The organism is Sphingomonas sp. GW821-FHT09B04, assembly GCF_059418285.1.
The window spans coordinates 285712-343119 of record NZ_JBWKPO010000003.1; the positions used below are offsets into that span (position 1 = coordinate 285712).

General features: G+C 65.2%; 51 protein-coding genes (2 of these 51 cut by a window edge). 25 read left to right on the top strand and 26 right to left on the bottom strand.

Going from position 1 to position 57408, the window contains the following annotated elements; genetic code table 11:
* Together clpA and AC07NK_RS10905 are read right to left on the bottom strand one after the other, a co-directional pair.
* Nucleotides 1-1460, bottom strand: partial view of an ATP-dependent Clp protease ATP-binding subunit ClpA gene (gene clpA, locus AC07NK_RS10900; protein WP_495170614.1) — the 5' portion only. 865 nt of this gene lie to the left of the window's left edge; only the first 1460 of its 2325 coding nucleotides appear in the window; its start codon is at nucleotides 1458-1460; the stop codon falls past the left edge of the window.
* 150 nt (nucleotides 1461-1610) lie between these two features.
* Nucleotides 1611-1805: a DUF1192 domain-containing protein gene (locus AC07NK_RS10905; RefSeq protein WP_495170615.1), complete on the bottom strand. Its 195-nt coding sequence runs from the start codon at nucleotides 1803-1805 to the stop codon at nucleotides 1611-1613.
* A gap of 132 nt (nucleotides 1806-1937) precedes the next feature.
* Between AC07NK_RS10905 and AC07NK_RS10910 the strand changes: the two genes are divergently transcribed.
* From AC07NK_RS10910 to AC07NK_RS10960, 11 genes are all read left to right on the top strand, one after another.
* Nucleotides 1938-2939 carry an NAD(P)H-quinone oxidoreductase gene (locus AC07NK_RS10910; protein ID WP_495170616.1) on the top strand — a complete coding sequence of 334 codons (1002 nt, stop codon included), beginning with the start codon at nucleotides 1938-1940 and terminating at the stop codon, nucleotides 2937-2939.
* 140 nt (nucleotides 2940-3079) lie between these two features.
* Nucleotides 3080-3676 (top strand): OB-fold-containig protein, encoded by a 597-nt coding sequence (locus tag AC07NK_RS10915; RefSeq protein ID WP_495170617.1) that lies wholly within the window; start codon nucleotides 3080-3082, stop codon nucleotides 3674-3676.
* Nucleotides 3677-3679: 3 nt separating this feature from the next.
* Nucleotides 3680-5383 carry a flotillin family protein gene (locus tag AC07NK_RS10920; RefSeq protein WP_495170618.1) on the top strand — a complete coding sequence of 568 codons (1704 nt, stop codon included), beginning with the start codon at nucleotides 3680-3682 and terminating at the stop codon, nucleotides 5381-5383.
* Nucleotides 5364-5978 (top strand): glutathione S-transferase family protein, encoded by a 615-nt coding sequence (locus AC07NK_RS10925; protein ID WP_495170619.1) that lies wholly within the window; start codon nucleotides 5364-5366, stop codon nucleotides 5976-5978. Before AC07NK_RS10920 ends, AC07NK_RS10925 begins: the two co-directional genes overlap by 20 nt.
* A gap of 83 nt (nucleotides 5979-6061) precedes the next feature.
* Nucleotides 6062-6949, top strand: a complete 888-nt coding sequence (locus tag AC07NK_RS10930) for a UDP-2,3-diacylglucosamine diphosphatase (RefSeq protein ID WP_495170620.1) — start codon at nucleotides 6062-6064, stop codon at nucleotides 6947-6949.
* Nucleotides 6950-6960: 11 nt separating this feature from the next.
* The gene (locus AC07NK_RS10935) at nucleotides 6961-7983 is read left to right on the top strand and encodes a glycosyltransferase family 4 protein (protein ID WP_495171005.1); all 1023 of its coding nucleotides are present in this window, start codon (nucleotides 6961-6963) and stop codon (nucleotides 7981-7983) included.
* A gap of 288 nt (nucleotides 7984-8271) precedes the next feature.
* The gene (locus tag AC07NK_RS10940; protein ID WP_495170621.1) at nucleotides 8272-9231 is read left to right on the top strand and encodes an ArsR/SmtB family transcription factor; all 960 of its coding nucleotides are present in this window, start codon (nucleotides 8272-8274) and stop codon (nucleotides 9229-9231) included.
* The gene (metF, locus tag AC07NK_RS10945) at nucleotides 9228-10145 is read left to right on the top strand and encodes a methylenetetrahydrofolate reductase (RefSeq protein WP_495170622.1); all 918 of its coding nucleotides are present in this window, start codon (nucleotides 9228-9230) and stop codon (nucleotides 10143-10145) included. Before AC07NK_RS10940 ends, metF begins: the two co-directional genes overlap by 4 nt.
* A complete protein-coding gene (locus tag AC07NK_RS10950) occupies nucleotides 10142-11188 on the top strand; it encodes a homocysteine S-methyltransferase family protein (RefSeq protein ID WP_495170623.1) in 1047 nt (348 codons plus the stop codon). The genes metF and AC07NK_RS10950 overlap by 4 nt, the downstream gene beginning before the upstream one ends.
* 107 nt (nucleotides 11189-11295) lie before the next feature.
* Entirely contained in the window at nucleotides 11296-13899 is a 2604-nt protein-coding gene (gene metH / locus AC07NK_RS10955; protein WP_495170624.1) for a methionine synthase, read from the top strand.
* 106 nt (nucleotides 13900-14005) lie between these two features.
* A complete protein-coding gene (locus tag AC07NK_RS10960) occupies nucleotides 14006-15313 on the top strand; it encodes a cation:proton antiporter (RefSeq protein WP_495170625.1) in 1308 nt (435 codons plus the stop codon).
* Nucleotides 15314-15317: 4 nt separating this feature from the next.
* On the opposite strand, the gene AC07NK_RS10965 is transcribed toward AC07NK_RS10960, so the two are convergent.
* Nucleotides 15318-16943: an NAD(P)/FAD-dependent oxidoreductase gene (locus AC07NK_RS10965; RefSeq protein ID WP_495170626.1), complete on the bottom strand. Its 1626-nt coding sequence runs from the start codon at nucleotides 16941-16943 to the stop codon at nucleotides 15318-15320.
* 455 nt (nucleotides 16944-17398) lie between these two features.
* Between AC07NK_RS10965 and AC07NK_RS10970 the strand changes: the two genes are divergently transcribed.
* The 3 genes from AC07NK_RS10970 (at nucleotide 17399) to AC07NK_RS10980 (ending at nucleotide 20574) form a co-directional block, all read left to right on the top strand.
* On the top strand, nucleotides 17399-19000 hold the full coding sequence (locus AC07NK_RS10970; protein WP_495170627.1) for an MFS transporter: 1602 nt from the start codon (nucleotides 17399-17401) through the stop codon (nucleotides 18998-19000).
* Between the two features lie 38 nt (nucleotides 19001-19038).
* On the top strand, nucleotides 19039-20073 hold the full coding sequence (alr, locus tag AC07NK_RS10975; protein ID WP_495170628.1) for an alanine racemase: 1035 nt from the start codon (nucleotides 19039-19041) through the stop codon (nucleotides 20071-20073).
* A gap of 90 nt (nucleotides 20074-20163) precedes the next feature.
* Entirely contained in the window at nucleotides 20164-20574 is a 411-nt protein-coding gene (locus tag AC07NK_RS10980) for a hypothetical protein (protein WP_495170629.1), read from the top strand.
* Between the two features lie 41 nt (nucleotides 20575-20615).
* Here the strand turns inward: AC07NK_RS10980 and AC07NK_RS10985 are convergent, their stop codons facing one another.
* From AC07NK_RS10985 to AC07NK_RS11000, 4 genes are all read right to left on the bottom strand, one after another.
* Nucleotides 20616-21584, bottom strand: coding sequence for a 2OG-Fe(II) oxygenase (locus AC07NK_RS10985; protein ID WP_495170630.1), 969 nt, complete (start codon nucleotides 21582-21584; stop codon nucleotides 20616-20618).
* 83 nt (nucleotides 21585-21667) lie between these two features.
* Nucleotides 21668-24883: a TonB-dependent receptor domain-containing protein gene (locus AC07NK_RS10990; protein ID WP_495170631.1), complete on the bottom strand. Its 3216-nt coding sequence runs from the start codon at nucleotides 24881-24883 to the stop codon at nucleotides 21668-21670.
* A gap of 208 nt (nucleotides 24884-25091) precedes the next feature.
* Nucleotides 25092-26264, bottom strand: a complete 1173-nt coding sequence (locus AC07NK_RS10995) for an acetyl-CoA C-acetyltransferase (RefSeq protein ID WP_495170632.1) — start codon at nucleotides 26262-26264, stop codon at nucleotides 25092-25094.
* 30 nt (nucleotides 26265-26294) lie between these two features.
* Nucleotides 26295-27347: an alpha/beta hydrolase gene (locus AC07NK_RS11000; RefSeq protein ID WP_495170633.1), complete on the bottom strand. Its 1053-nt coding sequence runs from the start codon at nucleotides 27345-27347 to the stop codon at nucleotides 26295-26297.
* A 23-nt stretch (nucleotides 27348-27370) separates the two neighbouring features.
* Between AC07NK_RS11000 and phaR the strand changes: the two genes are divergently transcribed.
* Both phaR and AC07NK_RS11010 read left to right on the top strand, forming a co-directional pair.
* The gene (gene phaR, locus AC07NK_RS11005) at nucleotides 27371-27931 is read left to right on the top strand and encodes a polyhydroxyalkanoate synthesis repressor PhaR (RefSeq protein WP_495170634.1); all 561 of its coding nucleotides are present in this window, start codon (nucleotides 27371-27373) and stop codon (nucleotides 27929-27931) included.
* A gap of 38 nt (nucleotides 27932-27969) precedes the next feature.
* Nucleotides 27970-29265, top strand: coding sequence for a metal-dependent hydrolase family protein (locus tag AC07NK_RS11010; protein WP_495170635.1), 1296 nt, complete (start codon nucleotides 27970-27972; stop codon nucleotides 29263-29265).
* Nucleotides 29266-29286: 21 nt separating this feature from the next.
* Here the strand turns inward: AC07NK_RS11010 and AC07NK_RS11015 are convergent, their stop codons facing one another.
* The 5 genes from AC07NK_RS11015 to AC07NK_RS11035 form a co-directional block, all read right to left on the bottom strand.
* Nucleotides 29287-30744, bottom strand: a complete 1458-nt coding sequence (locus tag AC07NK_RS11015) for a T6SS phospholipase effector Tle1-like catalytic domain-containing protein (protein ID WP_495170636.1) — start codon at nucleotides 30742-30744, stop codon at nucleotides 29287-29289.
* A 61-nt stretch (nucleotides 30745-30805) separates the two neighbouring features.
* On the bottom strand, nucleotides 30806-31633 hold the full coding sequence (locus tag AC07NK_RS11020; protein ID WP_495170637.1) for a class I SAM-dependent methyltransferase: 828 nt from the start codon (nucleotides 31631-31633) through the stop codon (nucleotides 30806-30808).
* 245 nt (nucleotides 31634-31878) lie between these two features.
* On the bottom strand, nucleotides 31879-33018 hold the full coding sequence (locus AC07NK_RS11025; RefSeq protein WP_495170638.1) for an aspartyl protease family protein: 1140 nt from the start codon (nucleotides 33016-33018) through the stop codon (nucleotides 31879-31881).
* A gap of 136 nt (nucleotides 33019-33154) precedes the next feature.
* Nucleotides 33155-34696: a TadA family conjugal transfer-associated ATPase gene (locus tag AC07NK_RS11030; RefSeq protein WP_495170639.1), complete on the bottom strand. Its 1542-nt coding sequence runs from the start codon at nucleotides 34694-34696 to the stop codon at nucleotides 33155-33157.
* Between the two features lie 57 nt (nucleotides 34697-34753).
* Nucleotides 34754-35488: a helix-turn-helix domain-containing protein gene (locus AC07NK_RS11035; protein ID WP_495170640.1), complete on the bottom strand. Its 735-nt coding sequence runs from the start codon at nucleotides 35486-35488 to the stop codon at nucleotides 34754-34756.
* 85 nt (nucleotides 35489-35573) lie between these two features.
* Between AC07NK_RS11035 and AC07NK_RS11040 the strand changes: the two genes are divergently transcribed.
* Nucleotides 35574-36011: a DUF6265 family protein gene (locus AC07NK_RS11040; RefSeq protein ID WP_495170641.1), complete on the top strand. Its 438-nt coding sequence runs from the start codon at nucleotides 35574-35576 to the stop codon at nucleotides 36009-36011.
* A 69-nt stretch (nucleotides 36012-36080) separates the two neighbouring features.
* Here the strand turns inward: AC07NK_RS11040 and AC07NK_RS11045 are convergent, their stop codons facing one another.
* From AC07NK_RS11045 to AC07NK_RS11080, 8 genes are read right to left on the bottom strand one after another with little or no spacing between them, the layout of a single operon-like run.
* Entirely contained in the window at nucleotides 36081-36338 is a 258-nt protein-coding gene (locus AC07NK_RS11045) for an ATP synthase F1 subunit epsilon (RefSeq protein ID WP_495170642.1), read from the bottom strand.
* Nucleotides 36339-36347: 9 nt separating this feature from the next.
* The gene (locus AC07NK_RS11050; RefSeq protein WP_495170643.1) at nucleotides 36348-36869 is read right to left on the bottom strand and encodes a hypothetical protein; all 522 of its coding nucleotides are present in this window, start codon (nucleotides 36867-36869) and stop codon (nucleotides 36348-36350) included.
* 4 nt (nucleotides 36870-36873) lie between these two features.
* Nucleotides 36874-38397, bottom strand: coding sequence for a F0F1 ATP synthase subunit beta (atpD, locus tag AC07NK_RS11055; RefSeq protein ID WP_495170644.1), 1524 nt, complete (start codon nucleotides 38395-38397; stop codon nucleotides 36874-36876).
* Nucleotides 38398-38428: 31 nt separating this feature from the next.
* On the bottom strand, nucleotides 38429-39022 hold the full coding sequence (locus AC07NK_RS11060) for a hypothetical protein (RefSeq protein WP_495170645.1): 594 nt from the start codon (nucleotides 39020-39022) through the stop codon (nucleotides 38429-38431).
* 5 nt (nucleotides 39023-39027) lie between these two features.
* Nucleotides 39028-39909, bottom strand: coding sequence for a F0F1 ATP synthase subunit gamma (locus tag AC07NK_RS11065; protein WP_495170646.1), 882 nt, complete (start codon nucleotides 39907-39909; stop codon nucleotides 39028-39030).
* Nucleotides 39910-40527, bottom strand: coding sequence for a LysE family translocator (locus AC07NK_RS11070; protein ID WP_495170647.1), 618 nt, complete (start codon nucleotides 40525-40527; stop codon nucleotides 39910-39912).
* 10 nt (nucleotides 40528-40537) lie between these two features.
* Nucleotides 40538-42067, bottom strand: coding sequence for a F0F1 ATP synthase subunit alpha (gene atpA, locus AC07NK_RS11075; RefSeq protein WP_495170648.1), 1530 nt, complete (start codon nucleotides 42065-42067; stop codon nucleotides 40538-40540).
* Nucleotides 42068-42078: 11 nt separating this feature from the next.
* A complete protein-coding gene (locus tag AC07NK_RS11080) occupies nucleotides 42079-42633 on the bottom strand; it encodes a F0F1 ATP synthase subunit delta (RefSeq protein ID WP_495170649.1) in 555 nt (184 codons plus the stop codon).
* Nucleotides 42634-42952: 319 nt separating this feature from the next.
* Between AC07NK_RS11080 and AC07NK_RS11085 the strand changes: the two genes are divergently transcribed.
* Both AC07NK_RS11085 and AC07NK_RS11090 read left to right on the top strand, forming a co-directional pair.
* Nucleotides 42953-43816, top strand: a complete 864-nt coding sequence (locus AC07NK_RS11085) for a hypothetical protein (RefSeq protein ID WP_495170650.1) — start codon at nucleotides 42953-42955, stop codon at nucleotides 43814-43816.
* A 38-nt stretch (nucleotides 43817-43854) separates the two neighbouring features.
* Nucleotides 43855-44496: a hypothetical protein gene (locus AC07NK_RS11090; protein ID WP_495170651.1), complete on the top strand. Its 642-nt coding sequence runs from the start codon at nucleotides 43855-43857 to the stop codon at nucleotides 44494-44496.
* 39 nt (nucleotides 44497-44535) lie between these two features.
* Here AC07NK_RS11090 and AC07NK_RS11095 read toward each other — a convergent pair whose 3' ends face one another.
* Nucleotides 44536-46059 carry a DEAD/DEAH box helicase gene (locus AC07NK_RS11095; protein ID WP_495171006.1) on the bottom strand — a complete coding sequence of 508 codons (1524 nt, stop codon included), beginning with the start codon at nucleotides 46057-46059 and terminating at the stop codon, nucleotides 44536-44538.
* A gap of 208 nt (nucleotides 46060-46267) precedes the next feature.
* The gene (locus AC07NK_RS11100; protein WP_495170652.1) at nucleotides 46268-46765 is read right to left on the bottom strand and encodes a GAF domain-containing protein; all 498 of its coding nucleotides are present in this window, start codon (nucleotides 46763-46765) and stop codon (nucleotides 46268-46270) included.
* Nucleotides 46766-47405: 640 nt separating this feature from the next.
* Between AC07NK_RS11100 and AC07NK_RS11105 the strand changes: the two genes are divergently transcribed.
* The 3 genes from AC07NK_RS11105 (at nucleotide 47406) to AC07NK_RS11115 (ending at nucleotide 48998) form a co-directional block, all read left to right on the top strand.
* A complete protein-coding gene (locus tag AC07NK_RS11105) occupies nucleotides 47406-48020 on the top strand; it encodes a DNA/RNA non-specific endonuclease (RefSeq protein WP_495170653.1) in 615 nt (204 codons plus the stop codon).
* Nucleotides 48010-48420: a hypothetical protein gene (locus AC07NK_RS11110; protein WP_495170654.1), complete on the top strand. Its 411-nt coding sequence runs from the start codon at nucleotides 48010-48012 to the stop codon at nucleotides 48418-48420. The genes AC07NK_RS11105 and AC07NK_RS11110 overlap by 11 nt, the downstream gene beginning before the upstream one ends.
* A gap of 167 nt (nucleotides 48421-48587) precedes the next feature.
* Nucleotides 48588-48998 (top strand): hypothetical protein, encoded by a 411-nt coding sequence (locus AC07NK_RS11115; RefSeq protein ID WP_495170655.1) that lies wholly within the window; start codon nucleotides 48588-48590, stop codon nucleotides 48996-48998.
* A 22-nt stretch (nucleotides 48999-49020) separates the two neighbouring features.
* Here AC07NK_RS11115 and mfd read toward each other — a convergent pair whose 3' ends face one another.
* Together mfd and AC07NK_RS11125 are read right to left on the bottom strand one after the other, a co-directional pair.
* On the bottom strand, nucleotides 49021-52479 hold the full coding sequence (mfd, locus tag AC07NK_RS11120) for a transcription-repair coupling factor (protein WP_495170656.1): 3459 nt from the start codon (nucleotides 52477-52479) through the stop codon (nucleotides 49021-49023).
* Nucleotides 52480-52606: 127 nt separating this feature from the next.
* On the bottom strand, nucleotides 52607-52873 hold the full coding sequence (locus tag AC07NK_RS11125) for an FAD assembly factor SdhE (RefSeq protein WP_495170657.1): 267 nt from the start codon (nucleotides 52871-52873) through the stop codon (nucleotides 52607-52609).
* A gap of 68 nt (nucleotides 52874-52941) precedes the next feature.
* Here AC07NK_RS11125 and recG point away from each other — a divergent pair, with 68 nt between their 5' ends.
* The 3 genes from recG (at nucleotide 52942) to AC07NK_RS11140 (ending at nucleotide 55914) form a co-directional block, all read left to right on the top strand.
* Nucleotides 52942-54999 carry an ATP-dependent DNA helicase RecG gene (gene recG / locus AC07NK_RS11130; RefSeq protein ID WP_495170658.1) on the top strand — a complete coding sequence of 686 codons (2058 nt, stop codon included), beginning with the start codon at nucleotides 52942-52944 and terminating at the stop codon, nucleotides 54997-54999.
* Between the two features lie 159 nt (nucleotides 55000-55158).
* Complete coding sequence (locus tag AC07NK_RS11135) at nucleotides 55159-55416, top strand: DUF2798 domain-containing protein (RefSeq protein ID WP_495170659.1); 258 nt, start codon at nucleotides 55159-55161, stop codon at nucleotides 55414-55416.
* A 60-nt stretch (nucleotides 55417-55476) separates the two neighbouring features.
* On the top strand, nucleotides 55477-55914 hold the full coding sequence (locus AC07NK_RS11140) for a DMT family transporter (RefSeq protein ID WP_495170660.1): 438 nt from the start codon (nucleotides 55477-55479) through the stop codon (nucleotides 55912-55914).
* Between the two features lies 1 nt (nucleotide 55915).
* On the opposite strand, the gene AC07NK_RS11145 is transcribed toward AC07NK_RS11140, so the two are convergent.
* Nucleotides 55916-56248: a PilZ domain-containing protein gene (locus tag AC07NK_RS11145; protein ID WP_495170661.1), complete on the bottom strand. Its 333-nt coding sequence runs from the start codon at nucleotides 56246-56248 to the stop codon at nucleotides 55916-55918.
* A 96-nt stretch (nucleotides 56249-56344) separates the two neighbouring features.
* Nucleotides 56345-57408 carry the 3' portion of a tyrosine--tRNA ligase gene (gene tyrS, locus AC07NK_RS11150; RefSeq protein WP_495170662.1) on the bottom strand. 157 nt of this gene lie beyond the right edge of the window, so the window shows 1064 of its 1221 coding nt (coding positions 158-1221); its start codon lies off the right edge, out of view; its stop codon occupies nucleotides 56345-56347.

Here is a 57408-nt window from a genome sequence, read left to right on the forward strand (position 1 = left end):
GCGCGGCTGAGCTTGATCGCGCTGGACAGCACCTCGATCGCCTTGTCCTGCCCGAACACGACGCGTTTGAGGTCGGTCTGGAGATTGGCGAGCGTCTTGGTGTCGTCGGTCGAGACCGATTTCGGCGGGATGCGCGCCATCGTCGCGATCACCGCCTCGATCTCTTTTGGAGTGATCGTCTTCTTGCGCTTGGACGGCGGCACCAGCATCTGCATCGCGCCGACTTCGTCGATCACGTCGATCGCCTTGTCGGGCAGTTTGCGGTCATTGATGTAGCGGCTCGACAGCTCGACCGCCGACTTGATCGCGTCGGGTGTGTATTTGACCTTGTGATGGTCCTCGAACGCGGTGCGCAGCCCGGCGAGGATCTTGATCGTATCCTCGATCGTCGGCTCGTTGACGTCGATCTTCTGGAACCGGCGCAGCAGTGCACGGTCCTTCTCGAAATGGTTGCGGAATTCCTTGTAGGTGGTCGAGCCGATGCAGCGGATCGAGCCGCCGGAAAGGGCCGGCTTGAGGAGGTTGGAGGCGTCCATCGCGCCGCCGCTGGTGGCGCCCGCGCCGATTACCGTGTGGATCTCGTCGATGAACAGCACCGCGTGCGGCAGCTTCTCCAGCTCCGACACGACCTGTTTCAGCCGCTCCTCGAAATCGCCGCGATAGCGGGTGCCGGCGAGCAGCGCGCCCATGTCGAGCGAGTAGATCACGGCTTCCTTGAGCACGTCGGGCACGTCGCCTTCGACGATCTTCCGCGCCAGGCCCTCGGCGATGGCGGTCTTGCCGACGCCCGGGTCACCCACATAGAGCGGGTTGTTCTTCGAGCGGCGGCACAGGATCTGGATGGTGCGGTCGACTTCGGGCCCGCGGCCGATCAGCGGATCGACCTTGCCGGCCTTGGCCTTCTCGTTGAGGTCGACGGTGAACTGCTTGAGCGCGCTCTCGCCCTTCTTGCCGCCTTCGTTCTTGGCCGGCTTCTCTTCCTCGATCGCGCCCTTGGGCGGCGAGGTGTCGGCGGGCGTCGAACCCTTGCCGACACCGTGGCTGATGAAGCTCACGGCATCGAGGCGGCTCATGTCCTGCTGCTGCAGGAAATAGACCGCGTAGCTCTCCCGCTCGCTGAACAGCGCGACCAGCACATTGGCGCCGGTCACCTCGTCGCGGCCCGAGGACTGGACGTGGAGGATCGCGCGCTGGACGACGCGCTGGAACCCGCTGGTGGGCGAGGGGTCGGTCGCCTGATCGACGCGAAGCGCCTGAAGCTCGGTGTCGAGATAGTGCGCGACCGTGGTCTTGATCTCGTCGAGATCGACGCCGCATGCGCTCATCACCTTCGAGGCATGCTCGTCGTCGACCAGCGCCAGCAGCAGATGCTCGAGCGTCGCATATTCGTGGCGGCGCGAGCTTGCGGCTTCGAGCGCACGGTGAAGGGTCGATTCCAGGGCGGAGGCGAAACTAGGCATTCGGATACAACTCCAGTCGGGCCATCAGACTATGCGGCCCGTCTTTTCCAATGTTGGAAGTGCGACCCATCCCATCAAGCTCTGCTGCATCAACCACTGCGAGCCTCGCACCGGAGTTCATGGCGTGACGCCCGATCTCCGGTCCTGCGCTCATCGCTTGAATAGAGCGTCAGCGCTTGCGCGATGGTTAACGGCGCGTTCCATCTTTTGCCGGCAACGCGCGATTTCCACTTCGAGCAGCTGGATGCGCTCGGCCAGTTCCTCGACCGAGAACGGGTCGAGGTCTTGCCGGGCGAGCTGCGCGGCGGGGTCGTCCTTGCGACGGGGAAGATCGGCCTCGTCCATTGCACTGCAGCGTCGGATGCCATTTGGCCAAAGTCAAGCGGCCCTGGCAGCATAAACTGGTGATAGATTAGGCGGTTGAAGCCTTGACGTCGTGGCTTCCGCACCCGATTCAAGGTGCCAAGGGGGAACAGCATGACGCGCGTGCCACAGCTTATGACGGCCATCGATCCGGAGGTGCCGGGCGGCCCTGAGGTGCTGACCCCGGTCCAGCGCCCGGTGCCGCAGCCGGGCGCGGGCGAGGTGCTGATCCGCGTCGCTGCGGCGGGGGTCAATCGCCCCGACGTCGTCCAGCGGCTGGGCGCCTATCCGCCGCCGCCGGGGGTGACGAGCATTCCGGGGCTTGAGGTTGCGGGCGAAGTCGTCGCGCTCGGCGCGGGGGTTCCGCCCGAACTGATGCACCAGCGTGTCTGCGCGCTGATCGCGGGCGGCGGCTATGCCGACTATGCCGTCGCGCCCGCCGTCCAGTGCCTGACGGTGCCGGATGCGCTGACGCTGGTCGAGGCGGCCGCGATGCCGGAGACGCTCTTCACCGTGTGGACCAATCTCTTCGAGCGCGGCTACGCGACCGAGGGCGAGACGGTGCTGGTGCACGGTGGCACCAGCGGGATCGGTACGATGGCGATTTCGTTGTGCAAGCTGTTCGGCGTCAAGGTGATCGTGACCGCGGGCAGTGACGACAAGGTCGCCGCCTGTCTGGCGCACGGCGCCGATCATGCGATCAACTACAAGACCGAGGACTTCGTCGCGCGCGTCAGGGACCTGACCGAGGGGCGCGGCGTGAATGTGGTGCTCGACATGGTCGGGGGCGATTATGTCGCACGCAACATCAAGTGCATGGCCGATGATGCGCGCCACGTCTCGATCGCGGCACAGGGCGGGATGCAGGCGACCGTTCCGGTGTTCGAGATCATGCGCCGCCGCCTGACGCTGACCGGATCGACGCTGCGCGCGCGCGACGTGGCGTTCAAGGGGCTGGTCGCGGACGAACTGTCGCGCAACGTGTGGCCGCACGTCGAAGCGGGGAGGCTGAAGCCGGTGATCGACCGGACCTTCCCGCTCGCTGAGGCTGCTGATGCGCACCGCCATATGGAAAGCGGCGCGCATATGGGGAAGATCGTGCTGGTGAACGCCTGATCGGCGAGCCGCCGGGATCGGGAACCGCCCGATCGCGCGTCGGGATTGCCTCTTCGACGATGGTCCGGATCCGGGGGGGCCGGATTCGCTGGAACCCCCGATGACGAGCACCTAGACTATCCGGCGAATCGGGGGGTGAGGTGATCGCGTTTCTTCTGGCTGCGGAAAATATCGTTTTCGTTTCCGCGCTGATTCTCATGCTCCTGCTTGGGGCCGTGCAGGCGGTCGGGCTGGGCACCGATGCCGATTTCGACGCGCCTGACTGGCTCGACTGGATGGGGCTGGGCCGCGTGCCGCTGCTGGTGATGCTGGTGTTGCTGCTCGCTGCATTCGGGCTGATCGGGCTGATCGGCCAACAGATCGCGCATGATTTCGCCGGAACGCTGCTGCCGTGGTGGATCGCTATTCCGGTCGCCGGCGGGATCGCGCTGCCGGCTGCGGGGTTTGCTGCGCGCGTGTTGGCGCCGGTGCTGCCGCAGGATCACACGACCGCGATCAATGTTGACGGGCTGGTCGGCGAGAGCGCCGATATCGTCACCGGCCGTGCCGCGCAGGGTTCACCCGCGCGCGGCCGCGTCGAGGACTGGCATGGCCAGACGCATTACGTGATGATCGAGCCGGACAATCCCGGCCAGATTTTCGAGGAAGGTGAGCGCGTGCTGCTGGTGCGGCGCGAGGACGACATCTTCCGGGCAATCGCACGCGGCGATCATCATCTGCCGCGATTGGGGGACTAGGGTATGCAAGACGTGGTGACGACGGGCGGATCGATCCTCCCTTATGTGATCTATGCGGGCGGCGGGCTGCTGACGCTGCTGGTGATCGGGCTGGTGATCGCGCGGCTGTACAAGCGCGCGTCGAAGGAGATCGGCTTCGTCCGCACCGGCTTCGGCGGCGAGAAGGTCGTAATCAACGGCGGCGCGCTGGTGCTGCCGGTGTTCCATGAGACGATGCCGGTCAACATGAATACCGTGCGGCTCGCGGTCGAGCGCAAGAATGCGGACGCGCTGATCACGCTCGACCGGCTGCGCATCGACGTGAAGGCTGAGTTCTACGTGCGCGTGAAGCCCGATGCGCAGTCGATCGCGATCGCCGCACAGACGCTGGGCCTGCGCACGATGAATCCCGAAGCGCTCAAGGAGCTGGTCGAGGGCAAGTTCGTCGACGCCTTGCGCTCGGTCGCTGCGGGGATGACGATGGCGCAACTGCACGAGCAGCGCGCCGAGTTCGTGCAGAAGGTGCAGCAGGTGTCGTCGGTCGACCTTGCGATGAACGGGCTCGAGCTGGAGAGCGTGTCGCTGACCGGGCTCGACCAGACCTCGATCGAGCATTTCAACGCCAACAACGCCTTCGACGCCGAGGGCCTGACCAAGCTCACCGAGCAGATCGAGCTGCGCAAAAAAGCGCGCAACGACATCGAGCAGGACACCCGCGTCCAGATCGAGACCAAGAATCTGGAGGCGCAGCGCGCGTCGTTCCTGATCAGCCGCGACACCGAATTCGCCCGGCTGGAGCAGGAGCGCGAGGTTGAGATGCGCCGCGCGGTGCAGGGCGCCGAAGTCGCGCGTGAGCAATCGCTGCGTCAGCAGGAGGCCGATCAGGCCAAGATCGAGGCGAAGAAGCTGGTCGACAGCCAGCAGATCGAAGCCGATCGCGCGGTGCAGGAAGCGAAGATCGCGCAGACCCAGGCGCTCGAGCTTGCGCGCCAGGAACAGCAGATCGCGGTGCAGAACAAGAGCCGTGAGGAAAGTCAGGCCAAGGCAGAGGCCGACGAAGCGCGCGCCAAGGCGGTCGCCGCCGAGGAGCAGGTCGTCACCTCGCGTGAGACCGAGATCGCGGAGCGTACCAAGCGCATCGAGCTGATCGACGCAGCGCGCGAAGCCGAGCGGGCCGCGATCGGGATCAAGGTACAGGCCGAAGCCGAGAAACAGGCTGCCGCCGACCGCGCCGAGGCTATGCGCCAGACCGCCGAAGGCGAGGCCGAAGCGGCCAAGCTGCGTGCCGAGGCGGACCGGGTCCGGTTCGAGGTTGAAGCTGCGGGCCAGCGCGCGGTGAACGAGGCGGCGAACCTGCTGTCCTCGGGCCAGATCTCGCTCCAGACCAAGCTCGCCTTGCTCAAGGTGCTGCCCGAGGTGATCCGCGAGGCGGCCAAGCCGATGGAAGCGATCGACAGCATCAAGATCGTCCAGGTCGACGGGCTGACGACGAGCGGGGGCGGCGCACCGGGCGCCGCGGGGGCCGGCTCGGGCGACGGCAACCTTGCCGATGCCGCGGTCGCGGCGGCGCTGCGCTATCGTGCGCAGGCGCCGATGCTCGACGGGCTGATGAAGGAACTGGGGTTCGACGGCGGATCGCTCGACGGCCTTGCCCGGGCCGCTGTTGCCGAGGCGCCGATCATCGCGACACCCAGGACGGAGAAAGCCGATGACGCTGACCCTGCATGAATATGCCGCGTCGGGGAATTGCTACAAGATCCGGCTCGCCGCGGCGCTGGCGGGCAGGGCGCTCGAACGTCGCGAGTACGACATCCTCAAGGGTGAGACGCGGACCGAAGCGTTCCTGACGAACGTCAATGCGAACGGGCGTATCCCGGTGCTGCAGGACGGGGATCGCTTCCTGCCCGAAAGCAACGCTGCGGCCTTCTATGTCGCCGACGGTACGGACCTGATCCCCGCCGATCCGTTCGATCGCGCGGACATGCTGCGCTGGATGTTCTGGGAACAGTATAACCACGAACCCAATATCGCGACCGTGCGTTTCTGGATGGGCTGGGTCGGTGAGGAGAATCTCTCCGACCTCCAGCGCGCTCTGCTGCCGGGCAAGCGCGACGGCGGCGACGCCGCGCTCAAGCTGATGGATGAGCATCTGGCGAGCCGCGACTGGTTGGTGGGCGACCGGCCGAGCGTCGCCGACATCTGCCTTTACGCCTATACCCATGTCGCTGAGCAGGGCGGGTTCGAACTGTCGCCCTGGCCGGCGGTGCGGGCATGGATCGCACGGATCGAGCAGCTGAAAGGCTATATTCCCATCACCGCGTGACAGCGCGATGACGCTGGAACGCACGCCACTGTAACATTCGACAGCCATTAGCGCCCCGGACAAGGACTTGTTGCGGGGCGCATATGGCCACGATCACTCGGCTTCCGTTCGACGGACACGTCGCCGATCTCGCGGATTTCACGGCCGCCAACCCGGCGATCCCCGAACGGGTGATCGGCGGGCGCCAGCAGTATCGCACGATCTGGATTTCGGACATCCATCTCGGCACGCGCGGCTGCAATGCAGAGATGCTGATCGACTTCCTCGATCATGTCGACAGCGACACAATCTATCTGGTCGGCGACATCATCGACATCTGGCAGCTCAAGAAGAAATTCTACTGGCCGGCGGCGCACAACGACATCGTCTGGCGCATCCTCAAGCGTGCCAAGCGCGGCAGCCGGGTGATCTATGTCCCGGGCAATCACGACGAGATTTTCCGCCAGTTCACCGGGCTGAATTTCGGCGGGGTCGAAATCAAGCGCCAGGCGATCCACCAGACCGCCGATGGCCGGCGCCTGCTCGTGCTGCACGGCGATGAGTTTGACGCGATTACCATGTCGCACCGCTGGCTCGCCCATCTTGGGGATGCCGCCTACACCGCGGTGATGGCGCTCAACCGCTGGTGCAACAAATACCGGCGCTGGCGTGGGCTGCCCTATTGGTCGCTGAGCAAGCACGCCAAGCAGAAGGTCAAGAACGCGGTCGAATTCATCTGCGGTTTTGAGGAAATCGTTGCCAAGGAGGCAGGTGCGCGAGGCGTCGATGGCGTGATCGCCGGGCATATCCATACCGCCGAGATGCGCAATATCGACGGAATCGACTATTATAACGACGGCGATTGGGTGGAGGGTTGCACCGCGCTGGTCGAGCACTACGATGGCCGGATGGAAATTCTCCATTGGGCCGACGAGATCGCAACACGCGAGCCTCTCGACCCGCAACGGGTCGAGGCGCTGGCGGCAGCTTGATCGAGGAAGAGATGCGGATCGCGATCGTGACCGACGCCTGGGAGCCCCAGGTGAACGGTGTCGTCCGTACGCTTCAGTCGGTGCGCAAGGTGCTCGAGGGGCAGGGGCACAAGGTGCTCGTGATCTCGCCCGACCTCTTCTACTCGGTGCCGTGCCCGACCTATCCCGAGATCCGGCTCGCGATGGTGCGCAGCCGGACGATCGGCGATCTGCTCGACGATTTCTCCCCGCACGCGGTGCATCTCGCCACCGAGGGGCCAGTGTGTGTCGCGGCGCGGCGCTGGTGCCTGCGTCACGATTTCCCCTTCACCACCGCCTATCACACGCAGTTCCCCGACTATGTCGAGGCGCGTTCGGGCGTGCCGGCGGAATGGGTGTGGCGCTATATCCGCTGGTTCCACGCGCCGGCGCAGTCGATCCTCGCGTCCACGCCGTCGATCCGGCGGGCGCTGGTCGATCATGGCCTGACGCAGGTTCGGCATTGGGGGCGGGGCGTAGACCTTGCCAGTTTCCGGCCGGGGCTTGAACCGCATCCGGTGATGGCCGCGCTGGAGGGGCCGGTGCAGCTCTATGTCGGGCGCGTTGCGATCGAGAAGAACCTTGAGGCATTCCTTGCCTCGAAGCATCCAGGCACCAAGGTCGTTATCGGCGAAGGCCCGGCGCGCGCGGCGCTGGCGGCCAAATATCCGCAGGCGCGCTTCCTTGGCCCGATGTTCGGGGCAGAGCTGGCGAGTGCCTATGCCGCCGCGGACGTCTTCGTCTTTCCGAGCAAGACCGACACGTTCGGGCTGGTGATGATCGAAGCGCTGGCGTGCGGCACGCCGGTCGCCGCCTATCCGGTGACCGGACCGGTCGATATTCTGACGCCCGAGACCGGGGCGATGGACGAGGATCTCGACGTCGCGATCGCCGGGGCGCTGATGAAGGACCGTGTGGTCTGCGCCGACTATGGCCGCAGCTTCACCTGGGAGGCGAGCGCGCACCAGTTCCTGATGGCGCTGGTCCCGATCATCGAGGAAGCCCGCGCGGCCTGAGTGGCGTTAGCCGCCGTCTCGTCCCTGTACCTGATTGTCCCGCACGTTCGGCACGGGCGCCGGGTCGTCCGGCTTGCGCTTGGTGAGTGACTTGCGCGGCTTCGCTTTGGCGGGTGGCGGCACTTCATTCTTTCGCGCGGGCATGAAATGCTTCCCCTCTAAAATCTGCAAAATGCGATATATGCGTTCACATAGTAGGGCTTAACGGGTTACGGGCGGTCGTCGATCCCGCATCGGCACCTTCTCGTCATTGACCTGATATAAAGATATCTTTATATCTATAACCCCATGAAGATCGCTCTCGAAATCTTCCGCGCGCTCGCGGACTCAACGCGGCTGCGCATCCTGTCGCTGCTACGTTCAATGGAGCTGAGCGTGGGCGAGCTGGCGCAGGTGCTCGGACAGAGTCAGCCACGCGTCTCGCGGCATGTGAAAATCCTGTGCGACGCAGGCCTCGCCGAGCGGCGCAAGGAGGGAAGCTGGGTGTTCGTCGCTCTGGGCGATGATCGCCACGTTACGCCGGTTCTGGCCGCGCTCGACGCCTGGTCGGCGGACGATGCCGATCACTGGGCGGTGGCGGACAGCGCGCGGTTGGCGGCAGTGCGTGCCGATCGTGCCGCGGCGGCCGAGGAATGGTTCGAAATGCACGCCGGTGAATGGGATGCGATCCGCTCGCTCCATGTCGCCGAAGAACAGGTCGAAGCGGCGATGGCCACGGCGCTCGGCGATGCGCCGATCGATCGGCTGATCGATATCGGTACCGGCACCGGGCGGATGCTCGAGCTGTTCGCGCCGCGGGCGACTAGCGCTTTGGGCATCGACCGCAGTTCGGAGATGCTGCGGCTGGCGCGCACCAAACTGTCGGGACAGGGGCTCGCCAACGCCGAACTTCGGCAGGCGGACCTCTACGCGCTGCCGATGGCGGATGATGAGGCGGATGCGGCGATCCTGCACCATGTTCTGCACTTCGCGCAGCAACCCGGCGCGGCGATCCGTGAGGCGGCGCGCGTATTAGGTGACGGCGGGCGGCTGCTGATCGCAGACTTCGCGCCGCATGATCGCGAGGAACTGCGCCAGCGCGAGGGACATGTGCGCCTCGGCTTCTCCGACGAGCAGATGCTCGGCTGGTTCGAGGCCGCGGATCTGGCGCCGGTGAAGACTGAGACGCTCGAGGGCGGCGAATTGACGGTGAAATTGTGGCTGGCACGCAAGATGGGCCAGCCTCTTGGGAAAGTGAAGGCAGCATGAGTTTGGTTCTGGACCCCGGCGCGCCGCTGTTTGCGGACGTGGCTGGCGATATCGACGTCAGTTTCGAATTCTTCCCCCCGAAGACGGAGAAGATGGAAGAGACGTTGTGGGAGTCGATCCAGACGCTCTCGCCACTGGGGCCGCGCTTCGTCAGCGTCACCTATGGCGCCGGCGGTTCAACGCGCGAGCGCACGCACAACACCGTCGCCCGCATCGCACGCGAAACGCCGATCGCCGCTGCTGCGCATTTGACCTGTGTCGAGGCGACGCGCGAGGAGATCGACGCGGTTGCTGAGGAATATTGGGCAGCAGGCGTCCGCCACATCGTCGCACTGCGTGGCGATCCGCCGACGGCGGGCTCGAAGTTCGTGTCGCCGGTCGGTGGGTATGAGAATGCCGCTGCGCTCGTCGCGGGCCTGCGCAAGCTGCATCCGTTCGAGATTTCGGTCGCGGCGTATCCGGAGTGCCACCCGGACTCGCCCGACGCTGCGCACGATCTCGATAACCTCAAGCGCAAGATCGATGCCGGCGCCAACCGCGCGATCACGCAGTTCTTCTTTGAGCCCGAGACGTTCCTGCGCTTTCGCGATCAGGTCGCGGCGGCGGGGATCGACGCTGAGATCGTACCGGGCATCATGCCGGTGATGAGCTTTGCCGCTGTGCAGAAAATGTCGGCGATGTGCGGTACTGCGGTGCCGGGATGGATGGCGCGGCTGTTCGACGGGCTGGACGATCATCCGGCGGCGCGGCAGCTGGTGTCCGCAACGCTGGCGGCTGAACTTTGCCGCAAACTCTATGCAGGTGGGGTGCGACAGTTCCACTTCTATACGCTCAACCGTGCGGAACTCAGCTACGCGATCTGCCATCTGCTGGGCGTGCGCCCGCAGGACCTGAGTGGGGAGAAGGCGGCATGACCGCGCGCGAAAGGCTGATGGCGGAAGCCGCCAAGCGCATTCTGATGACTGACGGCGCGTTCGGGACCGAGATCCAGAACTGGAAGCTGGCCGAAGCGGATTATGCCGGCACGCTGGGGCTCGGCCACGACCAGAAGGGCAACAACGACATTCTGGCGATCACCAAGCCCGAGGTGCCGGAGACGATCACCCGCGAGTATCTGGAGGCGGGATCGGATATCGTTTCGACCAACACCTTCTCGGCAAACCTGATCAGTCAGGCCGATTATGGCGCCGAGCATCTGGTCAGGGAGATCAACATCGCCTCTGCCCAGATCGCGCGGCGCTGCGCCGATGAGTATGAAGCGCGCGACGGACGTCCGCGCTTCGTGGCGGGGGCGATCGGGCCGACCAACAAGACGCTGTCGTTGTCGCCGGATGTCAACGATCCCGGCTATCGCGAGATCGACTTCGACTATCTCAAGGACGTGTATCGCGACCAGATCGACGCCCTGGTCGAAGGCGGGGCGGACTTCATTCTGATCGAGACGGTGTTCGACACGCTCAACGCCAAGGCCGGAATCAAGGCTGCGATCGAAGCGGGCGAGGCGCTGGGCCGCGATCTGCCGATCATGATGTCGATGACCCTGACCGACCTGTCGGGCCGCAACCTGTCGGGCCATACGGTGGAGGCTTTCTGGCACGCGGTGCGGCATGCGCGGCCGATCACGATCGGACTGAACTGCTCGTTCGGTGCCGAGCAGTTGCGGCCGCATGTGAAGACACTGTCGGCACTCTGCGACACGCTGATCATGGTCTATCCCAATGCGGGCCTGCCCAACGAACTCGGCGCCTATGATGAGGCGCCGGCGACGACCGCGGGGCTGGTTGGTGAATGGGCCGAGCAGGCACAGGTCAATGTGCTGGGCGGCTGCTGCGGCTCGACCCCGGCGCATATCAAGGCGATCGCCGATGCGGTTGCTGGATTGCCGCCGCGTGCGATCCCGGTGCCCGAAGTGCGGACGCGGCTCGCCGGACTCGAGCCGTTCACGATGGCTGCCTGACCAACCGCCGTTCGCCCTGAGCTTGTCGAAGGGCCGAATTTTACTTCGAAGAAGATAGGGCTGGGCTTCGACAGGCTCAGCCCGAACGGAATTGAGCTGATATCCAGATGACCACCACCAACTCCTCCACCGCCTTCGTCAACATCGGCGAGCGCACCAACGTCACCGGATCGGCGCGCTTCAAGAAGCTGATCATGGCGGGCGACTATACTGCCGCGATCGAGGTCGCGCTGCAGCAGGTGGAGAGCGGCGCGCAGGTGCTCGACGTCAACATGGACGAAGGCCTGCTCGACGCGCACGAAGCAATGACGACCTTCCTGAAGCTGATTCAGGCAGAGCCGGACATTGCGCGCATCCCGGTCATGGTCGACAGCTCGAAATGGGACGTGATCGAGGCGGGGCTGAAGTGCGTTTCGGGCAAGCCGATCGTCAATTCGATCAGCATGAAGGAAGGCGTCGACCAGTTCCTCGAGCATGCCCGCAAGTGCATGGCCTATGGCGCCGCCGTGGTGGTGATGGCGTTCGATGAGGTCGGGCAAGCGGACACGCAGGCGCGGAAGGTCGAGATCTGCGAGCGCGCCTACAAGCTGCTCGTTGGTATCGGCTTCCCGCCCGAAGATATCATCTTCGATCCCAATGTGTTCGCGGTTGCGACGGGGATCGAGGAGCATAACAATTACGGCGTCGACTTCATCGAGGCGTGCCGCGAGATCAAGGCGCGCTGCCCGCACGTTCATATCTCGGGCGGCCTGTCGAACCTGTCCTTCTCGTTCCGTGGCAACGAGCCGGTGCGCAAGGCGATGCACTCGGTGTTCCTCTATCACGCGATTCCTGCGGGCATGGACATGGCGATCGTCAACGCCGGCCAGCTCGACGTCTATGACCAGATCGAACCCGAACTGCGCACCGCGTGCGAGGATGTCATCCTCAATCGAGATCCCGAAGCGGGGGACCGGCTGGTCGCGCTCGCCGAGAAGTTCCGCGGCACCGATGCGGTGGCCGAGAAGCAGGCGGCGGAATGGCGCGGCTGGGTGGTCGAGAAGCGGCTCGAGCATGCGCTCGTCAAGGGCATCGACCAATATGTGGTCGAGGATACCGAGGAGTGCCGCCAAAAGGCTGCGCGCCCGATCGAAGTGATCGAAGGCCCGCTGATGGACGGGATGAACGTCGTCGGCGACCTGTTCGGGTCGGGCAAGATGTTCCTGCCGCAGGTGGTGAAGTCCGCGCGCGTCATGAAGAAGGCAGTCGCACATCTGCTGCCCTTCATCGAGGCCTCGAAGGAGCCGGGCTCTAAAGGCAAGGGCAAGGTCGTGATGGCGACCGTGAAGGGTGACGTCCACGATATCGGCAAGAACATCGTCGGCGTGGTCCTGCAGTGCAACGGCTTTGAGGTGGTCGATCTGGGGGTGATGGTTCCCTGGTCGAAGATCCTCGAGGCGGCGAACGAGAATGACGCCGACATGATCGGTCTCTCCGGCCTGATCACCCCCTCGCTCGACGAGATGGTGACGGTCGCCGAGGAGATGAAGCGCGCACGGATGACGATGCCGCTGCTGATCGGTGGTGCGACGACGAGCAAGGTGCACACCGCGCTGCGGATCGCGCCGGCCTATGACGGCCCGGTGGTCCATGTGCTCGACGCGAGCCGTGCGGTGGGCGTAGCGACGACGCTCGTCTCCGACACCATCCGCGACGACTATGTTGCGAAGGTTGCCGGGGAATATGAGGCGGTGCGGATCGCCCGCGCCAACAAGGGCCAGAGCGAGCTGGTGCCGATCGCGGTCGCGCGCGACAATGCGTTCGATGCGGACATGAGCTTGAAGCCGGGCAAGCCGCGCATGCCCGGCGTGCACAATTTCCCCGATTGGGACCTCAAGGACCTGCGTCAGTATATCGACTGGACGCCGTTCTTCCGCGCTTGGGAACTGGCGGGCAATTATCCCGCCATCCTGACGGACAAGGTGGTCGGCGAAAGTGCGACGTCGCTGTTCGCCGATGCGCAGAACATGCTCGACCGTATCGTCGAGGAAAAGTGGCTGACCGCGCGTGGCGTTGCCGGCCTGTGGCCGTGCCGCCGTGACGGCGACGACATCATCGTTCACATCGAGGACGAGACGCACGTCACCCTCCCGATGCTGCGCCAGCAGATCCAGAAGCGCGAGGGCCGCGCCAACATGTGTCTTGCCGATTTCATCGACCGGCAGGGTGACTGGATCGGCGGCTTTGCGGTCGGCATTCACGGCATCGAGCCGCATCTCGCGCGCTTCAAGAACGCGATCGACGACTATTCGGACATCCTGCTCAAGGCGCTGGCCGACCGTCTGGCCGAGGCGTTCGCCGAGCGGCTGCACCATTATGTCCGAACGGCTTTGTGGGGCTATTCCGAGGGTGAGCAGCTCACCAATGAGGCGCTGATCAAGGAAGAGTATCGCGGCATTCGCCCGGCGCCGGGCTATCCCGCGTGCCCTGAGCATAGTCTGAAGCCGATCCTGTTCGAGATGCTCGACGCGCACAAGCGCACCGGCATCAGCCTGACGGAGAGCTTCGCGATGCTGCCCACCGCGGCGGTGAGCGGCTTTTACTTCGGGCACCCGCAGGCCGAGTATTTCGGCGTGGCCCGCGTCGGCCGCGACCAGCTCGAAGAATATGCCAAACGCCGCGGTGTGAGCATCGAGCAGGCGGAGCGCTGGTTGCGGCCCAATCTCGACTAAAAACCGCTCCCCCAAATCCCGGTTGCGTGACTCGTAAATCGAGTGATAGCGTTGCCATTGGGCAGGACCAATGAGTCCAATTTGGCCCAATTGGGGGAGCGGAAACATGGCGCCAGCCGAGCTAAGTATCTATTTCTTTGCGCAACTTGCGCTCATCATTGCCGCGGCGCGAATCGTCGGCTGGGCTGCGCGAAAATGGCTCGGACAGCCGCAAGTCGTCGGCGAGATGATCGCGGGCGTCATTCTCGGCCCGTCGTTGTTCGGCCTGTTCTTCCCCGAAATTCAGCAGGCGTTGTTCCCCAAGGACAGCCGCACCCTTCTCTTCGTCCTCGCCCAGTTGGGCGTCGGGCTCTACATGTTTCTGGTCGGGCTTCAGTTCCGCGGCGACGAGTTCCGCGCGAATGTGAAGAGCGCGGCGTCGGTCTCGATCGCGGGCATGGCGGCGCCATTCGGGATTGCGGTGCTGATCACGCCGCTGCTGCTGTCCAATGGCGGCCTGTTCACCGCCGGGGTCAGCCAGTTCCAGGCGACGCTGTTCATGGGCGCGGCGATCGCGATTACCGCCTTCCCGATGCTCGCGCGGATCATCCATGAGCGTGGCCTCAGCGAAACGCGGCTGGGTACGCTGTCGCTGTCGGCCGGCGCGATCGACGATGCGGCGGCGTGGACTGTGCTGGCGATCGTGCTCGCCAGCCTTGGCGCCGGGCCTCTGGTGGCGATCAAGGCGATTGTGGGCGGCGGTCTGTTCGCGCTGTTCATCCTGTTCGCCGGTCCGCGCCTGCTGGCGCCGCTGGGCCGCATCGCCGAGCGTGAGGGCAAGGTCTCGCAGTCGCTGCTGGGTATCACACTGATCCTGTTCGCCATCGCCGCGCTGGGCATGGACTGGGCGGGACTGCACGCGGTGTTCGGCGGCTTCCTGCTGGGCACGGTGATGCCGCGCGGCGTGTTCGCAACGCAGCTTCGCCGCACGCTGGAGCCGGTGACGGTGGTGATGCTGCTGCCGATCTTCTTCACCTTCTCGGGCCTCAACACCCAGATGTCGCTGCTCGCCGATCCGTCGATGTTCCTGATCGCGGGCGGGATTCTGATCGCCTCGGTCGTCGCCAAGGGCGTCGCCTGCTGGGGCGCCGCGCGGCTGACCGGGCAGGACAACCCGACTGCGATGGCGATCGGTGCGCTGATGAACGCCCGTGGGCTGATGGAGCTGATCATCATCAACATCGGTCTTCAGCGCGGGATCATCACTCCGGCCCTGTTCTCGATCCTGGTGCTGATGGCGATCGTGACGACGCTGATGGCGTCGCCGCTGTTCGAGCTGGTCTATGGCCGCAAGGCGCGTGCGGAAGGGTCGCTGGGCGAGCTGGGCGTCGATCAGGACGCCCCCGCGGCTGAGGCGAAGCCGGCCTCGACCTGATCCGCTAGCGGGTGGCGGTGATACTCGCCGCCACCGCCTCGGCGACCTTGATCCCGTCGATCGCGGCCGAGAGGATACCGCCCGCATAGCCAGCGCCTTCGCCCGCGGGGAACAGCCGCTCGACATTGAGGCTCTGAAAATCCTGGCCGCGGGTGATGCGCACGGGGGAGGAGGTGCGGGTCTCGACGCCGGTCATCACCGCGTCGGGATGGTCGTAGCGCGCGATCTGGCGGCCGAAGACCGGTAGCGCCTCACGGATCGCCTCGACCGCGAAATCGGGCAGGCAGCGCGACAGATCGGTCATCGTCACGCCGGGCTTGTAGCTCGGGACGACCTCGCCGAGTTCGGTCGAGGCGCGGGCGGCGAGGAAGTCGCCGACGCGCTGGCCGGGGGCGTGATAGTTCGCACCGCCGACTTCATAGGCCAGACGCTCCCAATGCCGCTGGAGCTCGATGCCGGCGAGCGGGCTGTCAGGATAGTCGCGCGCCGGGTCGATCCCGACGACGAGGCCTGAGTTCGCGTTGAACTCGGCGCGTGAGTATTGGCTCATGCCGTTGGTGACGACGCAGCCTTCCTCGCTGGTCGCGGCGACAACGCGGCCACCCGGACACATACAGAAGCTGTAGACGGTGCGCCCGTTCGAGGCATGGTACGCAAGGCTGTAGGCGGCGGCGCCGAGATCGGGGTGCCCGGCGCATTTGCCGTAGCGCGCCTGATCGACCCAGCTTTGCGGGTGCTCGATCCGCACGCCGATCGAGAAGGGCTTGGCCTCCAGATGCACGCCGCGGCGGTGGAGCATCTCGAAGGTCGGACGCGCGCTATGGCCGACCGCCATCACCACCTGATCGGTTTCGAGGAAGCTGCCGTCGTGGAGATGGAGGCCGCGGATGCGCTGATTACCGTCAGGCAGCCGTTCCAGCTCGAGATCGTCGACGCGCGTTTCCCAGCGATACTCGCCGCCCAGTTCCTCGATGCTCGCGCGCATCCGCTCGACCATCGTGACGAGGCGGAAGGTACCGATATGCGGATGCGCTTCCCAAAGGATGTCGTCAGGGGCGCCGGCCTTGACGAACTCCTCCAGCACCTTGCGGCCAAGGAAGCGCGGATCCTTGACCCGGCAATACAGCTTGCCGTCGGAAAAGGTGCCCGCGCCGCCTTCACCGAACTGGACGTTGCTGTCGGGATCGAGCTTTGCCTGACGCCACAGGCCCCAGGTGTCCTTGGTGCGCTGGCGGACGACCTTGCCACGATCGAGGATGATCGGTTTGAAGCCCATCTGAGCGAGGATGAGGCCCGCGAACAGCCCGCAGGGTCCCGCGCCGATCACGATCGGCCGCTTTCCCGACCAGCCTTCGGGGGCGGTGACGGGCGGGCGGTAGACCATGTCGGGGGTGGGGCGGACGTCCTTGTCCCCGGCGAACCGCTCGAGCACCTCGGCTTCGTTCCTGAGCTCGATGTCGAGCGTGTAGACGAGCAGGATCGCGGTGCGGCGGCGCGCGTCGTTGCCGCGCTTGAACAGCGTCCAAGCGAGCAGGTCGCCGGGTTCGATGCCCAGCCGCTGGCAGATCGCGGGCGCGATCGCTTCGGGTGCATGGTCGAGGGGAAGAGAGAGGCCGGAGAGACGAAGCATGTGAAGGGCATTAGGCCGGATGCGTGCGGGTTTCCAGTAAACCGCGAGATGGGTGACGCATGACAAAGCCGACGGAAAAGGCCGGTTTTTCGGGCGACGCGACCGGAACGCGACGGGTTTGCGCCTGCGACGCGACACCCAGACGACACTTACGCGACGGCAGCGCGACAGCCACGCGACACCGAAGCGACGGTTTTGAACGGGAACGCGACAGGTTGGCGACGGGAACGCGCCGGGCGCGCGCCACTTGCACGCCGGAGAAGCGCCGCGCGCGTTTGAATCCGGAAATGTCGGCCAGCGCTCCACCGCTCAGGATAGATCAGACGAAATCCAACATTGGAAGCGCGTTGCGCAAAGGCGCTCCGGCGCGCGCGATCAGCCCATGAAGGCACTGCACTTGCCGGACCGCCTCAACGCGCTAAACCCTTCCCCAAAACGGGGTTGGGGGATTCTGAATGGCGACTGTGGCGGACGATATCCGGCCGGAGCATGAGCCGAGCAAGAGCGAGATGCGGCAGGTCGTGACTGCATCGTCGCTCGGCACGGTATTCGAATGGTATGATTTCTTCATCTACGGGACGCTTGCCGCGTCCGGGGTCATCGGTCGAACCTTCTTCGCCACCGGCAATCCGGTACTCGAAACGCTCTATGCCTGGGCCGGGTTCGCGGTCGGGTTCGGCTTCCGCCCGCTGGGCGCGGTGCTGTTCGGCTATCTGGGCGACAAGCTCGGGCGCAAATACACCTTCCTCGTCACCATCACGCTGATGGGCATCGCGACCGCGGGGGTGGGGTTCGTTCCATCCTACGCCTCGATCGGGGCTGCGGCACCCGCGATCGTGATCGGGTTGCGCATCCTGCAGGGGCTGGCGCTGGGCGGCGAATATGGCGGCGCGGCGATCTACGTCTCCGAACACTCGCCCAAGGGGCGGGCCGGCTATCACACCAGCTTCATTCAGGCGAGCGTGTCGGCCGGCTTCATTCTGAGCCTTGCGGTGGTTCTGATCACGCGCTTTTCGATGACCGAGGGCGTGTGGAACGACTGGGGCTGGCGCCTGCCGTTCCTGTTCTCGATCGCGCTGCTCGCCATCTCGCTGTGGATGCGGGTCAAGCTCAGCGAAAGCCCCGTCTTCAAGGCGATGAAGGATGCGGGCGAGATCGCGCGCAACCCGCTCAAGGAGAGCTTCACCTATCCCGGCAACTGGAAGCGGCTGTTCGTCGCACTGTTCGGGATCGCTGCCGGCCTGACCGTGATCTGGTACACCGCAACCTTCTCGGTCCTCTCGTTCCTGCAGGGCACGATGCGGGTCGATACGGTGACGGCGCAACTGCTGGCGGCTGGTGGGGCCGCGGCGGGGCTGTTCTGGTTCATCCTGTTCGGCAAATTGTCCGACCGGATCGGGCGCAAGAAGCCGATCGTGATCGGCTATGGCTTCACGCTGCTGCTGCTCTTCCCGATCTTTTGGGTGATGGGGCACGCCGCGAACCCGGCGCTGTCGGAGGCGGAGCGCAACGCGCCCGTGATCGTATCAGGTCCGTCCTGCGCCTATGATCCATTCGCGGCGAAACAGGCCGATACGTGCGGCCAGTTGCTCGATTACCTGTCTAAGAAGGGCGTTCCCTACACCAAGGAGATTACGCCTTCGGCCGCGGTGTCGGTCAACGGCGTGCCGGTGATCTCCACCGACACCGCCGATATCGACACGGCACTGGCGGACGCGGGCTACAGCTTTGACCGGGTGATTCCGAGTCCGGGCAACATCGTGCTGATCCTGCTGGCCATCGTCGCGCTGGCGGCGCTTTCGGGTGCGACCTATGGCCCGGTCGCGGCGCTGCTGACCGAGCTGTTCCCGCCGCGAATTCGCTATAGTTCGATGTCGATTCCTTATCATATCGGCACCGGCTATTTCGGCGGATTCCTGCCGCTGATCAGCCAGTATATGGTGGCAAAGAGCGGCAATCCCTATTCGGGGCTATGGTATACCTGGGTCGTGGTGGCGATGGCGCTGCTGGTCACCCTGTTCTTCCTCAAGGAAAGCGACTTGCAGAAGAACGTGTAGCCGTTGCGATGGCGCGCCTGGCGGCTTAACCGGGCGGCATGATTACCGCGCCCCTCCGCCTGCGCCTTGACGGCGATGCTCTGGTTTCCAACTGGCGCATGCTCGCCGCGATGAGCGGTACCGCCGCGTGCGGGGCGGCGGTGAAGGCCAATGGCTATGGGCTGGGCGCGCGTGAGGTCGTGCGGCGGCTGGCTGACGGTGGATGCCGCGATTTCTTCGTCGCGACGTGGAACGAAGCGATCGCGCTCGCCGATCTCGGCGTATCGGTTTCGGTTTTGCACGGGCTTCGCGAAGAGGATCTGCCTGCGGCGCTGTCTGCGGCGACGCTGCGACCGGTGCTCAACACGGTGCAGCAGGTGCAACGCTGGCGCGAGGCCGGGGGCAAGGCGTGCGACGTGATGGTCGATACCGGGATGAACCGGCTGGGTATCCAGCCCGGAGAGGTGATGGCAGGACTGCTCGACGGTCTTCAGGTCGAGACGCTGATGAGCCACCTCGCCAGCGCGGACGAGGACGTGCCGCTCAATCGCTTGCAGTGCGAGCGGTTTGCGGCGCTTGCCGGCAAGTCCGGGGCGCGGCGGATGAGCCTGGCCAACTCCGCGGGCATCGCGCTGGGACGGGATTATGCGTTCGACCTCACCCGGCCGGGCATCGCGCTCTACGGCGCGGTGCCGGTGCCCGTGTTTGCGGGGCGCATCCGGCAGGTGGTGACGCCCGAGGTGCAGGTGCTGCAACGCCGGCTGGTGCCTGCGGGGCAGGGCGTGGGCTATAACATGACCTGGTCGGCCGCGGCAGATACCGAGGTGGCGATCGTCAATTTGGGCTATGCCGACGGCTATCTGCGCTGCTTCTCGGGCAAGGGGCGCGCGTGGGTCGGGGGGCAGGACGTGCCCGTGATCGGGCGGGTGTCGATGGATCTGACGGCGATCGACGTCAGCGCCGTGCCGCAGCTCGCCGAAGGAGACTGGGTCGCAATCGACTATGCGCTGCCCGCGACGGCGGCGCTGTCGGGCATGTCGCAATATGAGCTGTTGACGGGTCTTGGTGCACGGTACGATCGGATGTGGTATTGATCCCATTGGTTCAGGGTAGCGAAAGCTCAAAACGGGTAGAAAGTTAGCGCTAGCAAGTAACCTGTTACTGATATCGAATGGAGAATACCGATGCGTAAGTTGTTTGCAGCCGCTGCGCTCGCGCTGGTCGCGTTGCCCGGCGCCGCAATCGCGGACGAGCAGGTCAACGCCAAAGGCGAGGCGGCACTAGCCAAGATGCTCGAGGGCCGAGTCGCCGGAAAGCCGGTCAAATGTTTGCCCACGCACGCGATGGACAACAGCACCATCATCGACAAGACCGCGATCGTCTATCGCAGTGGATCGAAGCTGTACGTCAACCGCCCGCGTTCCGGCGCCGATCAGCTGGATGACGACGATATCCTGTTGACCAAGCTTTATGGCGCTCAGCTTTGCAACGTCGACAAGGTTGATCTGATCGACCGCAGTTCGAAGATGTGGAGTGGCTTCGTCCTGCTGGGCGATTTCGTACCCTATGAGCGGGTAAAGACCGGCTCGAAATGACCCTGCGGCCGGGTAGCCCCTCGGGTGCCCGGCCGTGAACCCTAGGACAGCGTCCAGGGGTCGACCGGCGCGGTCCGGATCCAGCGCGTTGCCAGCCACTTGACGCCCTCGATCACCGGCATTCCGGCATGTTGAGTCCGGGTGTCCGGCGTCCCGTCGGGCAGTAGCGTATCGAACATCAATGCATCGCCGCCGCGTGGGGTCACATTGAGGCTCAGCAGGGGAAAGCTGGTCTCGCCGCCCCGAAACCCGCCATTGAGATAGATGAGGACGGTGCGGATACGCTGGTTCGCCGCGCCTGCGATCGTATCGAGGTGCGGGCGATATTCCTGACCGGGTCGATAGCGCAGGAGCGTCAGAGGTTCGCCCTGGGTGACGTCGGTTCCACTCGCGGCAGCGATCCGCAGGTTGATCGCCCGGGTCACCAGGTCCTCCCGTGCGGGACCAATCGCGGCATTGTCGGACGTGCGGATCGGGTGAGGCACCCAGCGGCCGGTTGCCGGGTCAATGACGCGCGCGGGCTCGAGCAGTTCGCCGCCCACCGTCGCGATATGCGCGCATTCGTCGGCGGTCAGGAAGCCCGGCAGGTGCACCACGCGCGGATCGGCGCATAGCAAGCGGGATTCCGCGACGGTGGCGGGGCTCCCGTCGGGGGCCAGTGCCATTTCATCGAGCAGGGCCATCTGTCCGGCGGCGACATAATCGCCGGCAGCAGCCTCGGCGAGCAGGCGACGCGCCTCCGGCCAGTCGGCGGGTCCTCCGGTGCCGTTCGCGGTAAGGGCGACCTCCATCAGCGCGCCATCGACATGGCCGATCGAAACCGCCCGGCGGAGCTGTTTCCGCGCGTGCTCATGATCCTCCGGCACGAAGCGGCCGGTCAGCGACCAGACCGCCAGCTGCATGAGCGCGTCGACATTGTCGCGATCCGCTGCCGCGTTCAGCATTTCCAATGCGTGATCGGTTCGGCCTGCTTCGGCGTGGGTGAGTGCGTCGGCGATGTTGAACGTCATGCGGAGGGGATAGCTTCAATGGAGGACAAGAAAAAGGGGCCGGAGATTGCTCTCCGGCCCCAGATCGTTCGATCGCCAGGCGATCAGAACTTGGCGGTGGCGCCCACGTAGAAGAAGCGGCCACGGTTGTCGTAGATACCCGAGCCGGCGCCGACGCCGGTCAGGCCGTACGGCGGGTTCTTGTCGAAGACGTTGTTAATGCCGAAGTTCGCTTCGAACTTGTCATTGACGTCAACGGCCAGGCGCACGTCGTGATAGGCGACAACAGGGTACTGAACGATCGTCGCATAGTCCGGGTTCTGCGGCGGTTCACCGTTCACGCTGTTATAGTCTTCGTACGTGTTCAGGTACATCTTATCCATCCAGCGCATCGAATGGCCGATGGTGACCTTGCCGATCTTGACGTCGGTCGAGATGTTGAACTGATCCGAGGGATCGCCAAGTTCGCCAACAATGACGTTCTTGTAGGTCGGACGCGCCGGATCGGTGAAGTTGTCGCGCTGAATGACGTGGGTCCAGACCCCCTTCATGCTCAGCTGACCCCAGTCGAAGCGCTTGTTGTAGGCGATCTGCGTATCGATGCCACGCGCCTTGAACTTCGCGTAGTTCTGCGGAGAGTCCTGGAAGCTGCCTTCGAGGATGCGGAACTCCTGCTCGCCACGCGGGCCACCGGCCGCGCCTGCACGCTTGAACAGTGCGCAGAACTGGTTGTTGAGATCCGGCGCGTCATAGCAGGCATTCAGCGCCGACTGGATCGCCGGCGAGGTGATCACGTCATCAACGGTGATGCTGTAATAATCGACGGAGATCGAGAGGCCCGGCACGAACGACGGCTGGAACACACCACCCAGGGTAAGCGACTTCGACTTCTCAGCCTTCAGGTTGAGATTGCCGCCGCTCAGGATTTCCAGCGACGAGGTGTAGACGAAGTCGTAGCCAGCCGGACGGCCAGCGGCCGCGCAGTTGGCTGCGCGCGTCGCGGAGCCGGTGTTGATGTTACGAGCCGAGCACGGATCGGCCGGGGCCGGCGTGAAGTTCTGGCCGGGCTCGGAGTAGACATCGCCCAGATACGGCGCACGAACCGACCGTGCGTACGAAGCACGCAGCAGCAGGTCGTTGACCGGACGCCAGCTGGCCGAACCGCTATACGCGTAGACCGTTCCAGCGCCGCCCTTGTAGTCGGCGACACGACCCGATGCGTTCAGGGTCAGTTCCTTCAGCAGGAACACGTCCTTGACCAGCGGGATCGAGATTTCCGCGAACGCTTCCTTCACTTCGAAGGCAGGCGCGGTGAACGGCGGAATGGCGTTGTAGAACGCGTAGCCGGCCTGCGTCTTGTCGTCGAGATCGTAGGACAGCGTCTCACGGCGATATTCACCACCGACCGAGAAGCCGATCGGGCCGCCCGGCAGCGTGAAGAGCGAGCCGAGGTTGCCCGACACGAAGCCGCTGACGACGAACTGAGTCGCCTTGCCTTCGGCGGTGGTCGGCATGGTCAGATAGGCCTTGGCTGCCTGGCTGATGTTGCCTTCGCCGAACGGGTTGAGCGGAACGCAGGCTGCGATGTCGGCAGCGAGCTGCGCCGGATCACCGCCGCGATCCGAACCGGCATAGCGACCGTCCACCTGCGAGCGGCAGACGATCTGCCCCGCGCCGTTGGTGGTGGTGTCCATCGCCAGCAGGAAGCGCTGACGATTGATGTTGCCGGTGATGACGTTCTTTTCTTTGTGCTCGCCATAGTTGGCCGAGACTTCATAGTTGAAGTCGCTGCCAAGATCGCCGCGAACACCAAGCACGGCGCGATAGGTTTCACGCGTGATGCGCTCGTCGCGCGCGCCGAGGTCGAGATAGTTGCGGCGCAGCGAGAAGCGGTACGTACCTGCCGCCACCTGAGCGAGCGATGTCGCCTGGTTGGCGAGGCCTGCTGCCGAGGTGCCATAGGCGGTCCCGGTGTTCGGGTTGACGCCCGAGTTGATCGCCGCAGTCAGCTGCGATGCGATGGTGGCGCGGGCCGATGCCGACAGATACGGGTTGTCGAGGCGAATGGCTTCGCGATTGACCGAGCCGTTGGTCGCGCCGGTGGCCGAGCCATAGGAGCGGTCGTTGAAGCCGGCGACGCCGATGCCGTCCGACAGGGTCTGACCCTGCGAGAAGAACGGGCCGCTCTGCGAACCGAACGCTTCGGTGCGGACATACTTGGCTTCGATGAACGGCACGAAGGCCGGGCTGACTTCGAAGTGACCAAGCACGTTGACAACGTAACGCTGCACGTCGGGGGAGAGGGCAACCAGCTGGCCTTCGCGGCTGGTGGTGCCGTTGCCGCCGACGAAGTTACCGTTGGGGCCCAGGCCGACGCGAAGACCGGTCTGGTTGATCAGGCTGCCATTGGGCTGGAAAAGGTACGAGCAGGTGAAGGCCGACCCGACCGCATCCACACCGCAAGGCGCCCCTGGCGTGTTGTTGTAGCGGAAGCCGAGCTGGCCGCCGAGCGAGATGGTCGCGCTGCGGATATCCTGATAGAAGACGCGGTCCTTGACGTCGTCGAAGCTGGCCCCGGAGTCGGTGTCGACGATGACGAACGCGTCGTTCTGGCGCAGGTTCGGGCGGCCCGAAGCGTAGTAGTCGCTCTGGTGCGCATATTCGAGGTTGACCGAGATGTTACCGCGGCCTTCGGCAAAGTTCTTGCCCGCGACGAGCGAGACATACTGATTGCCGGCGTCGCCATAGTCGCTGATGCCGGTCTGGGCGTGCAGCTCGAGGCCGTCGAAATCGTCCTTGAGGATGAAGTTGACGACGCCCGCGACCGCGTCCGAACCGTAGATCGACGAGTTACCGCCGGTCACGATGTCGATACGCTCGATCAGGTCGGTCGGCAGCGTGTTGATGTCGGTCGCGTTGCCGTTGTTGATGATGTCGGCCGACACGTGCCGGCGGCCGTTGATCAGCACCAGCGTGCGCGCACGGCCGAGGCCGCGCAGATCGAGGAAGTTGACGCCGCGCGTACCGAGACCCGAGGTCGAGTTCTGCGAACCCATCGAGGTACGGAGCTGCGGCAGGTCGTTGAGGACGTCACCAACCGAGATACGGCCGGACTGGAAAATCTCTTCGCTGCTGACGGTCGTGACCGGGAGCGCCGATACGTCGTTGGGACGACGGATGCGCGAGCCGGTAACAAGGACCTCTTCGTCACCGGTTTCTGCGGTGGTGCCGGTCGAGGTGTCCTGCGCAACCGCGACATGCGGAAATGCGAAAGCGGCGCTCGCAAGCGCCGTCGCCGTCAAAAAGCGGCTGAGTTTCATGTGTGCTGCCCCTAAAATGGTTCCGGCCACACTGCCGGAATGTCTCTATTGAAACCGTCCGTTCATCCTGTGGCAAGCCAAACAGTCATGAACCTGCCACTTCGTTGTCTCTCTGTGGCAACAAAGTCACATCGGGCCACACATTGCGACACTTTTGACCATTTTAGGGGTTTGAGGCTTTGCGTTTGCTACTTCGTCCGATGTGGAGTCATCGCTCCACGCACATTGCGATGCCCATCCCGCCGCCGATGCACAGAGTCGCGAGTCCCTTTTTCGCGTCGCGGCGCTGCATCTCGTAGAGCAGGGTGGTCAGCACCCGCGCGCCGCTCGCGCCGATCGGGTGGCCGATCGCGATCGCGCCGCCGTTGACGTTGACCTTGTCCGGATCAAAGCCGAGCTCCTTGCCCACCGAAAGCGCCTGGGCGGCGAAGGCCTCGTTCGCTTCGATCAGGTCGAGATCGGCAACGGTCCAGCCGGCTTTTTCCAGTGCTTTCTTCGAAGCCGGAACCGGGCCGATGCCCATGATCGAGGGATCGACGCCTGCGGTCGCCCAGCTGCGGATCGTTGCAAGAATCGGGGTGCCGCGCTTCTCGGCTTCCTCGCGGCTCATCACCACCAGCGCTGCGGCGCCGTCGTTGAGGCCTGAGGCGTTGCCCGCGGTGACGGTGCCGTCCTTCTTGAACGCAGGACGCAGGCCGGCGATGCTGTCGAGCGTCGCGCCTGCACGGATATACTCGTCCTGATCGACCACCGTATCGCCCTTGCGGCCCTTGATCGTGACCGGAGCGATCTCGTCGCTGAAGCGGCCTGCGGTGCGTGCAGCCTCGGCGAGGTTCTGCGACCGGACGGCGAACTCGTCCTGCTCGCCGCGGGTGACCTGATATTGTTCGGCGAGATTTTCGGCGGTGATGCCCATGTGATAGCCGTTGAATACGTCGGTCAGGCCGTCCTTGATCATCGTATCGACCAGCCCGACATCGCCCATCTTGGCGCCGGCACGCAGCGACTGGGCGTGCGCGGAGAGCGACATCGATTCCTGACCGCCCGCGACGACGATGGTGGCGTCGCCGGTCTGCACCGCCTGTGCCGCGAGCGCGACCGCGCGCAGGCCCGAACCGCAGACCTGGTTGAGGCCCCATGCGGGGACTTCCTTGGGTACGCCTGCCGCCATCGATGCCTGACGCGCCGGGTTCTGGCCCTGTGCGGCGGTGAGAACCTGACCCAGGATCACTTCCGACACGTCCTCACCCTTGACCCCGGCCTGTTCGAGTGCCGCCTCGATCGCGATACGGCCCAGCTCGTGCGCGGGGGTCGTGGCGAAGGCGCCGAGGAAGCTGCCGACGGGGGTGCGCTTGGCGGCGGTGATCACGACTTCGGTCATAGGGATGCGACTCCATGATGGGTTTGGGGGCTATCTAGGGCGAGTGAGCCAGTCCGCCAATGGGCGCCACAGCGCATCCTTCGCCGAGGAGCCGACCACCATCCCGACATGGCCGAGCCGCAGCTCGCGCCGATCGGCAAAGCCTGCGGCGCTGGTGTGGGGGACGATACGATCAGTGAGCGACACGAACTCGACCGTGGGGCAAGGTAGCGCGACAGGATCGGGGATCGTGCCTGCGACCCGCCAGCGCCCGCGCCCGGGCAAATCCGCGGTGAACAGATCGTCGAAGACCTGTCGTCCCGCGGCATAGGTGAGCGGCGCGCCCGCATTTGCCCAATCCTCCATCGCTACGAAGGATTTGGCCGCCGCGCTCTGCGGATCGAGGCGGCCGAACCGTTCATACTTGGCGATCGTGCGTGCGGGATCGAGCTGCCAGAAGCCGGACTGGAGCACCTCCATCGGAACGAGGCCGAGCCGGTCGCAGGTCTCGTGCGCGCCGTCCCACAGCGATTCGATCCGGGCGATCGCCTCTGCGCCGAAGCCCGAGAAGCGCCACGGTGCCGCGATCAACGCCAGTCCGCGCACCGGTATTGCGGCGGCAGCGGCCATCGCCATCGTCCCGCCGAGGCAATAGCCGACGAGCTTTGCCGGCTCGCCGATGCTGCGGAGCAGCGGGATCAGCATGTCCTCGATATGCTGCGCCACATCCTGCGCACGGTCCTGCGGCGTCGGCGTTCCCCAATCGATCAGCAGCGGCCGCACGCCCTGTCGCGACAGCCAGCGCAGCAACGATCGACGATAGGGCATGTCGAGGATCAGGGGCGGGTTGATCAGCGAGGGGACGAACACCACCGGGGGGCCGCTTCCGCCATAGTCGCGCAGCACTGCACGCCCGGCGCGCGCGACCACCGGCATCGGCCGGCGCGGGCGGGGGCGCGTAGCCGCCTGATAGGCCGCAAGTCCCGCCATCGCCGCGGCGCGGCGTTCGGGCGATGCTGCGGTTTCGCTGCGCAGCAGTCCCAGAAAGAGAGGGAGGGGGCGTGGCCCGTGTTGCGGTGCGGCATCAAAGGGTGTTAGGACCATGTCAAACACCCGTGGGGGTCAAGATGAAGAAGACGGCGAATACCGACGGCACGGTCATCATCAAGAAGTACGCGAACCGGCGACTCTACAACACCGAAACCTCGTCCTACATCACGCTCGATCATCTCGCTGCGATGACGCGCGAGGGACGCGACTTCAAGGTCATCGACGCCAAGACCGAAGAAGATATCACCCATAACGTCCTCACCCAGATCATCATGGAAGAGGAAGCGCGGGGGCAGACGCTGCTGCCGGTGAACTTCCTGCGCCAGTTGATCGCGCTGTATGGCGATTCGATGCAGGCGGTGGTGCCGGGCTATCTCGAAGCGTCGATGGACAGCTTCCGCCGCAATCAGGCGCAGTTCAAGTCCGCGGTCGAGGGCGCGTTCGCCAATTCGCCCTTCGCCGAGATCGCCAAGCGCAACATGGCGATGTTCGAGGCTGCGGCCGATGCGTTCAAGCCGGGCGCGCCCGGTGCTGCCGGGGCCGCTGCCGCAGCGCCCGAGAAGAGCAAGGACGACGAGATTGCTGCGCTGAAGGCGCAGCTCGCTTCGCTTCAGGACAAGATCGACAAGCTCGGCTGAGGCTCATAGGCTCCCCGGAAACGAAACCGGGGAGCGTTATGAAGACTTTGGCTGGCTTGACCGCGGCGGTGCTGCTTGCGGGTGGTGCGCATGCGCAAACCGCGCAGGCGGATCGCTATATCCACGCCGGAAAGCTGATCGACCGGCCGGGGCAGGCGCCGCGCGGGGCGAGCACGATCGCGGTGAAGGGCGGCAGGATCGTCGGCGTCTATGACGGCTTCGTCACGCCGCTGGGCGAGGCGCCGGTCATCGACCTGAAGGACCGCACCGTGCTCCCCGGACTGATCGACAGCCATGTCCATCTGAGTTCCGACCGCGCCGGGCAGGAAGGGCTGCTCGCCGGCCTGACCGAGAGCAAGCAGCTCAGCGCCTATGAAACGCTGTGGAATGCGCAGAAGACGCTGCAGGCGGGCTTCACCACGGTGCGAAACCTGGGCGACGATGGTGGTACGCTGGCGCTGCGCGAGGCGATCACGCGCGGCTGGGCGAGCGGGCCGCGGATCGTCGATGCCGGGCGGTCGATCTCTACGACATCAGGGCACATGGATAACCGGCTGGGGGTGTCGGAAGACCTCCATCCCGTCATCGGCATCGAGAATCTGTGCGACGGGGTCGAGGAATGCCGCAAGGCGGTGCGCACCCAGATCGGCCGCGGCGCCGACGTCATCAAGATCGCGACGACCGGCGGGGTCAATAGCCGGATCGGGGCTGGCCTCGGCAAGCAGATGTTCGACGATGAAGCGAAGGCGATCGTCGAGACCGCGCACCTCTATGGCAAGAAGGTCGCGGTGCACGCGCATGGCGCGGACGGGATCGCGGTCGCGTTGCGCGCGGGGGCGGATTCGATCGAGCATGGCACGTTGATGGACGAGGAGAGCATTGCGCTCTTCAGGAAGACCGGCGCTTATTATGTGCCGACGCTCTCCACCGTGAACGGTTATCTTGAGCGGATCGCCAAGGATCCCAACGCCTATCCGCCCGAGGTGCGCGCCAAGATCGACTGGCGCATCGGCATCACCGGCAAGGCGCTGGAGAAGGCAGTGCCGGCGGGGGTGAAGGTCGCGTTCGGCACTGATGCCGGCGTGTCCAAGCATGGCCGCAACGCCGACGAATTCGAGCTGCTGGTCAAGCATGGTATGACGCCGATGCAGGCGATTGCGGCGGCGACGGTCAATGCCGCCGATCTGCTCGGTTTGGCCAAGGAAGTCGGCAGTATCGAACCGGGCAAGAGTGCCGACATCATTGCGGTGCGCGGCGATCCGCTGAGCGATGTGAAGCTGCTCAAATCGGTCGGCTTCGTGATGCGTGCGGGCGTGGTGCACAAGGGGCCGTAACGCCTCCTGCTCGCTGCGCCTTCAGGCCGGAGCGGGCGGCGGGGGCTCCGGAGCCGGTGTGGGCGCGGGAACCGGCACCGGAACATATTCGGGGATCTCCAGCTCACTGCCCGCGTACAGGACATCGTCTTCGAACAGCAGCCCGACATTGCGATTGTGAATGCCGAGAATTGCCGAGTTGGCGGCGGAACCCATCTGCCGCTCGGCAACCCCGGTCAGCGTGTCGCCCTTCTGGACGACATAGCGACGGACGCGCGTGGGCGCGCGCAATGCGCGGTCGTCGCCGGCGCTCTTGAGCTCGAGCTTGCGGCTTTGCAGCTTCTCGATGCGCTGCCGCCAGATCTGCTCCATCGCTTCCCAGAATGAGCGCAGTGCGGTCGGGCGGTAGAGCTGCTTTTCCGGAAGTTCCTCTGCGGTCGCATGATAGCGGCGAATCAGCGAGGAATGGATCGCGCGCTGGTCCATCTCGGGAAAGGTGCGGTCGCGCAGCCCGACACCCATGATGCGGTCCCCCAGCGACCAGCGTGTCTTGCCGGTGGCGTTGAACAACTGCGCGCGGTGATCCGGGAGCAGGCTGAAGATCGGGGACTGGTCGTCGCGGTCGAACGCCAGGCCGCTCTTGCGTGCGCCGTTGACGATCCACTCAAGCGCGGCATCCGACAGCCCCCGGACCGGGCCGCCGCCGCCCACCGCCGCATGCGTGCCGGGGAAGAAGAGCTGCTCATAGGGCTGGATGGCAGGATCGGAGGCGTTGAGGTCGTCGAGATTGGTCCACAGCGACGGCTCGAACGAGCGTCGGCGCTCGTCGGTGGAAATGGCGTGGCGTGCGCGATCGACGAAGCCCGACAGCTTGGTGTCGTGGAATTGGAACTTGCGGTTGAGGAAGCCAAGCAACCTGAGGTGCCGCGGAATGCCCAGTGCGCCGACCGTATCCCAGACCCCGAGATAGGCGATGCGCAGCTGGATCAGGTCGGGCCCGAGATGGTCGGGATAGGCCGTGCGGCGCCATTCGAGATCGCCCGGCAGGCACAGTCTGGGGCAGTGTTTCAGGCGGAAGGTCCGCGATTTCTCGGAGTTTGGCGAGGCATTCCCATCGCGGCTGATATAGAGTTCGACCGCCGCCCGGATGTGCGTGAGCGATCGCCGCGAGATGATCCCGCAGTTGCGGATCAGGCCGACAAAGGATCGGGCGGCAAAGGCGCCGCGGGAAAAGCCGAAGACGTAGATCTGGTCGCCCGGCTCGTAGTTCAGGATGAGGAAATGATAGGCCTCGATGATCTTCTCGATCAGGCCGTGGCCAAAGATGCCGCCCGTCCACTTTTCGGTCGCGGACGTGCCAACGCCTTCGTCATAGTAGATGATTTGCGGGATATCGCCATCGTACCGGCTGACCGACTGTGCCACCCGTGCGACATTGGTCGGATAGTTGCCATCGATCTTGTTCCAGGTGCCATCAAAGCAGAAGACAAGTCGCCGCATCGTCATCCCCCTCCGTTTCCTATGATATCACAGGAAACGGAGGAGGCGACTCCAGACAGTTCTATTTCGGTTTAACGAACTTCAACGTCATACGGTCACTTTCACCGATCGCTGCATATTTGGCGCGATCGACGTCCTTGAGCGCGTAGCTGGGCGGGAGCGTCCAGACACCCTTTTCCCAATCCGCCGTATCCCTGGGGTTGGCGTTGATCTGGGATTCACCGGCGAGGCGGAAGCCGGCCTCGGCAGCGAGCTTCTTGATCGTCGAGGTCTTGATATAGCCGCTGGTGCGTTCGCGCTCAGCATCGGCGCCCTCGGGGAGACGATGATCGACGACGCCGAGCGTGCCGCCGGGCTTGAGCATCGCGAAAATCTGCCTGAACGCAGCCGCCGAGTAATCCTGCTTGTCGTCGCGCTGATAGCCCATCTTCCAGTTATGGACGTTGCGGAAGGTGAGGACGACATCTGCGCTGTTGTCCGGGACCTTGACGTCGGCGGCGTCGAAGGTCGGGAAATGTGCGGTCTTGATCTTGCCATAGAGTTCGGGGTTCGCCGCCATCATCCGCCTGGTGCCGCCCGACAGCTTCTCGAGCGAGGCGGCGTAATAGGTGCCGCCGCCATTGAGGACATAGGGCGCGAGGATTTCGGTGTACCAGCCGCCGCCGGGCCACAGTTCGACCACCGTGTCGCTGGGCTTGACGCCGAAATAGGCGAGCGTCTCGGCGGGGTGGCGATGGGGGTCGCGTGCCGTATTCGCCGGGGTGCGGGTCGGTGCTGCGACCGCTGCCTTCAGTTCCTTGCTGACGCCTCCCATCTGCGGCGCGCCGATCGCGGCGGCGCTGATGAGCGCGGTGGCGGTTATGGCAGCAAAAGTCAGGGTGTTGCGCATTCTGGGCTCCTCTCCGATATGGCGCCGATTGGTGAAGCGGAGCGCGCGGCGATGCAAGGGTCGTTATTGGGGCCGTTATGGATTGCCGTAGGCGCTTTCGTCGCGGTTGCTGCGGGCAGTGGTCTTGCGGAATGGCGGCGGGTGAAGCGGCGCGACCTCGATCGTGTCGGCTGGATGCCGTGGACGCTGATTCAGGTGATGGCGGTGCTTGGCGCGGTGATCACCGCGGCGCTTGCGATCAAGGGCTAATAGAAGCGCGTGAGCGTGAGCGTGCGCTCGGCGCCGTCGCATAAACGCAGTCGAACAACCCGCCCCGGCGCGCCGGTCGACCAGCTTGCGAGCGGGCTGGTGGCATAGGCGGCGGGGATCGCGGTGCCGTCGACCGCGCAGATCTCCATCCCCGCCTGCCAGTCCATTTCCGCGGGACTGCCGCGCATGACATGGAGGACGCGCAGACGATCTCCGCGCTGGCCCAGCATCAGTCCGCTGGTCGAACGCGTCACCGGCCACTCGCTGCGCGCGGCGGGGGCGAGGACCATCCGGCCTGCACCGGGGTCGAGCAGCACGCGGTGCCGCCGCAGCAACCCGCCGCCGAGCCGCCCTGCGGCGCCCTTGCGCGCGGAGAAGCCGGTATCCGGCTCGATCCGCAACTCGATCTCGCTCGCGGGAAGTGCAGCGATGCGGAGCGCCGGGACGATCGTGACCTCGCTCTCGACCTGTCCGCCAAGGCCCCAGGCGATCGCGGTGGTGACCGCTGCGCCTGGCGGCTCGATCCCGCGCCAGGCCGAGCGGGTGAGGGTCAGCATGCTGCCGTCCCCGGTATCGACGATCATCGGACGATGGCGTCGCCCGCCAAGATCCAGTTCACTGAGATAGAGACCGGCAGGACCGGCGAGGCGCAGCGGCGCGGTGGCGCCGCGGAACGGCATTCGCCCCGACGGAAGCAGGCGGAAGCGCTGCGCGTCATAGTCGATCTCAAGCGCGTGCGCGGCGAGCAGATCGGCTCCGACGAACAGGTCGACGGGCGCCGGACCGGTGACGCGCGGATCGGCGTCGATGATCGCGATGCGGCCGCCGGTGCGGACGAGGCCGCCAACTTCGACCCGGTCAACCGCGCCCCAGCTGAGCGCAACGCTGCCGCCAATCGCATCGGCCTGTCCGGCGACCAGCGGCTTCATCCCCGCAGCACGCGCGAACCGCGCGGAGACTGCGGTGTCGCTCACGCCGGTATCGAGGATCGCATCGACCCAGCGCCCGTTGAGCAGCGTGCGGAACCGGATCTGGTTGCCGGCCGTAAGCTCAAAGGGGACCCAGCGCGCTTCGGTATCGCCGGCGAGGTGCGAGACCGGCGGTGCAGCCTGCACGTCGGACACAGGCGTGAGCATTCCGAGCAGGGCAAGGATGGAGATCATGGTCGCGCGCACATCCATTCACGGGAGGATATCCCGCAGGCGACAGCGCGCCAGCCGTTGCGGGCGTGGTTAATGTCCCGTTTGTAAACGCAAGGCCGCAAGCGGCTGATCAGAGGCACGCCTCGAGCAGCGCGTGATCGAAGCCGAACGAGCGCGCCTTTTCGAGCGTGTAAGGACGAAGGCCCATTGAGCGATACTCGCCGATGATCTTGCCGTCGGCGCTCTCGTCCAGATACTCGAACTTGAACAGCTCCTGCGTCACGATCACCGGGCCTTCCATGCCAATCACCTCGGTGATGTTGGTGACGCGGCGGCTGCCGTCGCGCAGGCGCTTCACCTGGACGATCAGGTCGACCGAATCCGCGATCTGGCGGCTGATCGCCTCCTTCGGGATCTTGATGTCGCCCATCATGACCATGTTCTCCATACGGCCGAGGCATTCGCGCGGGCTGTTGGAGTGGAGCGTACACATCGAACCGTCATGGCCGGTGTTCATCGCGGACAGCAGATCGAAACACTCCGATCCGCGAATTTCGCCGAGGATGATGCGATCCGGACGCATACGCAGCGCGTTCTTGACGAGATCGCGGATCGTGATCTCGCCCTGACCCTCAAGGTTCGGCGGGCGGGTTTCAAGCGGAAGCCAGTGTGGCTGCTGCAGGCGAAGTTCGGCCGCGTCTTCGATCGTCAGCACGCGCTCGCCCGGATCGATCATCTTCGACAGGGCGTTGAGCATCGTCGTCTTACCCGAGCCGGTGCCGCCTGAGATGACGATGTTGAAACGGCACGCGCCCGCGATCTTCAGCATTGTCGCCATCTTGGTCGACATCGAGCCGAACCCGGCCATCATGTCGAGCGTGATCGGCTTGTCCGAGAATTTACGGATCGAGATCGCGGTGCCTTTGAGGCTCAGCGGCGGCACGATCACGTTGACGCGGGAACCGTCCTTGAGGCGGGCGTCGGCGAGGGGGGTGGTCTGGTCGACGCGGCGACCGACCGAGTTACAGATGCGCTGCGCGATCTGGAACAGATGCTCTTCGTCGCGGAACTGGATATTGGCGAGTTCGAGCTTGCCCTTGCGTTCGACAAAGGTCTGCTCGGGGCCGTTGACCATGATGTCGCTGATCGCACTGTCGGATAGCAACTCTTCGAGCGGCCCGAGGCCGAGCAGCTCGTCGACCAGCACCTTTTCGAGCGCGAACTGTTCGCGACGGTTGAGCGTCAGTTTGAGCTCGGCCAGCACCTCGCCGATGATCGGGCGGAATTCCTCGGCCAGCTCATCCTTATTGAGCGTCGCCGCAGCCTCGGGATCGACACGCTCGAGCAGGCGGGGAAGCACCTGTTCCTTGATGCGGTGGATCGAGGCCTCGAAGCCCTCGACGCGCGAGTTGCCGGCTTCGCCCGACGCCGCCTGGCGATCGGCGAGGCGCTGCATCGCGTCGGTGGTGGATTGCGGGGTGGTGTCGGAAGGGTCCGAATCGCGCTGGTTTGCACCGGGGAGCGGGACGTCCTGAAGTGGGGGGAACTGGTCGCCGCCGAGTGGCTCTTGCGGGCGCGGGGCGGGGCCGCCGCCCTGCATCGGGCGCGCGACGCCGAAGGCCGGCCGGGCAGGTGTTGCCCCTGGTCCGCTGCGACGTCCGAATGCGCTCACGCTCAAATCCTCACTAGCCCAACGCAGAGGGGATAGCGGGCAAGATTTTACAAGTTCCTAACCATCGGAGGGGTGGATGCCGCGAATGAAGGGACCGCGCGCGCGCTTTCGGGCACGGCCGGGCGGTAATCCGCCCAGCGACTGGAATTCGCGGGTCATATGCGCCTGATCGGCATAGCCCGATGCGGCGGCAGTATCCGCCAGCGCTGCGTCCGGCGACTGGATGCCACTGATCGCGGTGCGGAAGCGGAGCAGACGCAGGTAGCTGCGCGGGGCCATGCCGGTCTCGCGGGCGCAAATGCGCTGGAGCTGACGGGTGGAAAGCTGCGTCGTTCGCGCGAGCTCGTCGACGGTTGCGGCGTGGCGGATGGCGGCGAGAGGCGACAGGGGCAGGCCGCGGAACGCTTCGGCGAGGCGCGGCATCGGATCCCTGTCATCGGGGAGCAGGGCTGCCAGGGGATCGGCGTGCGCGATCGCCCGCCAGCTATCGGCAAAGCTGTGGCAGGGGGCACTGCCCAGCGCGTGCCAGGCCCAGGGCCAGAAGCGGATGCCCGTGAAATGTGCGTCGCCGCTGAAGCGCAATACTGCGGGCTGGAGCGCGAGGCCGGCGACGAACAATGGTGGTTGTTCGGTGCGCCAGACCGAGCGGCCCGAATGACGGCGGATCAACTCGACGCAGCCGTCGGGCACCGCCTGATGATCGACCCAGCCGTCCGACTCGACGTCGAGCGTCCAGACGGCCTCGACAAGGCCGTCGAGTTCGGGCGGCGGGGGCGTTTCGGCGTAGCGCACGTGGGAAACTTGCCATGTCGCATCGGTTCAAGCCAGCGCGCGCGCGGATGCGCTATGTGCGAATGAGCAGGGAAGGAGACGGCGGATGATGTGGAAGGCGCTGGGATTGATGCTGGTGCTGCCGGGGGCAGCGCCTGCCGCGAATGGGTTGCCCGAATGGCTGGCGGGGCGCTGGTGCACCGCGGAGGGTGGGCCGACCCGCACCTGTGAGCAATGGCAGCCGGCTGCGGGCGGGATGATGCTGGGCACGTCGCAGATGGTGAAGGGCGACAAGACGCTGGCGTTCGAATATCTGCGGATCACGATGGACGGCGATACGCTGGTCTATCTCGCGCAGCCTGGCGGCAAGCCGCCCACGGCGTTTCGCGCGATTGCGGGCGGGGAGGGGGCCACCTTCGTTAACGCCGCGCACGACTATCCGCAGCGCATCCATTATCGGTTGAGGGGCGATGCGCTGACCGCCGAAATCTCCCTCGCCGACGGGAGCAAGGCGATGCGGTGGAGCTATCGCCGGACGCCCTAGAGGTGGAGGCAAAACAAAAGGCCGCGGGTTGCCCCGCGGCCTTTGTCGTTTCGTCCGTGCGCTATGCGGTTACTCGGCCTTTTCGGCGAGGACCGTCAGGCCCTTCTCGTTCACTTCGGCGAAACCGCCTTCGATGCGAACGATCTCCGGGCTCTGGTTGCCCGCGGACTTGTAGATTTCCAGATTGCCGTCGCGGATCGTGGACATGAAGGGCGAGTGGCCCTCCAGCACGCCGAAGTCGCCCTCGGTGCCGGGAACGACGACCATATGGACTTCCTCGGAGCGGACGAGGCGTTCCGGGGTGACGAGTTCAAAGTGGAGGGGCATGGAAATTCCTCAGAAATTCACTGTAAGATATACGACCGGCTTGGACGGATCGTCGAAAAAGTCGAGATTACGACCTTCCATGCCGATCTTCAGTTCCACCGAGCGAAACCCGGCGCCGTCCTTCACTGCGTAGAGCTTATAAAACTCATTTTCCCGGATCAGCGCAAATCCCCTGTCCCGCATCGCTTGCCGCAATCGTTCGATTAGCGCGTCACGGCGTTCGCCGCTGAACGCGACGACACAAGCATTGCCTTCACGCCACTTCCCATCAGGATCAACTCCGGCTGAGAAGGTCACCCCTACTGCCAGCTGGCCCTGGTTGGCATCCCTAGCGACCCAGAGATCGTCGACACGCTTGCCGTTGAGCAAGCTGAACCGCTGAAGCAGCGCGGTGTCCTGCAGGTCGGCGGGCCGGGCGAGCAGCTTCGGGCAAAGCTCGAAGACGATCGCATCGATCGGGGCGCCTATTTCCTGCGTTGCCGCGACCGTCGAGGACAGCGCGGCAGCAACAAGAAAGGCGCCGCCGATCATCGGCTCACGCCTCGGCGGCCAGTTTCTTGGCCTTGGCGATCACGCCGTCGATGCCACCGACCATGTAGAAGGCGGCTTCGGGCAGGTGATCATACTCACCGTTGACCACCGCCTTGAACGACTTGATCGTGTCCTCGATCTGCACGAACTCGCCCGAGATGCCGGTGAAGACTTCGGCGACGTGGAACGGCTGGCTGAGGAACTTCTGGATCTTGCGCGCGCGCGAGACGGTCAGCTTATCCTCTTCCGACAGCTCGTCCATGCCGAGGATGGCGATGATGTCCTGAAGCGACTTGTACTTCTGCAGGATCGACTGGACCGCACGGGCGGTGTCGTAGTGGTCCTGACCGACGACGCGCGGCTCGAGCACGCGGCTGGTCGAGTCGAGCGGATCCACCGCCGGGTAGATGCCCAGCTCCGAGATCGCGCGGTTGAGAACGGTGGTCGCGTCCAGGTGGGCGAACGAGGTCGCCGGCGCCGGATCGGTAAGATCGTCCGCGGGGACGTACACGGCCTGCACCGAGGTGATCGAACCCTTGTTGGTCGAGGTAATGCGCTCCTGCAGCGCGCCCATGTCGGTCGACAGGGTCGGCTGATAGCCCACGGCCGAAGGAATACGGCCGAGCAGCGCCGACACTTCTGCACCCGCCTGGGTGAAGCGGAAGATGTTGTCGACGAAGAACAGCACGTCCTGGCCTTCGACATCGCGGAAATATTCGGCGATCGTCAGACCCGAGAGCGCGACGCGTGCACGCGCGCCCGGCGGCTCGTTCATCTGGCCATAGACCAGCGCCACCTTCGAACCTTCGCTGATCGCGTTGCCGTCGGCGTCCTTGGCGATAACGCCAGCGTCGAGGAACTCGTGATAGAGATCGTTACCCTCACGGGTACGCTCACCCACGCCCGCGAACACCGAAGTGCCGCCATGGCCCTTGGCGATGTTGTTGATCAGCTCCTGGATGAGCACGGTCTTGCCCACGCCGGCGCCGCCGAACAGGCCGATCTTGCCGCCCTTTGCGTAGGGCGCGAGCAGATCGATGACCTTGATGCCGGTAACGAGGATCGCGCTCTCGGTCGACTGGTCGACGAACAGCGGGGCATCGGCATGGATCGGAGCGGTCTGCTCGGCATCCACCGGGCCGCGCTCGTCGATCGGCTCGCCGATGACGTTGAGGATGCGGCCGAGCGTCTTGGGACCGACGGGAACGCGGATCTGCGAACCGGTGGCGGTGACGGGCTGGCCGCGGGTCAGACCCTCGGTCGAGTCCATCGCGATCGTGCGGACGGTGTTCTCGCCGAGGTGCTGGGCGACCTCGAGCACGAGACGGTTGCCGTTATTGTCGGTCTCGAGCGCCGAGAGGATCGCGGGCAGTTCGCCCTCGAACGCGACGTCGACGACCGCGCCGATCACCTGCGCGATACGGCCCTTGCCGGCTGCGGCAACGGTTGCCGACGCGGGAGCGTCTGTCTTGGGCTTCGTCGCGCGGGGCTTCCGGGCGGGCTTCTCTGCGGGGGCTGCGGTTGCCATGTCTATAGTCCTTGCTTGGCGAATGCTTCGATCAGGGTTGCTTGGTCGGCACCGCCGCTTCGGCCGGGGCCGTAGCGGTCGGGCGCTGGAAAGTCACGGTGATGCGGCGAGGGGCTTCAGCCTTCTCCACCGCGATGGCCGCCGGGGAATTCCCGATCAGGCCGTTGGCGTCCTGCTCCTTGGCGATGGCGTCGAGCGCGCCTTCGTCCTTGACGCCGTACTGGAACAGGAAGGCGCGGACATTGTCGGTCAGCCGCTTCTTCGCCGTATCGGCGTTGACATCGTCGGTCACGGTGAGCGCGAAGACGATGGTGTCGATCGCAGCGCCATCTTTGCCCGAAAGCTCGACGGTGCCGCGATTGGGGTTCTTGGCGTCCGACTGCGACAGGAAGACCGGCTCACCGGCGGCGGTGAAGCCGTTGGGGCCGTTCTCATACGCGCCGAGGCGGTAGCCGAACTGGTTGAGCTTCGCGACGGTCGCCGCCGGATCGCTGAACGCGTCCGCCAGCGAGCCCGGCTTCTCGATCGCTGCATTCTCCGGCGCAGCGACGTTCGACCCGCCGGGCTGCGCATTGCAGCCCGCGAGTGCCGTCGCGGCAAACAGGAGAAGGGCGGCGGTACGCATCGGGCTTAGAGCGCCTCTGCGCCCGAGATGATCTCGACCAGCTCGGTCGTGATCGCGGCCTGACGCGCGCGGTTATACTGGATCGACAGACGCTTGATCAGGTCGCCCGCGTTGCGCGTGGCGTTGTCCATCGCGGTCATCTTCGAACCCTGCTCCGACGCGGCGTTCTCACGCATCGCGCGATAGAGCTGGATCGCGACGTTGCGGCCGAGCAGGTCGGCGAGGATTTCCTCTTCGCCGGGCTCGTACTCGGTGACGGCCGAAGCGGCGGCGTCGCCCTCCGGCGCCGCGGGAATCGCGACCGGGATGATCTGCTGCTCGGTCGGCTCCTGCGTCAGCACCGACTTGAAGTTCGAGTAGAACAGGTGCGCGACGTCGAACTCGCCGGCCTCGAAGCGAGCGATCAGGTCATCGGCATAGCCGCGTGCATCGGCGAAGGCGAGCTTGCCGAGGTCACCCGGCTCAATCGAATGATGCATGTCCTTCGGGAAGAGACGGTTCAGCACCGCACGGCCCTTTTTGCCGATGGTGTAGAACTTGACCGTCTTGCCTTCGGCAGCCAGCTCCTGCGCACGGCGGCGCGCGAGGCGGGCGATGTTGGTGTTGAATGCGCCGGCCAGACCCTTGTCCGACGTCGCGACGACGAACAGGTGGACCTGATCCTTGCCGGAGCCGGCGAGCAGCTTGGGCGAGGCTTCGCTGATGCTGACCTTGCTGGCGAGCGAGGCGACGACGGCTTCGAGGCGCTGGGCGTAGGGACGCCCGGCCTCAGCCGCTTCCTGCGCACGGCGCAGCTTGGCGGCGGCGACCATCTTCATCGCCTTGGTGATCTTCTGCGTCGACTTCACTGAGCCGATGCGGACCTTGAGGGCCTTCAAACTTGCCATTTACGAATTCCGAGCAAGGGCCAGACGGCCCGCGAGACCAATGAATGCCGTACCGAGCAGCCCTTCGACCCAACGCATCGCGTTGCTCTGCTTCGCCGCGCGGCCCGCACGGGCGGCGACGAAAACAAGGCCCGAGAGCCAGAAGCTGCCCAGCACATAGGGCACGGCGATCAGCAGCGCGCCCTTGAGCGGGGCGCCAGGGCCTTCGCCCACGAACTGCGGCAGGATGGCGAGGAAGAACAACGCGACCTTGGGATTAAGCGCCGTGGAGAGCAGACCCTGCCAGAAGGGCTTGCCCAGGGCAGGCGCTTCAGCCGTGACCGGCGCCGGACGCACCGCGCCGTGCAGCAGCTTGAAGCCGAGCCAGGCGAGGTAGATCGCACCGGCGGTCTTCACGACGATGAACAGGGTCGGGAAGGCGGTGAGGACGCTGAGGAAGCCGAAGCCGCACAGCGCCATGTACCACAGTCCGCCCAGGCCAACGCCGGCAACCGCCGCGAAGCCGGCCCGAATTCCTCCACGCGCGGCATGACCCGCGACGAGCATGGTGTCGGGCCCCGGCGTCAGCACGAGGCCGACGCTGAGCAACGTCCATGCAAGGAGGGAGTGGTCGGCCACCAGCGTGCGATCAGGCGAACGTCGTGCCGAACGCTGCCAGCGCGTCCTTGAGCTTGGCCTTGGTGGCGTCGCTCAGGTCCTTGCTGTCGCGGATATCCTTGAGGATGTCGGCGTGCTTCGAACGCATCTCGGTCAGCATCGCCGCTTCGTAGCGGACGACGTCCTGAACCGGCACGCTGTCGATATAGCCGTTCGTGCCGGCGAAGATCGACACGGTCTGCTCTTCGAACGGCAGCGGCGAGAACTGCGGCTGCTTGAGCAACTCGGTCAGGCGCGCACCACGATTCAGCAGCTTCTGGGTCGAAGCGTCGAGGTCCGAACCGAACTGCGCGAACGCAGCCATTTCGCGATACTGGGCGAGCTCGAGCTTGATCGAGCCCGACACCTTCTTCATCGCCTTGGTCTGTGCCGACGAACCCACGCGGCTCACCGACAGACCCACGTTGATCGCCGGGCGGATGCCCGCGAAGAACAGGTCGGTCTCAAGGAAGATCTGGCCGTCGGTGATCGAGATCACGTTGGTCGGGATGTAGGCCGACACGTCGCCCGCCTGAGTCTCGATGATCGGCAGCGCCGTCAGCGAACCGTTGCCGTTGGCGTCGTTGAGCTTCGCAGCGCGCTCCAGCAGGCGGCTGTGGAGATAGAAGACGTCGCCGGGATAGGCTTCGCGGCCCGGCGGGCGGCGCAGCAGCAGCGACATCTGACGATAGGCGACGGCCTGCTTCGACAGATCGTCATAGACGATCACGGCGTGCATGCCGTTGTCGCGGAAATACTCGCCCATGGCGCAGCCAGTGTACGGTGCGAGGAACTGGAGCGGGGCGGGGTCCGACGCGGTCGCGGCGACCACGATCGAATATTCCATCGCGCCATTCTCTTCGAGCGTGCGCACGAGCTGCGCAACGGTCGAGCGCTTCTGGCCGACGGCGACATAGACGCAATAGAGCTTCTTGCCCTCGTCGTCGCCCGCGTTGATCGTCTTCTGGTTGATGAAGGTATCGATCGCGACAGCCGACTTGCCGGTCTGACGGTCGCCGATGATCAGCTCGCGCTGGCCACGGCCGACGGGGACGAGGGCGTCGATCGCCTTGAGACCGGTCTGAACCGGCTCGTGCACCGACTTGCGCGGGATGATGCCTGGCGCCTTCACTTCGACGCGCGAGCGCTGATCGGAAGCGATCGGGCCCTTGCCGTCGATCGGGTTGCCGAGGCCATCGACGACGCGGCCGAGCAGGCCCTTGCCGACGGGAACGTCCACGATCGTGCCGGTGCGCTTGACGACGTCGCCTTCCTTGATCTCGGCGTCCGAGCCGAAGATCACGATGCCGACATTGTCGGCCTCGAGGTTGAGCGCCATGCCCTGCACGCCGTTCGAGAACTCGACCATTTCGCCCGCCTGGACGTTGTCGAGGCCGTGGACGCGCGCGATGCCGTCACCGACGCTCAGCACCTGGCCGGTCTCGCTGACCTCTGCTTCAGTGCCGAAATTGGCGATCTGGTCCTTGATGACCTTCGAGATTTCTGCGGCGCGGATATCCATGATTCTAGCCTTCAGCCTTTCATCGCGTGCGCGAGGGAATTGAGACGGGTCTTGATCGACGAATCGATCATCTGGGAGCCGATCTTCACGACCAGCCCGCCAAGGAGCGAGGGATCGACCGACAGGTCGACATTGACGTCGCGGCCGACGCGCTCGCGCAGTTGCGCCTTGAGCGCGGTGACCTGCGCGGGGGAAAGCGGATGCGCCGAGACGACTTCGGCACTGGTTTCACCGCGATGACGCGCGGCGAGTGTACGGAAGTCGCGGACGATGTTGGCGAGCGTGGCGAGGCGACGATTCTGCGCCAGCACGCCGAGGAAGTCGGCGGTGAGCGAATCGAGCTTCATCGTGCCGGCTACTGCAGCGACCGCTTTGATCGCGTCGTTACGGCCAACCAGCGGGCTGCTGGTGAGGGCTGCGAACTCGGGCGAATCGGCCAGGGCCTGCTTCACCGTGGAAAGGCTCGATTCGACCTTGTCGATCGCGCCTTTCTCATGCGCCAGTTCGAACAACGCGGTCGCATAGCGCCCGCTTAAACTTGCCTGAATACCGCTGGAATTCTCCACGGACGCGTGCTTCCTCTTGGAATCTCGAAATGGCCCCATGCGAAAAAGGGGCGCGCCGAATGAACCGGCAGCCCCTGCTTGGGTTGGCGGGCGCGTAGCAAAGGGGGGCGATGGTTTCAACCCGCGTGACGCACTGCGGCGCGATCGGCGGCCTTGCGAGCCTGTTGCTTCGATGCGAAACCGTAACGGACTTTTGCTTTCCTTGGGCATTTTGGTGAGGGGAATTATGCGAACGCGGCGCTTTAGGCGGTATGCAATCCTGTGCGCGGCAGCGGCGGCGGGAATCGCTGCCGGACCGGCCTTTGGCGAGGCGGTTCAGATGACCGGCAAGTTCGCACCGCCCTATCGTGACGCGGCAATGCTCGATTCGCTGGGCATCGACCGGTTCAATGGCCGCGACGGGCGCCAGCTGGAAATGGCGATCGAACGCGCACTCTCGCAGCCCGATGTCGACGGGCGGCCGCATTTCGACCTGATTGCAGCGTTCGGCGGCGGGCAGGAGCCTGAAGGGGTGCTGAGCGGCGCGGTGACGAGCGGCGTGCAGGACAATAGCTATAAGGAGAAGCAGAAGCGCTGCGTCGAGCGCGAAGGCGGAAAGGAGAACGGCAAGTGCCTGAGCGAGGCCGAGGTCGAGGTCCATTGCACCCGCCGCGTCGTGAATGTGAGCGCCGACCTTCGGCTGGTGCGCACCGCTGACGGGCGTGTTGTCTATACGACGGGCAAGCCCAAGCGCGACGAGATCAGCTGGTGCCGTGGCGACGAGCCATCACGCACGGTGGAGGAATCGGTGCGTGGGATGATCCAGAGCATTGCGGGCGAGGTGCGCCGCGATATCGCGCCGGTGGTCGAGACCTACAGCATCCGCTTCCGCGAGAGCACCAAGGGGCTGCCCAAGGAACTCAACCGCCCGTTCAAGGACATCGTCAGGCAGACGCAGCGCGACCTGCCCGTAGCCTGTACGGCGTGGGGGGCGATGGATGCGCAGGCGCCCAACCACCCTTCGATCACCTTTGATCTGGCGCTGTGCGCCGAAGCGGAGGGCGAATATCGGCGTGCGCAGGATCTGTACCGCCGCGCGGCCCCGCTGATCGGCGGGCGGAGTAACGAGGCGGTCGTGGGTTACGAGCGGGTCGATCGGCTGATCGCCGCGCAGGCGGACGATGCGGCGCGTGGACGGCGCTAGGCGGGCTATTCCGAAGGAATATCAGGGAGAAGGATGTCGTGTCAGTTTGGTTGATAGCGGCGGCACTGGCTGTGGGAAATGCGTCTGCCGATACGTCGCACGGTGAGTTCCGCGTGGGTACGGTTTCGCTCCGTGTTCCGGTTCCGGAGGGCTATTGCCTGCCTGAAGGCAAGGATGCTGCTGCCGCGCAGCTGGTGGCGGCAGGGGATCGCGATAATGTGACCCATTTGACCGTGATTCACTGCGACGAGAAGCTGCGTTGGATCGACTATTATCTGATCAAGACGCCGACGGTGGCGCTGCTGGCGACACTGACCAACGCCGAGTTTCAGCAAACCGTCGAGCCGATGCTGGCCAAGGAACTCGATTCGGGCACGATCATGAAAGACGTGTCCAAAGGGCTGAGCGACACGTTTCAAACCAAGGTAGATCTGGCAGGTAAGATTACATACCTCGGCAAGGACGATATGTGCCTCTATCTGGGAGGTATCTTCGACGTGAAGGTCGACGCGGGCGGTGCCGCTTACACTCTGGCGATGGCGCAATGCATGACTGTCGTCGAGGGGAAGATGCTGAACATCTACCGCTATGGCGGTGGCAATGACCGTAAGGCGATCGAGGCTTTGATGCCGTCGGCCAAGGCGATGGCGAACGCCATCCGACCGGCCTCCATTCAATAGCAAACGGGCGGCCCTGGGGCCGCCCGTTGTCATTTCACCTTAGCGTCCGCCGCCGCTGCGCTGGCCGCCGGCGGGGCGGGGCGCCCACTTCTTCTTCTTGGGGCCGTAGAAGCGCGGCTGGTCGCCCTGCGGACGCTGGCCGTTGCCGTTCTGGCCGCCCTCGCGCCCACCGAAGCTGGCGCCGAGCGTCTGGCGCTGACCCTCGGGGCGCGCCTGGCGCTCGCCCTGCGGACGCTGACCATTTTCGGCGCCACGCTGCTCACCCTGACGGCGGTCGCCGGCGGGGTTGCCGCGGGGGCCGCGCTGGCTCTGCGAATTGTGGCGGTGATGCGCGTTGCGATCCGCCATGGTGCGGCCGTTGCGGCCGTTCATCTCGTCGCGGCTGATCGGGACCGGGCCGCGGCTCGACTTGATCCGCGCCGATTCGGCGAGGAAGTCCTCGGGCAGCGGCTGGACGGTCACCTTCTGGCGGATCAGCTTCTCGATATCGCGCAGGTACGTCCGCTCGTCATCGGCGCAATAGCTGATGGCGATGCCGGTCGCGCCGGCACGGGCGGTGCGGCCGATGCGGTGGACATACTGATCCGGCACGTTGGGCAGCTCGAAGTTGAAGACGTGGCTGACGCCCGACACGTCGATACCGCGCGCGGCGATATCGGTCGCGATCAGGATCTTGACCTTGCCCGACTTGAACTCGCCCAGCGCGCGCTCGCGCTGCGGCTGGCTCTTGTTGCCATGGATCGCGTTCGACGCGACGCCGCTGGCGGCGAGCAGCTTCACGACGCGGTCGGCGCCGTGCTTGGTGCGGGTGAAGATCAGCGCGCGGTCGATGCTCTCGTCGCGCAGTGCGATGGTCAGCAGCGACTGCTTTTCGGCCTGATTGACGTGGGTGACGAACTGCTCGACGCGCTCGGCGGTGGTGGCGACCGGAGTCACCTTCACCTCGACCGGGTTCTTGATGAACTGGCCGGCGAGCTCGCGGATCGACTTGGGCATCGTCGCCGAGAAGAACAGCGTCTGGCGCTGCGAGGGCAGCTCGCGGACGATGCGCTTCAGGGCATGGATGAAGCCGAGGTCCATCATCTGGTCGGCTTCGTCGAGCACGAGGATCTCGATGCCGAGCAGGATCGCATAGCACTGGTCGATCAGGTCGACGAGGCGGCCCGGGGTGGCGACGATGATGTCGACGCCGCGCGCGAGGTCGGTCTTGTTCTTGTGGATCGAGGTGCCGCCGAACACGGTCGCGACGCTGAGGCGCGAGCCCTTGCTATAGTCGCGGGCGCTCTGTGCGATCTGGCTGGCCAGCTCACGGGTCGGCGCGAGGACGAGCATGCGGCAGCCGCGCGGCTGGGCGCGCTTGCCCGAAGCGATCAGGCGATCGATCGAAGGCAGCATGAACGCCGCGGTCTTGCCGGTGCCGGTCTGGGCGATGCCCAGAAGGTCGCGGCCCTGCAGGAGCGCCGGGATCGACTGCGCCTGAATCGGGGTCGCGGTGGTGTAGCCCTTTGCAGCAAGCGCAGCGAGGGTGGTCTCGGACAGGCCGAGGGTGTTGAATTCGGTCAAAGGAATCTCTTCGTAATAACGGCCGACGCGCACGCCGAAAGCGCGCACGGAGGCGGGGTCAAAAATGACAACCCGCGTGACAGGGGAGCCTGTAAATCAACCGAGGCGGAGCCGGGGCATTTGGGGTTTCCCCGCATGACCGATCACGCTGCATAACGCCTCGCTGGGCGGGGATATGGCAGTGATGCTGCCAAAAGTCAATGTGAGGTCAGCCGGCCTTGCGCGCGGGCGGGGCATTGGGGTCGAGGATCAGCGCCGCGGCGGCGGCGAGGCGGGTCATCAGCCCGACCGCCTCGAGGTCGACGGCGCCGGGGTTGCGCCAATAGGCGCCGAGCGCCGCGGTGCGCCCGATCGGGAACATCGCCATGCTGGCGACGAAGGTCGCGAGATAGGCGTTGAGCGGCACGCGGGAATCGTTGCGGATGTCGGGGATCAGGATCGGCTCGCCCGCCATGATCGCGAGGCCGGAGATGCAGCGTTCGACCGGAAAGCGCTGGCCGGTCCACAGCGGGCTGATCGCATCCTCGGCCGCGTAGAACACCTCGTCGCCCTGACGCAGGACCACGGTAATGCCGTCGGCATCGGCGATGGCGCGGGCATGGTCGCGCAGGATCGTGCTGGCATCGTCCCAGCCGGACGCTGAATCGAGCAGGCCGATCGCCTGCTCCAGCCGCGCGTGACGGCCCTGGATGTCGTGCTGCGCCATCCGCTCCCCCTCTGGGAAAAGATGGTTAACACGCGGAGAGGGTGAGGAAAAGGGTGGGGTTGGTTGGTGACGGAACTCCAAGTGTCGCAGTGCCTCGCTCGACAATGAACTTGCTCCGAATCGGAGGGAAATTGCGGCGTTCCGATTGACTTGTTGGAAAATGTTCATCAAATGTTCTCACCGCTTTTGACGGCGGGGCAACATGAACGAGATGGATGATGTAGCGCGACGACGCGCGTTTTCGATTTGGCTGCGCACTGGGCGATTGCCACGTGAAACCAGTGCCGATGGGGTCGAGTTCAAGTTCAATCCTTGGCATGACCCGGAGAATGGTCGTTTCACCTTTGTTGGCACTGGCCACTATTATGGCCGTGGTAGTGGCGGGCAGGCGGAGAGACGCGGTCGCGTCGTTCCACAAGGTCGTCCCGCTCCCGCTCCTGCTCCGAAGCCTCAAGGTCCGCCGGCGGGGCGGTCGGGTGGCGGGCAAAGGTCCCCGGGAGGGCGCGACAAGCCTTCGACATGGGGAGGCGGGGGTTTTACAGGCGGCGGTGGCGGGGATTTCGGTGGCGGTGGCGCGACCGGCGATGGCGACTGGGGAGGTGAGACCAAAAAGCCGCAAGGGCGAAGAGGGAGTGCAGGCGTGCAGCGGACGCCTCCTCGGGTTGTGGCCCAGCCGCCAAGGGCGGGCATCGGACCGCAACGGCGTTCTCCTCGCGGTGATGTCCAACGGCCAAGGACGGTTGCTAGCCCGCAACAGAGTACGCGCCGTGTTCAAGTCCGGCGAGCAACGGCGGGACACGGCCCGCGATCGGGTTCAGAGCGTTGGCGGACGGTCGAGCGCAACGGATATCGTTACGAGATCGATGATCAGAATCGCACTCGGCGGATCTCAGGTGAAATCACCCTGAACTCCGATCAAGGACGATCGCGGGCGGCGCAACTTGGGGCCGGCGGCAGCGACCGGCGGACAAGCGATCATGGCGGTCACTATATCGCCCGTCGGTTCAACGGGCCGACCGAGGCGTTCAACCACTTCGCACAGGACGGCAGTTTCAATCGTAGCGACTATGCCAAGCTTGAAAACCAGTGGGAACAAGCGAAGCGCCTAGGGAAGCAGGTGCGCATAAAGATCGTTCCAGTGTTCGAGGGGAAGTCGCAACGCCCATCTGCGCTGAATGTCTGGTTCTGGATCAATGGCCATAGGGAAAGCCAGCAGCTCCCGAACAAATCGAAAGAGAAACGAGATGGAAAGTAACGCGACCGAGAAACTGTTAGACCAAATCGGGCAATTGCTGGCCGAGGACCAAGAATATCCGCTGGACGGTACGTTGCTTTACGCGGTCCTTGCTCGCAATTCGGTCCGTCCGTCGATCTTCAAGGATCGGGGAAATCATATCGTCTACCGCAGCCCGGATCTTGATCGGCTTGGCGGGGTGCTGCTCGATCTGTGGGAGGCTCAGGATGAAGAGGATGGATGGGAAGAAATCCATTACCTCGTAAAGGACGGCCGTTTCGAGGTGAGCTTCGTCTATCCCGACCAGCTTGATCCCGACGCGATGTGGCTGGAGCGTCGCGATGAAGTGATAAAACAGTATTTCGGCGACAAGCCGGTCGAGTATCCGGATTGGGATGACGAGGATAGTTTCATCTATTGAGGCTACTTCCAACGGGCGGTTATCCGGGCCGTCTACTGCCTGCGTGGGAACTGGGCTGCGGCGTTCAGCCGTGCGCAGTGTGCCGATGTGCCCTCAACCTCTGCTTCTGATCCACGATGCGCTGAAGAGCCGAAAGCTTCCTGTCGAACCGAGAAAGGAGGTGAGAAGTGTCAAGCGATAGAGCAGAAGATCTGCTCAACAAGATCGGACAATTGTTGGCAGAGGACAAAGAATATCCCCTCCATGGAACCCTGTTCCATGCTGATGTGGATCGCAATTCGGTCGGCCCCTCGATCTTCAAGGATCTCGGAAATCACATCCTTTACCGGAGGCCGGATCTGAAGCGAATCGGTGATGCGCTGCTCGATCTGTGGGAAGCGCAGGAAGGCGAAGATCGTTGGGAGGAGATTCAGTACTTCGTAAAAGACGGGCGATTTGAAGTGGTCTTCGTCTATCCCGAGGATCTCGATCCAGAGGAGATGTCGATGGAACGACGTGACAAGGTTGTGAAGCAGTATTTCGGTGACAAGCCGGTCGTGTACCCCGACTGGGACGACGACGACAGCTTCACCTACTAATGCGGTTCCAAGGACCCCCCGATTAACCCGCCGCTTTCGCCAGCCCCCGCGACAGCTGCACCGCCGCATTCAACCGCGCTCGCGGCGTCGCCCACACCCGGCTGATCACCAGCTTCATGTCGGGGCGCAGCTTGGCGGTGCCCTCCAGCTTGCCGACATAGGCCATCAGGCCATCGACGCTGGGGAAGCTGTCCTCATGGAAGCTGACCAGCGCGCCCTTGGGTCCCACGTCGATCTTGGCGATGCAGGCGCGCTTGGCGTTGAGCTTGGCCTCGATCAGCAGGAGGAGGTTCTCGGTCTCCTCGGGCAATTTGCCGAAGCGGTCGATCATCTCGGCGGCGAATTCCTCGATCCCGGTCTTGTCCTCGACCTCGTTCAGGCGGCGATAGAGGCCCATGCGCAGGTCGAGATCGGGGACGAAGCTCTCCGGGATCAGGATCGGGGCGTCGACGGTGATCTGGGGCGACAGGTCGCGCGGGCGCGCATCGGCGAGGCCGCCGGCCTTGGCGTCCATGATCGCCTCTTCCAGCATCGACTGGTAGAGCTCGTAGCCGACTTCCTTGATATGCCCCGACTGTTCGTCGCCGAGCAGATTGCCGGCGCCGCGGATGTCGAGATCGTGGCTGGCGAGCTGGAACCCGGCGCCGAGGCTTTCGAGGTCGGACAGGACCTTGAGCCGCTTTTCCGCGGCCTCGGTCATCAGCCGCTGGGGCGCGGTGGTCATATAGGCATAGGCGCGGGTCTTGGCCCGGCCGACGCGGCCGCGCAGCTGATAGAGCTGGGCGAGGCCGAAGCGGTCGGCGCGGTTGATGATCATCGTGTTGGCCGAGGGGATGTCGAGGCCGCTCTCGATGATGGTGGTGGAGACCAGCACCTCATACTTCTTGTCGTAGAAGGCGGACATGCGCTCCTCGACCTCGGAGGCTGCCATCTGGCCGTGGGCGACGACGTAGCGCACCTCCGGCACTTCCTCGCGCAGGAACTGCTCGATATCGGGCAGGTCGGCGATGCGCGGGGTGACGAGGAAGCTCTGGCCGCCGCGATAATGTTCGCGGAGGAGGGCTTCGCGCAGGACGACCGGGTCCCACGGCATGACATAAGTGCGCACAGCGAGGCGGTCGACGGGCGGCGTCTGGATGACCGACAGCTCGCGCAGGCCCGACATCGCCATCTGCAGGGTGCGCGGGATCGGGGTGGCGGTGAGGGTGAGGACGTGGACGTCGGCCTTGAGGCCCTTCAGCCGCTCCTTGTGGGTGACGCCGAAGCGCTGTTCCTCGTCGACGATGACGAGGCCGAGGCGCTTGAATTCGATGCCCTTGGCAAGGACGGCGTGGGTGCCGACGATGATGTCGACCTGGCCGCTCTCCAGCCCTTCTTTGGTCGCCTTGGCCTCGGCCGCGGGGACGAGGCGCGAGAGGCGGCCGATGCGGATCGGGAAGCCTTCGAAGCGCTGGACGAAGTTGTTGTAGTGCTGGCGGGCAAGGAGCGTGGTGGGGCAGACCACCGCGACCTGTTGTCCCGCCATCGCCGCGACGAAGGCGGCGCGCAACGCGACCTCGGTCTTGCCGAAGCCGACATCGCCGACGACGAGCCGGTCCATCGGCCGGCCGGCGGACAGATCCTCGAGCACGTCGCCGATGGCGCGGTCCTGATCGTCGGTCTCGGTGAAGGGGAAGCGGTCGACAAAGGCGGGATAGCCGCCGGGATCGGGCTCGAGCACTTCGCCCGGACGGACGGCGCGCGCGGCGGCGGTGGCGATGAGCTCACCCGCGATCTCGCGGATGCGCTCCTTCATCTTCGACTTGCGGCGCTGCCATGCCTCGCCGCCGAGACGGTCGAGCGATGCGACCTCGTCGGAGGAGCCGTAGCGCGAGAGGACTTCGAGATTCTCGACCGGGACGTAGAGCTTGTCTCCGCCGGCATAGGTGAGCGCGACGCAATCGTGCGGCGCCTTCTGCACCGGGATCTGGGTCAGCCCTTCGTAGCGGCCGATGCCATGCTCGAGATGGACGACGAGGTCGCCGGGGGAGAGCGTGGCGAGTTCGGCGAGGAAGGCGTCGGTCGACTTCTTGCGCTTGTTGCGGCGGACGAGGCGGTCGCCGAGCATGTCCTGTTCGGTGAGCAGGGCGACTTCGGGCGAAGTGAAGCCGTGGTCGAGGGGCAGGACGATGAGGGCGACGCCCTTGTCGGCGGCGCCGAGCGCTTCCTGCCAGGTCTCGGCCATGCGCGCGCCGGTGAGGCCGTGATCGGCGAGCAGGCCCGAGAGGCGCTCGCGCGAGCCGGTCGAGTAGCTGGCGAGGATCGGCTTCTTGCCCGATTTGCGCAGTTTGGCGAGGTGGTCGGTGACCGCTTCGTAGATATTGGTGCCGGCGGCGCGCTCAGGGGCGAAGTCGCGCGGGCCGTCGACAGCGAAGTCGAGGACGGTGGCGCTTTCGGGCTCGTGGAAGGGGGTGGCGAGGTGGGCGTTGACCGCCTTGAGGCGCTTCTCCCACTCGTCGGGGAGGAGGTAGAGCTGGTCGGTGCCGAGCGGGCGGTAGCTGCCGGCGTCGGTCGACTGGGCGCGGACGCGGTTGGCCTGATAGTCGGCGATCGCCTCGAACCGGTTCTCCGCCGCACCGGCGTCGCCCGCGTCGCGGACGATGACGGCGCCTTCGGGGAGATGGTCGAACAGGGTTTCGAGGCGCTCCTCGAACAGCGGGAGCCAATGCTCCATGCCGGCGAGGCGGCGGCCGTCGCTGATCGCCTGATAGAGCGGGTCGCCGGTGGCGGTGGCGCCGAACTTCTCGCGATAGCGCGTGCGGAAGCGCTTGATCGTGTCCTCGTCGAGCAGGGCTTCGGAAGCGGGGAGCAGAGTGAAGCCGTCGACGCGGCCGGTGGTGCGCTGGTCGGACGGGTCGAAGGTGCGCACGCTCTCGATCTCGTCGCCGAAGAAGTCGAGGCGCAGGCCTTGCTCGGAGCCTGAGGGGAAGAGGTCGACGAGGCCGCCACGCACCGCGAACTCACCGGAGTCGTGGACGGTATCGGTGCGGACATAGCCGTTGGCGGAGAGGAGCGTGGCGAGCTTGTCGAGCGAGATGCGCTCGCCCGGCGCGAGGCGCGCGGTCATCTGGCGGACGCGGAACGGGGTGAGCGTGCGCTGGGTCGCGGCGTTGACCGTGGTGAGGATCAGGCGCGGTTTGGCAGTCTTCGATTGCAGTGCGGCGAGCGCGGCCATGCGCTCGGCCATGACGCGCAGCGTGGGGCTGGCGCGGTCATAGGGCAGGCAGTCCCAGGCGGGGAACTGGACGATCTCAAGCTCAGGCGCGAAGAAGGTCGCGGTGGACGCAACCGCACGCATCGCCGACTCGTCGGGGGCGATATAGACGGCACCGGTGGCCGAGGCGCGCGCAAGATCGGCGAGCAACCATGGGAGGAAGCCCGAGGGTGCACCCGACAGGGTGAGCGGCGTCTTGGCCGAGAGGATCTGGTTCAGGTCGGGCATTCTGCTCTCTTCGTCACCCCGGCTCTGTGCCGGGGTCCACTTTGCCGCCCGCGATGCGCAAGAGGCTCTCTGGATTCATGCGCCGCCCGGTGGACCCCGGCACGAGGCCGGGGTGACGGCTTTGGAATTACTCGGCGACGGGCACGTAGTTGAGCGCCTTGAGCGCGGACATGATCGTGCCGTGATATTCGGGCGGGACGGGCTGGGTGCCCATTGCCCAGGCCATGATGTCGACGTCCTGTTCCTCGAGCAGCGCTTCGAACAGCACGATCTCTTCGTCGTTCCAGCCGGCGTGATGCGCGTCGAAGAATCCGCCGACCATCAGGTCGGCTTCCTTGACGCCGCGGTGCCAGGCGCGGAAGCGGAGACGTTTCAGGCGGGTTTCACGGTCCATGATTCTCAACGCAAATTGGCCGACAGCGCTTTTTCGCGCGGTCGGCTGGGTGTAGGCAGCAGATAGACATGCGTCCCGACATCCTCAACCCGCTCTTCGCCGAGATCACTGCGCTCAAGGGCGTGGGGCCGCAACTTGCCAAGCCGCTGGAGCGGCTGGGCCTTGCGCGCGCCGTGGACGTGGCGTTCCATTTGCCGAGCGGCTGGATCGACCGGCTGCCGCGCGAGGAACTGGACGCAGCCGACGTGGGGCAGGTGATCGCGATCACGCTGACCCCGGTGAACTATCGGATGGGGGGTAGCGCGCGGGCGCCGTCGCGAGTCGAAGCGGTGGACGTCAGGGGAAACTCCGTCACTTTGGTCTTCTTCGGCGGCAATTCGGGCTGGGCGAAGAAGCAGCTGCCGCTGAACGAGCCGCGCTGGGTATCGGGCAAGCTCGACCAATATGGGCAGGAACTGCAGATCGTTCATCCCGAGGTGGTCGCGCCCGACGCAGCCGAACCGGGCGGGAGGGAGGCGATCTACCCGCTGTCCGAGGGGATGACGTCGAAACGGCTGGCGGCGCTGGCGGTGCAGGCGATCGAGCGCGCGCCCGAGCTTCCCGAGTGGATCGAGCCGAGCCTGAAGGCAAAACATGGCTGGCCGGATTGGCGCGAGGCACTGGCGGCGATTCATGCCGATCCCGCAGATGGGAAGGCGCGCGACCGGCTGGCCTATGACGAGGTGTTCGCCAACCAGCTGGCCCTCATGCTGGTTCGTGGGGCCGCGCGAGGCAAGAAGGGGCGCATGCTCGCAGGAGACGGGCGGCTGCGGGATGCCCTGCGCTTGCCCTACACCCCGACCGGCGCGCAATCGCGGACGATCCGTGAGATCGAAGGCGACATGGCGCAGAGCCGCCCGATGCTGCGGCTGCTGCAAGGCGATGTCGGTGCGGGCAAGACGCTGGTCGCGGCGATGGCGCTGCTGATCGCAGTCGAGGCGGGCGCTCAGGGCGCGATGCTGGCGCCGACTGAAATCCTCGCGCGCCAGCATTTCGACACGCTGCAGCGGCTGTTCTCGGGCCTCGACGTCCGCATCGCTATCCTCACCGGGCGCGACAAGGGCCGAGCAAGAGAGGCGACGCTAATGGGGCTGCATGACGGGTCGATCGATATCCTGATCGGCACGCATGCGATCTTCCAGCAGGGGGTCGAGTATCGCGACCTGGGGCTGGTGGTGGTCGATGAACAGCACCGCTTTGGCGTCGCCGAGCGGATGATGCTTCAGGCCAAGGCGAAGACTGCGCCGCATCTGCTGGTGATGACCGCGACCCCCATCCCGCGCACGCTGCAGCTCGCGACGCATGGCGAGATGGATGTGAGCAAGCTCGACGAGATGCCGCCGGGGCGCCAGCCGATCGAGACGAGCGTGATCAGTGAGGAGCGGCTGGAGGAGATCGTCAACGGACTTGCGCGGCATCTGTCGGGCGGCGGCCAGGCCTATTGGGTGTGCCCGCTGGTCGAGGAGAGCGAGAAGATCGACCTCGCCGCCGCCGAGGAGCGCGCCGAGGCGCTGCGGTCGCGCTTCGGCGACAAGATTGGTCTGGTCCATGGCCGGATGAAGGGGCCGGAGAAGGACGCAGTAATGGCGCGCTTCGCCGCGGGTGAACTCGGCGTGCTGGTCGCGACCACCGTGATTGAAGTCGGCGTCGATGTTCCCAATGCGACGCTGATCGTGATCGAACATGCCGATCGGTTTGGCCTTGCGCAGCTCCACCAGTTGCGCGGGCGTGTCGGGCGCGGCGGGGGGCGCTCGGTATGCGTGCTACTGCGCGGCGGGACACTGAGCGAGACGGCGCGGGCACGGCTGGCGCTAATGCGTGAGACCAATGACGGTTTCCGCATCGCGGAGGAGGATCTGCGGCTGCGCGGCGCCGGCGAGATGCTGGGTACCCGCCAGTCGGGCGAGCAGACGTTCCGGCTCGCGCCGCCCGAGAAGTTCGCCGAGCTGATCGGCGCGGCCAATGCCGATGCGCGGCTGCTGGTGGATCGTGATGGCGGGCTCGACGGCGAGCGTGGGCAAGCCGCGCGGGTCGCGCTTTATCTGTTCGAGCGTGATGCGGCGGTGGGGCTGCTGCGCGCGGGCTGAAGGTTGTTGCGAATCGGTCGCATCTGTGACAGGAGCGGCACGCCTTCACAGCGAAGGTCGTAAGCGTCTCACGTCAGGCAACGCATCCAACCCGGTGATCGGCCGGGAAACGGGAGTTCTTCCCGGGATGCTGGCCGATGCCCTGAATGTGAGAAATACATGCCAAGCAATTTTCGTCCTCGCCATCTTCCCGCCCGCCACGCCGGGCTCGTTTCGGCGCTGATCTTGTCGGTCATGATGACCTTTGTCGTCTCGGCGATCGCCACGGCACGGAGTCTGGGCTTTTCCGACGCTTTCCCCAGTGCGTGGATGGGAGCGTGGGGGCTGTCCTGGGTAATCGCTTTTCCGGTGCTGTTGATGGTGTTGCCGGTCGTGCGGCGGATCGTCGGTGCGATCGTGGAGCGGCCGTCAACCTGATCGGGGAAGGGGCGCGGCGCGGGTTGAACCGGCCGCGTCACGACCTATCTGCTTGCGCAGATGCCAGCGCTCTTCCCAATCCTGATGACGATCCTTGCGGGCATCGGCGTTGCCATGCAACCGCCGGTCAACGGGACGCTGGCGCGCAGCGGATCGGTGATCCTCGCGGCGTTGATCTCGTTCGGGGTCGGAACGGTGATCCTGCTCGGCATCTGGGCGACGCTGGACCGTACCTCTTCCGCGACGCTCAGGGACGTGCCCTGGTGGGCGTGGACCGGCGGCATCTATGGCGTGATCTTCGTCTCGACCTCCGCCTACGCCGCACCGCGGCTGGGGCTCGCCTCGATGCTGACTATAGCGATCGCCGCGCAGCTGACGGCGGCGCTGGTGATCGACCATTTCGGGCTGCTCCGGCTGCCGGAGAACCCGGTGACGCCGATGAAGGCCTTTGGCGTGCTGCTGGTGCTGGCCGGCGTGGTTCTGGTCCGGAAGGGCTAGGTTACTTCTTCATCAGCTGGGCGATGAGCTCATAATAGCTGGCGAGATCGATCGCGGTGTCGAAGCTCGCGCCGAGGCGGCCGCCGAGCGACCAGCGGACCTCCGCTGCGACCACACCGACCGCGGGGAGCGTCACCCGCATCCGGTCCCCTTCGGTAAAGGGCTTCTCGCAGCGGGCCATCAGGCCGTGGGGCGAGATGTTGACGATCAGCAGGGTGACCGGCTGGGCATCGGGGCCGAAGGCGCGGGCGCGGTAGTGGACCTCGTCGCGCTCGATCAGGCGGCGATCGTCCGCGGGTGCGGCGGCCGCGCCGGATGAGAATTGATACGTCACGCGTCCATGTCCGCCAGACTCCCCAACACCCTGGAAGCAAAGGCTAAAGCGGCGTGTGTAAACGTCCCGGCAACTCTCGTGGTTAGCGAAAGCCTATCACGCCTCCACGATCAGGCCGTGCTTCTTCTGCCCGAAGCTGATCTTGTCGCCTGGCTTCACGATCGCATCGGAGTTGGCGACCTTTTCGCCGTTCACGCGGATCGCACCCTCGTCGATCTTGCGGCGGACCTCCTTGTTCGAGGTCGCGAAGCCGATCCCGGTAAAGGCCTGGACGATGCCGATGCCGTCCGACGGCACCGCCAGCGTCGGAAGATCGCCGCCCGAACTGCCTTCCTCGAAGGTTTTGCGCGCGGTTTCGGCGGCGGCCTCCGCTGCATCGCGACCGCGGCACATGGCGGTCGCTTCGGTGGCGAGGATCTTCTTCGCCTCGTTGATCCCGGCGCCTTCGAGGGCTTCGAGGCGGGCGATCTCGTCGAGCGGCAGGTCGGTGAACAGGCGCAGGAAGCGGCCGACATCGCGGTCGTCGGTGTTGCGCCAGAACTGCCAGTAATCGAATGCCGGAAGCTGATCCTCGTTCAGCCACACCGCGCCCGACATGGTCTTGCCCATCTTGCCGCCGTCGGCGGTAGTGATCAGCGGGGTGGTGACGCCGTAAACCTCGGTCCCGTCGACGCGGCGCGACAGCTCGATCCCGTTGACGATATTGCCCCACTGATCGGAGCCGCCCATCTGCAGGCGGCACGCGGCGCGGCGCGACAGCTCCAGAAAGTCATAGCCCTGGAGGATCATGTAGTTGAATTCGAGGAATGACAGCGACTGTTCGCGGTCGAGCCGCAGCTTGACGCTGTCGAACGAAAGCATGCGATTGACCGAAAAGTGGCGGCCGATGTCGCGCAGGAATGGGATGTATTCGAGCTTGTCGAGCCAGTCGGCATTGTCGACCATCACCGCGTCGGTGGGGCCATCGCCAAAGGTCAGGAACTTCTCGAACACCGTCTTGATCGAGGCGACGTTGCTGGCGATGATCTCGTCGGTCATCAGCTTGCGCGCTTCGTCCTTGAAGCTCGGATCGCCGATCTTGCCGGTGCCGCCGCCCATCAGCACGATCGGCTTGTGCCCTGCTTGCTGCATGCGGCGCAGCAGCATGATCTGGACGAGGC

Bases quoted from the DNA above. Each gene is read 5' to 3' on its own strand.
- atpD (WP_495170644.1), bottom strand. From the start codon at position 38,397: ATGGCAACCGCAGCCCCCGCAGAGAAGCCCGCCCGGAAGCCCCGCGCG.
- AC07NK_RS11040 (WP_495170641.1), top strand. From the start codon at position 35,574: ATGATGTGGAAGGCGCTGGGATTGATGCTGGTGCTGCCGGGGGCAGCG.
- AC07NK_RS11010 (WP_495170635.1), top strand. From the start codon at position 27,970: ATGAAGACTTTGGCTGGCTTGACCGCGGCGGTGCTGCTTGCGGGTGGT.
- AC07NK_RS11125 (WP_495170657.1), bottom strand. From the start codon at position 52,873: ATGGACCGTGAAACCCGCCTGAAACGTCTCCGCTTCCGCGCCTGGCAC.
- AC07NK_RS10950 (WP_495170623.1), top strand. From the start codon at position 10,142: ATGACCGCGCGCGAAAGGCTGATGGCGGAAGCCGCCAAGCGCATTCTG.
- AC07NK_RS11100 (WP_495170652.1), bottom strand. From the start codon at position 46,765: ATGGCGCAGCACGACATCCAGGGCCGTCACGCGCGGCTGGAGCAGGCG.
- AC07NK_RS10970 (WP_495170627.1), top strand. From the start codon at position 17,399: ATGGCGACTGTGGCGGACGATATCCGGCCGGAGCATGAGCCGAGCAAG.
- AC07NK_RS10930 (WP_495170620.1), top strand. From the start codon at position 6,062: ATGGCCACGATCACTCGGCTTCCGTTCGACGGACACGTCGCCGATCTC.
- AC07NK_RS11025 (WP_495170638.1), bottom strand. From the start codon at position 33,018: ATGCTCACGCCTGTGTCCGACGTGCAGGCTGCACCGCCGGTCTCGCAC.
- AC07NK_RS11015 (WP_495170636.1), bottom strand. From the start codon at position 30,744: ATGCGGCGACTTGTCTTCTGCTTTGATGGCACCTGGAACAAGATCGAT.
- AC07NK_RS11020 (WP_495170637.1), bottom strand. From the start codon at position 31,633: ATGCGCAACACCCTGACTTTTGCTGCCATAACCGCCACCGCGCTCATC.
- mfd (WP_495170656.1), bottom strand. From the start codon at position 52,479: ATGCCCGACCTGAACCAGATCCTCTCGGCCAAGACGCCGCTCACCCTG.
- AC07NK_RS11065 (WP_495170646.1), bottom strand. From the start codon at position 39,909: ATGGCAAGTTTGAAGGCCCTCAAGGTCCGCATCGGCTCAGTGAAGTCG.
- alr (WP_495170628.1), top strand. From the start codon at position 19,039: ATGATTACCGCGCCCCTCCGCCTGCGCCTTGACGGCGATGCTCTGGTT.
- recG (WP_495170658.1), top strand. From the start codon at position 52,942: ATGCGTCCCGACATCCTCAACCCGCTCTTCGCCGAGATCACTGCGCTC.
- AC07NK_RS11110 (WP_495170654.1), top strand. From the start codon at position 48,010: ATGGAAAGTAACGCGACCGAGAAACTGTTAGACCAAATCGGGCAATTG.
- metF (WP_495170622.1), top strand. From the start codon at position 9,228: ATGAGTTTGGTTCTGGACCCCGGCGCGCCGCTGTTTGCGGACGTGGCT.
- AC07NK_RS11085 (WP_495170650.1), top strand. From the start codon at position 42,953: ATGACCGGCAAGTTCGCACCGCCCTATCGTGACGCGGCAATGCTCGAT.
- AC07NK_RS11140 (WP_495170660.1), top strand. From the start codon at position 55,477: ATGCCAGCGCTCTTCCCAATCCTGATGACGATCCTTGCGGGCATCGGC.
- metH (WP_495170624.1), top strand. From the start codon at position 11,296: ATGACCACCACCAACTCCTCCACCGCCTTCGTCAACATCGGCGAGCGC.
- AC07NK_RS11060 (WP_495170645.1), bottom strand. From the start codon at position 39,022: ATGCGTACCGCCGCCCTTCTCCTGTTTGCCGCGACGGCACTCGCGGGC.
- AC07NK_RS11000 (WP_495170633.1), bottom strand. From the start codon at position 27,347: ATGGTCCTAACACCCTTTGATGCCGCACCGCAACACGGGCCACGCCCC.
- AC07NK_RS10985 (WP_495170630.1), bottom strand. From the start codon at position 21,584: ATGACGTTCAACATCGCCGACGCACTCACCCACGCCGAAGCAGGCCGA.
- AC07NK_RS10935 (WP_495171005.1), top strand. From the start codon at position 6,961: ATGCGGATCGCGATCGTGACCGACGCCTGGGAGCCCCAGGTGAACGGT.
- AC07NK_RS10925 (WP_495170619.1), top strand. From the start codon at position 5,364: ATGACGCTGACCCTGCATGAATATGCCGCGTCGGGGAATTGCTACAAG.
- AC07NK_RS10910 (WP_495170616.1), top strand. From the start codon at position 1,938: ATGACGCGCGTGCCACAGCTTATGACGGCCATCGATCCGGAGGTGCCG.
- phaR (WP_495170634.1), top strand. From the start codon at position 27,371: ATGAAGAAGACGGCGAATACCGACGGCACGGTCATCATCAAGAAGTAC.
- AC07NK_RS10940 (WP_495170621.1), top strand. From the start codon at position 8,272: ATGAAGATCGCTCTCGAAATCTTCCGCGCGCTCGCGGACTCAACGCGG.
- AC07NK_RS11045 (WP_495170642.1), bottom strand. From the start codon at position 36,338: ATGCCCCTCCACTTTGAACTCGTCACCCCGGAACGCCTCGTCCGCTCC.
- AC07NK_RS10980 (WP_495170629.1), top strand. From the start codon at position 20,164: ATGCGTAAGTTGTTTGCAGCCGCTGCGCTCGCGCTGGTCGCGTTGCCC.
- AC07NK_RS10905 (WP_495170615.1), bottom strand. From the start codon at position 1,805: ATGGACGAGGCCGATCTTCCCCGTCGCAAGGACGACCCCGCCGCGCAG.
- AC07NK_RS10965 (WP_495170626.1), bottom strand. From the start codon at position 16,943: ATGCTTCGTCTCTCCGGCCTCTCTCTTCCCCTCGACCATGCACCCGAA.
- atpA (WP_495170648.1), bottom strand. From the start codon at position 42,067: ATGGATATCCGCGCCGCAGAAATCTCGAAGGTCATCAAGGACCAGATC.
- AC07NK_RS10990 (WP_495170631.1), bottom strand. From the start codon at position 24,883: ATGAAACTCAGCCGCTTTTTGACGGCGACGGCGCTTGCGAGCGCCGCT.
- AC07NK_RS10995 (WP_495170632.1), bottom strand. From the start codon at position 26,264: ATGACCGAAGTCGTGATCACCGCCGCCAAGCGCACCCCCGTCGGCAGC.
- AC07NK_RS10960 (WP_495170625.1), top strand. From the start codon at position 14,006: ATGGCGCCAGCCGAGCTAAGTATCTATTTCTTTGCGCAACTTGCGCTC.
- AC07NK_RS11135 (WP_495170659.1), top strand. From the start codon at position 55,159: ATGCCAAGCAATTTTCGTCCTCGCCATCTTCCCGCCCGCCACGCCGGG.
- AC07NK_RS10920 (WP_495170618.1), top strand. From the start codon at position 3,680: ATGCAAGACGTGGTGACGACGGGCGGATCGATCCTCCCTTATGTGATC.
- AC07NK_RS11050 (WP_495170643.1), bottom strand. From the start codon at position 36,869: ATGATCGGCGGCGCCTTTCTTGTTGCTGCCGCGCTGTCCTCGACGGTC.